This is a genomic window from Nitrospirillum karajorum (assembly GCF_036348415.1).
GTDB classification, from domain to species: domain Bacteria; phylum Pseudomonadota; class Alphaproteobacteria; order Azospirillales; family Azospirillaceae; genus Nitrospirillum; species Nitrospirillum amazonense_B.
Map to the genome: position 1 here is coordinate 226,919 of NZ_JAZBQB010000003.1, position 56,751 is coordinate 283,669.

The 56,751-nt window shown below is 67.4% G+C and carries 54 protein-coding genes (2 of these 54 only partly in view); 22 read left to right on the top strand and 32 right to left on the bottom strand.

What is annotated here, in order from left to right:
* A protein-coding gene (locus UCD39_RS14675; protein WP_330496718.1) for a TonB-dependent siderophore receptor crosses the window boundary here: on the top strand, positions 1-1,119 show its 3' portion. 1,023 nt of this gene lie to the left of the window's left edge; the window shows 1,119 of its 2,142 coding nt (coding positions 1,024-2,142); its start codon lies beyond the left edge, outside the window; it ends in the stop codon at positions 1,117-1,119.
* Between the two features lie 197 nt (positions 1,120-1,316).
* On the top strand, positions 1,317-2,450 hold the full coding sequence (locus UCD39_RS14680; protein WP_330496719.1) for a tetratricopeptide repeat protein: 1,134 nt from the start codon (positions 1,317-1,319) through the stop codon (positions 2,448-2,450).
* Positions 2,451-2,462: 12 nt separating this feature from the next.
* Here the strand turns inward: UCD39_RS14680 and cysS are convergent, their stop codons facing one another.
* From cysS to UCD39_RS14695, 3 genes are all read right to left on the bottom strand, one after another.
* Complete coding sequence (cysS, locus tag UCD39_RS14685) at positions 2,463-3,848, bottom strand: cysteine--tRNA ligase (protein ID WP_330496720.1); 1,386 nt, start codon at positions 3,846-3,848, stop codon at positions 2,463-2,465.
* A 57-nt stretch (positions 3,849-3,905) separates the two neighbouring features.
* Positions 3,906-5,252, bottom strand: coding sequence for a glutamate--tRNA ligase (gene gltX, locus UCD39_RS14690; protein WP_330496721.1), 1,347 nt, complete (start codon positions 5,250-5,252; stop codon positions 3,906-3,908).
* Positions 5,253-5,467: 215 nt separating this feature from the next.
* Entirely contained in the window at positions 5,468-5,896 is a 429-nt protein-coding gene (locus UCD39_RS14695) for a hypothetical protein (RefSeq protein WP_330496722.1), read from the bottom strand.
* 299 nt (positions 5,897-6,195) lie between these two features.
* On the opposite strand from UCD39_RS14695, the gene UCD39_RS14700 reads away from it, so the two are divergent.
* Complete coding sequence (locus UCD39_RS14700) at positions 6,196-6,855, top strand: DsbA family oxidoreductase (protein WP_330496723.1); 660 nt, start codon at positions 6,196-6,198, stop codon at positions 6,853-6,855.
* Between the two features lie 53 nt (positions 6,856-6,908).
* Positions 6,909-7,835: an alpha/beta fold hydrolase gene (locus tag UCD39_RS14705; RefSeq protein ID WP_330496724.1), complete on the top strand. Its 927-nt coding sequence runs from the start codon at positions 6,909-6,911 to the stop codon at positions 7,833-7,835.
* A 4-nt stretch (positions 7,836-7,839) separates the two neighbouring features.
* On the opposite strand, the gene UCD39_RS14710 is transcribed toward UCD39_RS14705, so the two are convergent.
* Complete coding sequence (locus UCD39_RS14710; protein ID WP_330496725.1) at positions 7,840-8,796, bottom strand: 3-keto-disaccharide hydrolase; 957 nt, start codon at positions 8,794-8,796, stop codon at positions 7,840-7,842.
* An 81-nt stretch (positions 8,797-8,877) separates the two neighbouring features.
* Positions 8,878-10,407, bottom strand: coding sequence for an alkaline phosphatase family protein (locus tag UCD39_RS14715; RefSeq protein WP_330496726.1), 1,530 nt, complete (start codon positions 10,405-10,407; stop codon positions 8,878-8,880).
* A 242-nt stretch (positions 10,408-10,649) separates the two neighbouring features.
* Here UCD39_RS14715 and UCD39_RS14720 point away from each other — a divergent pair, with 242 nt between their 5' ends.
* The 5 genes from UCD39_RS14720 (at position 10,650) to UCD39_RS14740 (ending at position 15,659) form a co-directional block, all read left to right on the top strand.
* Positions 10,650-11,711: a serine hydrolase domain-containing protein gene (locus UCD39_RS14720; protein ID WP_330496727.1), complete on the top strand. Its 1,062-nt coding sequence runs from the start codon at positions 10,650-10,652 to the stop codon at positions 11,709-11,711.
* 80 nt (positions 11,712-11,791) lie between these two features.
* Entirely contained in the window at positions 11,792-12,208 is a 417-nt protein-coding gene (locus tag UCD39_RS14725) for a thioesterase family protein (RefSeq protein ID WP_330496728.1), read from the top strand.
* Positions 12,209-12,306: 98 nt separating this feature from the next.
* Positions 12,307-12,720, top strand: a complete 414-nt coding sequence (locus UCD39_RS14730; RefSeq protein ID WP_330496729.1) for a VOC family protein — start codon at positions 12,307-12,309, stop codon at positions 12,718-12,720.
* A gap of 253 nt (positions 12,721-12,973) precedes the next feature.
* Positions 12,974-13,843 (top strand): DUF2189 domain-containing protein, encoded by an 870-nt coding sequence (locus tag UCD39_RS14735; protein WP_330496730.1) that lies wholly within the window; start codon positions 12,974-12,976, stop codon positions 13,841-13,843.
* A 295-nt stretch (positions 13,844-14,138) separates the two neighbouring features.
* On the top strand, positions 14,139-15,659 hold the full coding sequence (locus tag UCD39_RS14740) for a tyrosinase family protein (protein ID WP_330496731.1): 1,521 nt from the start codon (positions 14,139-14,141) through the stop codon (positions 15,657-15,659).
* A 58-nt stretch (positions 15,660-15,717) separates the two neighbouring features.
* Here the strand turns inward: UCD39_RS14740 and UCD39_RS14745 are convergent, their stop codons facing one another.
* The 4 genes from UCD39_RS14745 to UCD39_RS14760 form a co-directional block, all read right to left on the bottom strand.
* The gene (locus UCD39_RS14745) at positions 15,718-17,010 is read right to left on the bottom strand and encodes an O-acetylhomoserine aminocarboxypropyltransferase/cysteine synthase family protein (protein WP_330496732.1); all 1,293 of its coding nucleotides are present in this window, start codon (positions 17,008-17,010) and stop codon (positions 15,718-15,720) included.
* Positions 17,011-17,164: 154 nt separating this feature from the next.
* Positions 17,165-17,749: a tetratricopeptide repeat protein gene (locus UCD39_RS14750; RefSeq protein ID WP_330496733.1), complete on the bottom strand. Its 585-nt coding sequence runs from the start codon at positions 17,747-17,749 to the stop codon at positions 17,165-17,167.
* 114 nt (positions 17,750-17,863) lie between these two features.
* Entirely contained in the window at positions 17,864-21,544 is a 3,681-nt protein-coding gene (gene mfd / locus UCD39_RS14755) for a transcription-repair coupling factor (protein WP_330496734.1), read from the bottom strand.
* Positions 21,545-21,578: 34 nt separating this feature from the next.
* Entirely contained in the window at positions 21,579-21,869 is a 291-nt protein-coding gene (locus UCD39_RS14760; protein WP_330496735.1) for a succinate dehydrogenase assembly factor 2, read from the bottom strand.
* A gap of 253 nt (positions 21,870-22,122) precedes the next feature.
* Between UCD39_RS14760 and recG the strand changes: the two genes are divergently transcribed.
* Positions 22,123-24,204 carry an ATP-dependent DNA helicase RecG gene (recG, locus tag UCD39_RS14765; RefSeq protein ID WP_330496736.1) on the top strand — a complete coding sequence of 694 codons (2,082 nt, stop codon included), beginning with the start codon at positions 22,123-22,125 and terminating at the stop codon, positions 24,202-24,204.
* 16 nt (positions 24,205-24,220) lie between these two features.
* Here the strand turns inward: recG and UCD39_RS14770 are convergent, their stop codons facing one another.
* Positions 24,221-24,412, bottom strand: a complete 192-nt coding sequence (locus UCD39_RS14770; RefSeq protein WP_330496737.1) for a hypothetical protein — start codon at positions 24,410-24,412, stop codon at positions 24,221-24,223.
* Between the two features lie 202 nt (positions 24,413-24,614).
* Here UCD39_RS14770 and UCD39_RS14775 point away from each other — a divergent pair, with 202 nt between their 5' ends.
* The 4 genes from UCD39_RS14775 to UCD39_RS14790 all read left to right on the top strand — a co-directional run bounded on the left by UCD39_RS14775 (position 24,615) and on the right by UCD39_RS14790 (position 27,612).
* The gene (locus tag UCD39_RS14775; RefSeq protein ID WP_330496738.1) at positions 24,615-25,211 is read left to right on the top strand and encodes a tetratricopeptide repeat protein; all 597 of its coding nucleotides are present in this window, start codon (positions 24,615-24,617) and stop codon (positions 25,209-25,211) included.
* A gap of 207 nt (positions 25,212-25,418) precedes the next feature.
* Positions 25,419-26,081 (top strand): class I SAM-dependent methyltransferase, encoded by a 663-nt coding sequence (locus tag UCD39_RS14780; RefSeq protein WP_330496739.1) that lies wholly within the window; start codon positions 25,419-25,421, stop codon positions 26,079-26,081.
* Positions 26,082-26,311: 230 nt separating this feature from the next.
* Positions 26,312-27,091, top strand: coding sequence for a hypothetical protein (locus UCD39_RS14785; RefSeq protein WP_330496740.1), 780 nt, complete (start codon positions 26,312-26,314; stop codon positions 27,089-27,091).
* Positions 27,092-27,258: 167 nt separating this feature from the next.
* A complete protein-coding gene (locus UCD39_RS14790) occupies positions 27,259-27,612 on the top strand; it encodes a hypothetical protein (RefSeq protein WP_330496741.1) in 354 nt (117 codons plus the stop codon).
* On the opposite strand, the gene UCD39_RS14795 is transcribed toward UCD39_RS14790, so the two are convergent.
* On the bottom strand, positions 27,575-27,985 hold the full coding sequence (locus UCD39_RS14795; protein ID WP_330496742.1) for a hypothetical protein: 411 nt from the start codon (positions 27,983-27,985) through the stop codon (positions 27,575-27,577). The genes UCD39_RS14790 and UCD39_RS14795 overlap by 38 nt on opposite strands.
* A gap of 254 nt (positions 27,986-28,239) precedes the next feature.
* Here UCD39_RS14795 and UCD39_RS14800 point away from each other — a divergent pair, with 254 nt between their 5' ends.
* The 4 genes from UCD39_RS14800 (at position 28,240) to UCD39_RS14815 (ending at position 37,415) form a co-directional block, all read left to right on the top strand.
* The gene (locus UCD39_RS14800; RefSeq protein ID WP_330496743.1) at positions 28,240-29,343 is read left to right on the top strand and encodes a type III polyketide synthase; all 1,104 of its coding nucleotides are present in this window, start codon (positions 28,240-28,242) and stop codon (positions 29,341-29,343) included.
* Between the two features lie 2 nt (positions 29,344-29,345).
* Positions 29,346-29,873 (top strand): isoprenylcysteine carboxyl methyltransferase family protein, encoded by a 528-nt coding sequence (locus tag UCD39_RS14805; protein WP_330496744.1) that lies wholly within the window; start codon positions 29,346-29,348, stop codon positions 29,871-29,873.
* Positions 29,874-30,069: 196 nt separating this feature from the next.
* Positions 30,070-30,762, top strand: a complete 693-nt coding sequence (locus tag UCD39_RS14810; RefSeq protein ID WP_322483607.1) for a Crp/Fnr family transcriptional regulator — start codon at positions 30,070-30,072, stop codon at positions 30,760-30,762.
* A 533-nt stretch (positions 30,763-31,295) separates the two neighbouring features.
* On the top strand, positions 31,296-37,415 hold the full coding sequence (locus tag UCD39_RS14815) for a hypothetical protein (protein ID WP_330496745.1): 6,120 nt from the start codon (positions 31,296-31,298) through the stop codon (positions 37,413-37,415).
* Between the two features lie 40 nt (positions 37,416-37,455).
* Here UCD39_RS14815 and UCD39_RS14820 read toward each other — a convergent pair whose 3' ends face one another.
* The 14 genes from UCD39_RS14820 to ccoN form a co-directional block, all read right to left on the bottom strand.
* Positions 37,456-37,896 (bottom strand): PaaI family thioesterase, encoded by a 441-nt coding sequence (locus UCD39_RS14820; protein WP_330496746.1) that lies wholly within the window; start codon positions 37,894-37,896, stop codon positions 37,456-37,458.
* Between the two features lie 23 nt (positions 37,897-37,919).
* Positions 37,920-38,222 carry a flagellar motor switch protein FliN gene (fliN, locus tag UCD39_RS14825; RefSeq protein ID WP_145733722.1) on the bottom strand — a complete coding sequence of 101 codons (303 nt, stop codon included), beginning with the start codon at positions 38,220-38,222 and terminating at the stop codon, positions 37,920-37,922.
* 124 nt (positions 38,223-38,346) lie between these two features.
* On the bottom strand, positions 38,347-39,582 hold the full coding sequence (locus UCD39_RS14830) for a GGDEF domain-containing protein (RefSeq protein ID WP_330496747.1): 1,236 nt from the start codon (positions 39,580-39,582) through the stop codon (positions 38,347-38,349).
* 181 nt (positions 39,583-39,763) lie between these two features.
* Positions 39,764-40,273 carry a mismatch-specific DNA-glycosylase gene (locus UCD39_RS14835; protein ID WP_330496748.1) on the bottom strand — a complete coding sequence of 170 codons (510 nt, stop codon included), beginning with the start codon at positions 40,271-40,273 and terminating at the stop codon, positions 39,764-39,766.
* Between the two features lie 74 nt (positions 40,274-40,347).
* A complete protein-coding gene (locus UCD39_RS14840; RefSeq protein WP_145733725.1) occupies positions 40,348-40,563 on the bottom strand; it encodes a hypothetical protein in 216 nt (71 codons plus the stop codon).
* Between the two features lie 25 nt (positions 40,564-40,588).
* Entirely contained in the window at positions 40,589-40,753 is a 165-nt protein-coding gene (gene ccoS, locus UCD39_RS14845) for a cbb3-type cytochrome oxidase assembly protein CcoS (protein WP_004274417.1), read from the bottom strand.
* Complete coding sequence (locus UCD39_RS14850) at positions 40,753-42,186, bottom strand: heavy metal translocating P-type ATPase (protein ID WP_330496749.1); 1,434 nt, start codon at positions 42,184-42,186, stop codon at positions 40,753-40,755. Before UCD39_RS14850 ends, ccoS begins: the two co-directional genes overlap by 1 nt.
* On the bottom strand, positions 42,087-43,166 hold the full coding sequence (locus UCD39_RS14855; protein WP_330496750.1) for a heavy metal translocating P-type ATPase: 1,080 nt from the start codon (positions 43,164-43,166) through the stop codon (positions 42,087-42,089). The genes UCD39_RS14850 and UCD39_RS14855 overlap by 100 nt, the downstream gene beginning before the upstream one ends.
* Positions 43,167-43,184: 18 nt before the next feature.
* On the bottom strand, positions 43,185-43,706 hold the full coding sequence (locus UCD39_RS14860) for a FixH family protein (RefSeq protein ID WP_330496751.1): 522 nt from the start codon (positions 43,704-43,706) through the stop codon (positions 43,185-43,187).
* Between the two features lie 44 nt (positions 43,707-43,750).
* Positions 43,751-45,301: a cytochrome c oxidase accessory protein CcoG gene (gene ccoG, locus UCD39_RS14865; RefSeq protein ID WP_330496752.1), complete on the bottom strand. Its 1,551-nt coding sequence runs from the start codon at positions 45,299-45,301 to the stop codon at positions 43,751-43,753.
* Between the two features lie 317 nt (positions 45,302-45,618).
* Positions 45,619-46,488 (bottom strand): cytochrome-c oxidase, cbb3-type subunit III, encoded by an 870-nt coding sequence (gene ccoP, locus UCD39_RS14870; RefSeq protein ID WP_330496753.1) that lies wholly within the window; start codon positions 46,486-46,488, stop codon positions 45,619-45,621.
* Between the two features lie 9 nt (positions 46,489-46,497).
* Positions 46,498-46,689 (bottom strand): cbb3-type cytochrome oxidase subunit 3, encoded by a 192-nt coding sequence (locus UCD39_RS14875; protein ID WP_145733729.1) that lies wholly within the window; start codon positions 46,687-46,689, stop codon positions 46,498-46,500.
* Between the two features lie 7 nt (positions 46,690-46,696).
* Positions 46,697-47,422 carry a cytochrome-c oxidase, cbb3-type subunit II gene (gene ccoO / locus UCD39_RS14880; RefSeq protein ID WP_145733730.1) on the bottom strand — a complete coding sequence of 242 codons (726 nt, stop codon included), beginning with the start codon at positions 47,420-47,422 and terminating at the stop codon, positions 46,697-46,699.
* Between the two features lie 15 nt (positions 47,423-47,437).
* On the bottom strand, positions 47,438-48,919 hold the full coding sequence (gene ccoN / locus UCD39_RS14885; protein ID WP_145733731.1) for a cytochrome-c oxidase, cbb3-type subunit I: 1,482 nt from the start codon (positions 48,917-48,919) through the stop codon (positions 47,438-47,440).
* 347 nt (positions 48,920-49,266) lie between these two features.
* Here ccoN and UCD39_RS14890 point away from each other — a divergent pair, with 347 nt between their 5' ends.
* Complete coding sequence (locus UCD39_RS14890; RefSeq protein WP_330496754.1) at positions 49,267-50,091, top strand: DUF2189 domain-containing protein; 825 nt, start codon at positions 49,267-49,269, stop codon at positions 50,089-50,091.
* On the opposite strand, the gene UCD39_RS14895 is transcribed toward UCD39_RS14890, so the two are convergent.
* The 3 genes from UCD39_RS14895 to UCD39_RS14905 form a co-directional block, all read right to left on the bottom strand.
* Entirely contained in the window at positions 50,084-50,587 is a 504-nt protein-coding gene (locus UCD39_RS14895; RefSeq protein WP_330496755.1) for a hypothetical protein, read from the bottom strand. The two genes, UCD39_RS14890 and UCD39_RS14895, sit on opposite strands and share 8 nt — an antisense overlap.
* Positions 50,588-50,711: 124 nt before the next feature.
* Positions 50,712-51,221, bottom strand: a complete 510-nt coding sequence (locus UCD39_RS14900) for a hypothetical protein (RefSeq protein ID WP_145733734.1) — start codon at positions 51,219-51,221, stop codon at positions 50,712-50,714.
* The gene (locus UCD39_RS14905) at positions 51,208-51,831 is read right to left on the bottom strand and encodes a DUF5655 domain-containing protein (RefSeq protein ID WP_330496756.1); all 624 of its coding nucleotides are present in this window, start codon (positions 51,829-51,831) and stop codon (positions 51,208-51,210) included. Before UCD39_RS14905 ends, UCD39_RS14900 begins: the two co-directional genes overlap by 14 nt.
* 38 nt (positions 51,832-51,869) lie before the next feature.
* On the opposite strand from UCD39_RS14905, the gene UCD39_RS14910 reads away from it, so the two are divergent.
* Entirely contained in the window at positions 51,870-52,583 is a 714-nt protein-coding gene (locus tag UCD39_RS14910; protein ID WP_145733736.1) for a helix-turn-helix transcriptional regulator, read from the top strand.
* Here the strand turns inward: UCD39_RS14910 and UCD39_RS14915 are convergent.
* Both UCD39_RS14915 and UCD39_RS14920 read right to left on the bottom strand, forming a co-directional pair.
* Entirely contained in the window at positions 52,580-53,128 is a 549-nt protein-coding gene (locus UCD39_RS14915; protein ID WP_330496757.1) for an FAD-dependent monooxygenase, read from the bottom strand. The genes UCD39_RS14910 and UCD39_RS14915 overlap by 4 nt on opposite strands.
* A gap of 44 nt (positions 53,129-53,172) precedes the next feature.
* A complete protein-coding gene (locus UCD39_RS14920) occupies positions 53,173-53,847 on the bottom strand; it encodes an FAD-dependent monooxygenase (RefSeq protein WP_330496758.1) in 675 nt (224 codons plus the stop codon).
* Between the two features lie 368 nt (positions 53,848-54,215).
* Here UCD39_RS14920 and UCD39_RS14925 point away from each other — a divergent pair, with 368 nt between their 5' ends.
* Complete coding sequence (locus UCD39_RS14925) at positions 54,216-54,680, top strand: hypothetical protein (protein WP_330496759.1); 465 nt, start codon at positions 54,216-54,218, stop codon at positions 54,678-54,680.
* Between the two features lie 77 nt (positions 54,681-54,757).
* Positions 54,758-54,997 carry a hypothetical protein gene (locus UCD39_RS14930; RefSeq protein ID WP_330496760.1) on the top strand — a complete coding sequence of 80 codons (240 nt, stop codon included), beginning with the start codon at positions 54,758-54,760 and terminating at the stop codon, positions 54,995-54,997.
* 25 nt (positions 54,998-55,022) lie between these two features.
* On the opposite strand, the gene UCD39_RS14935 is transcribed toward UCD39_RS14930, so the two are convergent.
* Complete coding sequence (locus tag UCD39_RS14935) at positions 55,023-56,030, bottom strand: LysM peptidoglycan-binding domain-containing protein (protein WP_330496761.1); 1,008 nt, start codon at positions 56,028-56,030, stop codon at positions 55,023-55,025.
* A gap of 131 nt (positions 56,031-56,161) precedes the next feature.
* Positions 56,162-56,751, bottom strand: the 3' portion of a protein-coding gene (locus UCD39_RS14940; protein WP_330496762.1) for a cytochrome b/b6 domain-containing protein. 124 nt of this gene lie beyond the right edge of the window; the window shows 590 of its 714 coding nt (coding positions 125-714); the start codon falls outside the window, past its right edge; the stop codon is at positions 56,162-56,164.

Here is a 56,751-nt window from a genome sequence, read left to right on the forward strand (position 1 = left end):
ACGGGCGACGGGCTTTATTCCTATCCCTCCGCCTACCACAACCATGACCGGCAATGGACGGCGGAAGCCTATGTCTCCGGCCCCGTGGAAGCCCTGGGCCGCAGCCATGACCTGGTGATCGGCGGCAATTGGGGGCGCAACAACACCTTCCAGCATTCCGACTATGGCCAGGGCATCGGCACCCCCTTGCCGGGCTTGAGCGCGTTCGACGGCAACTATGCCGAGCCCAGCTTCGACGCCTATACCGGCGAAGCGCACTATTACTACACGCGGGAGACGGGGTATGCGGCGGCGCGGCTCAGCCTGCTGGCCCCGTTGAAGCTGATCGCGGGCGTCAATGTCACCCACGTGAAAATGTCAGGTGACAGCTATGGCGCGGCCAACAGCTATGACGTCAGCCGCGCCCTGCCCTATGCCGGCTTGGTCTACGAGGTCACACCGGAGATTTCCGCCTATACGAGCTACGCCCAGATTTTCAATCCCCAGACCCAGTTGGACGTCAACAACCATGTCCTGACCCCCATCGACGGCGACAACGTCGAGGTGGGCGCCAAGGGGGCTTGGTTCGATGAGAAACTCAACGCCAGCGTCGCCCTGTTCCAGGCGCGGCAGAACAACACAGCGGAAAGCGCCGGCTATAACCTAGCCACGGGCCAGACTTACTACACCGGTGTCAACGCCACCGCCCAGGGCATCGAAGCAGAGGTGTCCGGCCGCCTGTTGCCGCAGGTCCAGGTCAGCGCCGGATATACCCTGATGAAGATCGAGGACGACGCCGGACGGGCGGCGCGCACCTATGTGCCCAGGCAGACCCTCCGCCTGGCGACCAACTATCAGGCGACGGACAAACTGAAGCTGGGGGCCACCCTGTCGTGGCAGAGCCGGATCTATCGCGACCAGGGAGCGGTCAGCACCACCACGGGACGGGAAATCTACACAACCCAGGACGCCTACGCCCTGCTGGGAGTGATGGCGCGCTATGAGGTTGACCGCCACTGGTCCATTACCGCCAACCTGAACAACTTGACGGACGAGAAATACATCACCAGCCTGTATTGGGCGCAGGGCTACTATGGCCCCGGCCTGAACGGCACGGTCACCATCGGCTGGAAGATGTGACCGGGAGCGTTCCAGGGACATAAGGGGCACGCGGAGTCCTTGGGGGGTGGAGCTATCGCGCGCGCCATATCCCATCCTCCATAGGCCCGGCTCCATCCCCCTCCCCTTAAGGCCCCCCTGGCCGGGCCCGCGTTGACAGGGCGGGGGGCGAGCCGCCACCCTTGGCCGGCACCCTCTTGGCTAGGGACCCATCCCACATGCCGGCGCCCACGGCCCGCCCTTTCACCGACGACGCGTTCATGTCCCCGGTTGGCATGTCCCCGGATGGCATGTCCCCGGATGGCATGTCCCATGACCGCTTCCATCGCCAGGGACGCGGCCTGATCGACCAGGGCCGCCCGGAGGAGGCCCTGCCCATCTTCCAGCATGCCGCGGCCCTGGCCCGGCAGGGTGACGCGCGGGGCGTGGTCGATGCCGACCGCCTGGGCCGTATCCTTTATGACGTCGGATATTGCCTATACGATCTGGGCCGCATGGATGAGGCGCTGGCGGAGTTCCAGGACGCCGTGGCGGCGGCGGAACAGGGTGACACCCAGGGCCGGCTGCATGGCGACAACCTGGCCGCCTGCCAGCATCTGGTCGGTACCTGCCTGGCCCGCCTGGGCCGCGACGCGGAGGCGATGGCCTGGTTCCAGCACGCGGCTGAGGCGGCCGCGCGCGGGGATGCCCAGGGGCGAGTGGATTATGAGGCGGTGGGGCATAGCCTGCACCAGGTCGGCGCCTGCCTGGCCCGCCAAGGCCAGCCGGACCTGGCCTTGACCTGGCTGCAGCAGGCGGTGGCGGCCAAGGAACAGGGGGGCGCCAGCCTAAGCACTGATCCCAGCCGCATTGATCATGCCAGCCTGGGCGCCAGCCTGCATCTGGCGGCCGACTGCCTCTACGCCCTGGGCCTGGTGGAGGAGGCGCTGCTCTGGTTCCAGCGCAGCGTGGGGGCACTGGAGCGCGGCGGCCCCCATGCGCCGGTGAACCATGACGATGTCGGCCGCGCGCGTCTGCGCATCGGCCAGTGCCTGATGGACCTGGCGCGCCCCGCCGACGCCCTGCCCTGGGCGCTGGCCGCCGTCACGGCGGTGGAGGACGGCGACGCCGCCGGCCGTGTGAACCTGGCGGGCCTGTGCCATGCCGTGCATGCGGTGGGCGACACCCTGGCCGCCATGGGCCGCTTCGACGAGGCCATGGACTGGTACCGCCACGCCGCCGAAACCGCCGAGCACGGCGACCCCGCCGGTCTCCCCGCCACCCTCACCGCCGGCGCCGCCTGCCTGCGCAAGCTGGGCCGCACGGACGAGGCCCGGGCGTGGGAGCTACGGGCCAGGACGCCGGTGGGATAGGCCGCGCCCCGCTTATGCCCGCTTCCAGGTCGTGCCCTGCGGGCCGTCTTCCAGCACAACGCCCTGATCCAGCAGGTCCTTGCGGATGCGGTCGGCCTCGGCGAAGTTCCTGGCGGCGCGGGCGTCCTTGCGCGCCTGGATGGCGGCCTGGATGGCGGCCTCGTCCAGGCCCTCGGCACCCTTGGGCGTCCAACGGAACCACGCCTCCGGGTCCTGGGTCAGCAGGCCCATGAGGGTGGCGGCGGCCTTGAAGCCTGCGGCCACGGACTGGCGGGCGGCCTCATCCGTTTCCTTGTGGAAGCGGTTGGCCAGCTCATGCAGCAGGCTGAAGGCCAGCGGCGTGTTCAGGTCATCCTCAAGGGCGGCCAACACGTCGGCAGGAACCTCAGCGGCCGGTATGGCACCCGTCTCGCCCTGGGTGGCGCGCAGCACGCCATACCAGCGGTCCAGCGTGGCCTTGGCCTGGCGCAGGCCCTCCTTGGAGAAGTCCAGCGGCTGGCGGTAGTGGGCCTGCAGCAGGGCCAGGCGCAGGGCCTCGCCCGGCACCTCGTCCAGCAGCTCGGCCACCGTGAAGATGTTGCCCAGCGACTTCGACATCTTGTCGCCGGACATGGTCAGGAAGCCGGCATGGACCCAGTAGTTGGCCATGACCTGGGTGCCATGGGCGCAGCGGCTCTGCGCGATCTCGTTCTCGTGGTGGGGGAAGATCAGGTCCAGCCCGCCGCCATGCACATCGAACACGGGGCCCAGATGGGCGGCGGTCATGGCGCTGCACTCGATATGCCAGCCGGGGCGGCCGCGGCCCCAGGGGCTGTCCCAGCCCGGCTGGTCCTCGGCGGACGGCTTCCACAGGATGAAGTCGGCGGCACTCTTCTTGTAGGGCGCCACCTCCACCCGCGCGCCGGCGATCATCTCATCCTGGCTGCGGCGCGACAGTCGGCCATAGTCGGGCATGGACGGCACGTTGAACAGCACATGCCCCTCGGCGGCGTAAGCGTGGCCGGACGATATCAGCCGCTCGATCATGGTGATCATGGCGCCGATGTGCCCGGTGGCGCGCGGCTCCACATCCGGGCGCAGCAGGTTCAGCGCGTCCATGTCGGCATGGAACTGCGCCGTCGTCGTCTCCGTCACCGTCTCGATGCTCTGGCCCAGGCTCTTGGCCCGGTCCATGATCTTGTCATCGACGTCGGTGATGTTCCGGGCGTAGGTTACCTTGGGGTACAGGTGCTTCATCACCCGGGCCAGCAGGTCGAAGGCGGTGAAGGTGCGGCCGTTGCCAATGTGGGCGTAGCTGTAGACGGTGGGGCCGCAGCAATAGATCCGCACATGGCTGGCGTCGACGGGCACGAAGACTTCCTTCGCGCGGGTGAGCGTATTGTACAGCTGCAGTGCCATGACGGATTGACCTGGGATAAGAGGAAAAGACGATAATACGCTGACGATGCGGACAGTTTAAGCGGTTTGCCCCGACAGCCGGGCCAGCGCCCGCTCCCGCCCGATGAGGGGCAGAAGGGTCTTCAGCTCCGGCCCATGCTCCAGGCCGGTCAGGGCCAGGCGCAGGGGCATGAACAGGGCCTTGCCCTTGGCGCCGGTGGCGGCCTTCACCGCGTCCACCCACTGGCCCCAGGTGTCGGGACCCCAGGGGGCCGGCGGCAGCACCTGGGCGGCGGCGGCCAGGAAGGCGGCGTCGGTCACCACGGGCGCCAGCGGCGCGTGGGTGATGTCCCACCAGCCTTTGGCCTCGGCGACATGGGTGATGTTGGGCCGCACGGCCAGCCAGAAGGCCTCATCCGCCCCCGCCATGCCCAGGGCCGGCAGACGGTCCGCCACCGCCGCGTAGGGCATGTGATGCAGGATCTGGGCGTTCAGCCGGTTCAAATCCTCGGTGTCGAACTTGGGCGTGCCGCGCCCGACCTTGGCCAGGTCGAAATCGGCCACCAGGTCGTCCAGCGTGCCCCGGGCCTCCACCGCGTCCGAGGTGCCGATCTTGGCCAGCAGCGACAGGATGGACAGGGGCTCCAGCCCCGATTCCTCGCGCAGGCTCTTCAGGCTCAGGCTGCCCAGGCGCTTGGACAGGCCGGCGCCGCTGGCATCGGTGATCAGGGGGAAATGGCCGAAGGTGGGAACCGGGCCACCAAGCGCCTCGCACAGCTGGATCTGCACGGCGGTGTTGGCCACATGGTCCTCACCCCGGATGACATGGGTGATGCCCAGCTCGATATCGTCCACCACCGAGGCGAAGGTGTACAGCGGCTGACCATCCTCACGGATCAACACCGGGTCGCTGAGATCCTGGCCCTGGAAGCGCTGGGTGCCCCGCACCAGATCGTCCCAGACGACGGGGGTGTACTCCAGCTTCAGGCGCCAGTGCGGACGGCGGCCCTCCGCCTCCAGCCGTGCGCGGTCGGCATCGGTCAGGCGCAGGGCGGCGCGGTCGTACAGCGGCGGGCGGTGCTGGGCCAGCTGGGCCTTGCGCTTCAGGCCCAGCTCATCCGGCGTCTCATAGCAGGGGTACAGCCGGCCGGCGGCCTTCAAGCGCTCGGCGGCGGCGGTGTAGCGGTCCAGCCGGTCGGACTGGCGGGCGTAGCGATCCCATTCCAGGCCCAGCCAGCGCAAATCCTCCTCGATGCCGGCGGCGTACTCGGCCGTCGACCGCTCCCGGTCCGTATCGTCCATGCGCAGCATGAAGCTGCCGCCTTGCTTGCGGGCGAACAGCCAGTTCATCACCGCCGCGCGGGCGTTGCCGATATGCAGGCGGCCGGTGGGGCTGGGCGCGAAACGGACGGCGACAGGGCTCATGGGAAAAGCGGACCTTATGAAAAACGGGACCAGAAACGGGACGAAAGCAAGGCCGCAGCGATACCATGAAGCGGCACAAAAGCAAAAGGCGGAGCCCCGGGGCTCCGCCCATTTCATGGATGCCAGCGGCATGGGAAACACGGGATGCCCGCAGCACGGGAAACAGGGCGGCGCCGATTGGCCCGCCCGTGCTTGTGCAACGGGGACGCCGGCCGTCAGAACTTCTTGCGGTGGAAGGCGGCGGCCAGGGCCTTGACGGAGGCGGCCTGTTTCACCGTGCCATCGGTCTTGGGCGGCGGCGCGCCGTTCAGGATGGGCGGCTGGTTGGCCAGGCGGGTGCCGCCCATGCGCGCGACGATGGCATCCAATTGCGCCTGGGTCAGGCGCTGCGGCGCCGGCGCCCGGCGGGCGGTGGTGCCTGCGGCCGCGCTGGCCGGAGCCAGGGAGGGCGCAGCACCGGTGCCGCGATAGGCGCGTTCGATGGCGGCGCCGGTGATGCCCTTGAGGAAGGGCTTGCACAGGCCGCGCATCAACTGCTCATCCGCCAGCGCCCAGGCCATCAGGATGCGCTGCGCCTGGGCGCGGCTGCCCTGGGCCTGGGCCATGGCCTCGCGGATCTTCATGGAGACGTAGGTTTCGCTCATGGAACGGGCCCCCACCGGCGGGCTGGTCCACGCCGGACCGGCCTATTGCGAAATCGCCGCGACATCACCACCCGGCGCCATCGACCAAGGCCGACGGCACACCCACATAAGGCAGAGATGCGAAAAGTTTAGCGCAGGAGGCTGCCGACCGGAACGGAAAAGAAACACGCCGCCGCCGGCGGGCGTCTCGCCGCCCTCCCCGTCCTGGTGTATAAACCATCGGACGAGACTCGGGCGGGGCCGTCACCACCGCCGTATAGTCCCATGCCGCCACCACGACCCGAACCACGCCCGCGCCCATGCTGATCGAGATCGTCGCCGACTTCGTGTGCCCGTGGTGTTACATCGGCAAGCGCCGGCTGGAGCGGGCCCTGGCGCAACGGCCGGCATCACAGCCGGAGCTGCGCTGGATGCCCTTCCAGCTGGACCCGGACACGCCGCCCGGCGGCATCGACCGCACCATCGACCTGCTGGCCAAGTTCGGCAGCGCCGAGCGCATCCGCCAGGTCAACGCCCTGCTGGAACAGACGGCGGCGGCGGAAGGCTTGAGCCTGAACCTGGACCGCATCCGCCGCACGCCCAACACGCTGGACGCCCACCGCCTGATGCGCCATGCCGACGCCAGCGGCAGGGGCGGGCAGGCCCTGGACCTGGCCACCGCCCTGCAGGCCGCCTTCTTCCGCGACGGTCGTGACATCGGCGACCGCGCCGTGCTGGCGGCCATCGCCGGGGAGAGCGGGTTGGACGCCGACGCGGCCGCCGCCTTCCTGGAAAGCGACGCCGACCGCGACACCCTGCGGCAATCCCTGGCCAGCATGCGCCAACTGGGCATCCAGGCGGTGCCCTGCTTCATCTTCAACCGCCTCTATTCCCTGTCCGGCGCGCAGGAGCCCGGCGCCTTCCTGCCCCTGCTGGACCTGGCGGGGGCCGAGGGCGTGGTGGCCAGCGCGGTGGGCTGACGGAACACAGGGCGGCGCGTCGGAACCGTCCGCATTTCTACCAGGTTGACATCATGCCCATGACGGAACCCGAGATGACGGAACCCGAGATCGACCACGTCACCACACCGTTGCTGGACATGGCCTACATCGCCGGCGGACCGGCCGATGGGCCGCCGGTGCTGTTGCTGCACGGCTGGCCGGATGACGCCCATACATGGGACCGGGTGGCGCCCGCGCTGTGGGCGGCGGGCTACAAGACGGTGGCGCCCTGGTGGCGCGGCTTCGGCCCCACCCGCTTCCTGTCCAGCCAGACCGCCCGGTCGGGCCAGATGGCCGCCCTGGCCCAGGACGCGCTCGACCTGGCCAACGCCTTGGATTGGCAGCGCTTCAGTGTCATTGGCCACGACTGGGGCGCCCGTGCCGCCTATTTCCTGGCCGCCGTGGCGCCCGACCGGCTGTGTCGCATCGCCGCCCTGTCGGTGGGGTGGGAGCCGGGCAGCCTGCCCACCCCCGCCCTGCCCCAGGCCCAAAGCTATTGGTACCAATGGTTCCTGACGACGGAGCGCGGGGCGGAAACCGTATGCCACGACGGCAAGGCCTTCGCCCGCCACCAGTGGGATAATTGGGGACCCGCCGGCTGGTACGAGGAGGCGGAGTTCGAGCGCACGGCGGCGGCGTTCGACAACCCGGACTGGGCCGCCATCACCCTGCATTCTTATCGCGTGCGCTGGGACGAGGCGAAGCCCGATCCCCGCTACGCCGAGCTGGAACGGCGCCAGCGGGCCACCCGCACCCTATCCGTGCCCACGCTGATGATCCAGGGTGGCGACGATCGCTGCACCCTGCCCGCCACGACCGAGAAGGCCGCCGGCCACTTCACCGGCCCCTACCGCCGTGAGGTGCTGCCCGGCGTCGGCCACTTCCCCCAACGCGAAGCGCCGGAGGCGGTCAATCGTTTGCTGCTGGATTTCCTGGGGACGGAGACGGCCACACCGTAATGGCTCAATCCTGGATCACCCTGGGCAGGCGGGTGATGGGCTCCAGCGTGATGCGGCGGAAATAGGTTTCGGCCCCTTCGGATTGCAGCTGGACGCGGCCGTGGGTCAGGGGCACCCAGGCGCCGCCCTCCCGCATGCGCAGGTCGCGCACCACCATGACCGGCACACCGTTCACCACATGCACGGCCTGGTCGCCCAGCACGTAAAGGTCCAGCACGTTCCACTGGCCTGCCGGCTTCTCGGCATCGCTGGCGGCCTCCACGTTCCAGGCGGGCGGCGTCACCACCACGGCGCGGCCGCCCCTCATGTAGCGCCGCTGCGGATCGATCAGCGTGGGGTCGCGCCCCACGTCCGTCGTCGCCGTCACGTCGGGGCCCACCGGCACCACCATGCCGACCGACCCCTGCATGATCTCGAACTCCGCCGCCGCCATCCAGGTACCATAGACGGCGCCGGGGGCGCCGTGGCTGTGGTACAGCAGGCCGTTGTTCGGCGGCAGGGCCAGGCGGGGCGCATAGCGCGCCCGGCCCCACTTGTATTCCAGGCGCAGGTGATAATTGGCGTGGTCGCCCCGGTTGACGATCCCGCCCCAGGTCTGCCCGGTGATGAAGATCGCCGGCTCCCCCTCCTCCATCACCACATGGACGATCTGGGCGATGGCGGCGGGGTCAGTGCCTATGGGCGTCTGGCCGGGCTGCGCCAGGTAGGTGCGTGCCGGATCGGGATAGCCCAGCCAGGCGTCCCAATCCCTCAAATCATGGCCGTTGAACAGGCTGACCGCCGGTCCCGCCGGCGCCGGCACGTCCACCAGGCGCAAGCGCTGCGCCTGGAAGGGCGGATCGTCCGCCAGCACCGCCGCCAACACGGGGTTGGCGGGGACCGCTTCCGCCGCCACCGCCTGCCCCCAGCCCAGCCCCATTCCTACCGCCAGCACCAGTCCCCATGCCGCCCGTACCACCATGCCGCCACTCCCGATGTTATCGATTTCATCGTGACGGCTTCATAGCAGCATCGGACGGCGGGCGACAGGGAAAGCCTTGCGTCAGCCAGCCGCCGGAGTATCGGGTTCTGCCGGCGTGTCCTGGTCCGCCGGCAGAACCGTGGGCAGCGGCGCGCGCGGGGTGGCCATCAGCGGCCCCGCCTGGCGCCGGGCCTTGTGATGCTGCCAGGCGGCGGTGCGGGCACGGATATAGTCGGCCACGGCGGCGGCGGTCGACAGGTCCGGCGGGTCATGGTCGAAGGTGCCATAGGCGTTGGCCACCGGCAGGTCGGCCAGGCGCTGGGCATGCACCAGTTCCAGGGCGGAGGGCTTGCCCGGTCCGGGATGCACCATGCCAGAGGTGGGCACCACCACGCCCGCCAGAGGATCATCGGTGCGCGGCTCCTCCCGCGTCAGCACGTCGCCCAGGCTGGGCGCCGCGGCGTCGCGCCGGGTCAGCGGCGGGATGTTCCAGCGCTCCTCGATGGTCTTGAGCACGGAGGTATGGTCGATGGTGCCGTGGTCGGCGCGGTACACCGTTCCCGGCTCGATCAGGGGGGAGATCAGCACCGCCGGCACGCGCACGCCGAAGCGGCGGAAATCGAAATCATCGAACTCCCCCACCGTGTCGTCGGGCGGCGTGGCGCCATAGGGGGGCGGCACATGGTCGTAGCAGCCGCCATGCTCGTCATAAGTGATCAGCAGCAGCGTCTCGTTCCAGCCCGGGCTGTCGCGCAGGGTGTAATAGACGTCGTGGATCAGTTGTTCGCCCAGGGCCACGTCGTAATTGGGATGCTGGCTGTTGCCGGTGTAGGAGAAGTCCGGTTCCAGGAAGGTATAGGCCGGCAGGGTGCCGGCTCGCGCACGCGCCTGGAAATCGCTGAACAGGCCAAAGTGGCTGTCCGGCGCGTTGCGGGTGTCGGGATAATCCAGGCGGGTCATCGGCGGCTGGTTATAGCCGAAGATGGCCCAGTCCACGCCGAACCGCGACAGCTGGCCGAAGATGCTGGGACAGGTGAAGGTCTTGACCTTGTTGTCCAAATGCCCTTGCGAGGTGGCGGCGGCGGCGAAGCAGCGGTTGGGAATGGTCTGCGTCGGCACCGAGGCGAACCAGCGGTCGCACACCGCATAACCGCGCGCCAGGCCCGACAGCACCGGCAGCAGCTCCGGCGTGAACATGCCCATGATGTCGTTGGGCGCGGTGCCCGGCAGCACATGCATGTATTGCTGCCCGTTGTCGTAATTGATGGCGCTGCGGAAATTGACCACGAAGCCCCGGTTCTCCGGCCGCGCCCGGTCCGGCGGGTTCTCGGTGGAGAACAGTTGGACGTTGGTGTTGAAGAAACCTTCACCGGGGTCGCCGCCCGGCATGAAATAGGGGCTGGGCCGCGCCTCGCGCCCGATCTTGTAGACCCGCACCTCATGGCCGGCGCCGTCGGGATTGGTCTCGCGCCCGGTCAGCCCCTCGAAAGGGTGCCCGGCGGGGGAGCGGTTGCCGCTGTCCTCATAGAGGAAACCCAGCATCTGGTCGAACGACCGGTTCTCCAGCATCAACTGGACCACATGCTTGATCGACGACAAGCGGTTTCCCATGGTTCCCCCCTGCATACGCGTGTACGGCGAAGGCGCCCGCCTCCGCCGAATTTCGCCGCATAGTTCCAGATCGGAACTACCTGGGCAACGGATAGAATGTGGGAAATTCTTTCATAGATTGTAATACCAGCGGGGCGGCGTCCGGCCCAACTGCGAAGTGGTCCCAAGCCACCGCGCGCGGATGGCCGTTGTCCCTTTCCCCGAGCGACGCCACGCTATCCCCATATCAGGGGAGTGAAGGCATGAACGGATGGCGTTGCGACCGGCGGTCGGTACTCGGTGGCCTGGCGGGCGCGGCGCTGGCCACCCTGACGCCAGGGACGGCGGGGGCGACGGAAGCGGTTGTATCCCGGCTGACCGCCCTGCTCGAAACCTGGCGCGGCAATCCCCACCCCGACCTCAAGGGCGTGGTGGTGATGCGGCACGGGCGGCGCATCGCCGAGACCTATTACAACGGCGATGGCGCCACCACGCTGCACGACATCCGCTCCGCCACCAAAAGCCTGACCAGTCTGCTGATGGGCATCGCCATCGACCGGGGCCGGGTGGCCGGCGTGGACGCCCCCGTCGCCCGCTATCTGCCGGGCCCCCTGCCGGCGGGATGGGAGGCCATCACCATCCGCGACCTGTTGACCATGCGCTCCGGCCTGGCGGCGGACGACACCGATCCCACCAGCCCCGGCAATGAGGACACGCTGGATGCGGCGGGGGAGAAGACCGGCGACTGGGCCACCGCCGCCCTGGCGGTGCCGGTGCGCGAACCGCCGGGCCGCAGCTACCAATACTGCTCCCTCAACGCCTTCCTGGCGGGCCTGATCGTGGAGCGTGCCACCGGCCAGAGCCTGGACGCCCTGGCACAGGAGGCCCTGTTCGCCCCGCTGGGCATCCGCGCCCACGACTGGCGCACCCTGCCCGGCGGCCACGGCACCGGCCAGGGCAACCTGTCAATCACCGCCCGCGACGCCGCCACCCTCGGCCAGATGGTGCTGAACCAGGGGACGTATGACGGTCACCGCGTCGTCAGCGCGCGCTGGCTCAGCGACAGCCTGGCCCGCATCCACCCCATCGCCGCCAGCGACCCCTACGCCGATTTCTACGGCTATATGTGGTACGCCAAGGATGAGCCCTTGGGCGACAGCCGCACCGTGCCCGTCCACTTCGCCTCCGGCAATGGCGGCAACAAGATCTATGTGGTGCCGTCGCTGGACCTGGTGGTGGCCGTCACCTCCAGCGCCTACGGCAAGGGCTATGGCCAGCGGCGATCGCAGGATATCCTGCTGGGCATTCTGGCGACCCTGCCCTGATCCCCTGGGGCCTGACGCCCCTAGGCCAGGCGCCCAGGGACCTGAAGGACGGTGGCCGCCCAACAAAGGAGGCCGTCCCCATGAAATCCTGCCTGCAGCCCGGCCTGCGCCACAGCGAAAGCCTGACGGTGGACACCAGCATGCTGGTGCCCGCCTTGCCCGCCGCCTTCGGCGGATTCCATGACATGCCGCCGGTCTTCGCCACCGCGCAGATGGTGGCCTTCATCGAATGGACCTGCGTGCAGGCCCTGGCGCCCTATCTGGAACCGGGAGAGCGCACCGTCGGCACCCATGTCGACGTCAGCCACGTGGCCGCCACGCCGGTGGGCATGACCGTAACCGCCACCGTGGAACTGATCGCCTTCGACGGCCGCGCCCTGCGCTTCAAGGTCGCCGCCCATGATGCCACCGGCCTGATCGGCGAAGGCTTCCACAGCCGGGGCGTCATCGACTACGCCCGCTTCATGGCGCGGGTGGAGAAGAAGGCGGCGTGCTGAAGTACCGGCAGCAGCACCAAAAGAAAAATTTCGGGGCCGTGTCGGTTTCGGGCGGGATGGCGCGTCCTGTGGGCACTGCCCCCTGAAAGGAGAGGATAATGGCCAAGCAAATCTTCATCAACCTGCCGGTGCGCGACCTGCCCCGGGCGATGGCGTTCTATACCGCCATCGGCGCGGTGAACAATCCGCAGTTCACCGACGAAACCGCCGCCTGCATGGTGTTCTCCGACACCATCTTCGTGATGCTGCTGACCCACGATAAGTGGCGGGTATTCACCCAGAAGCCCATCACCGACACCCACGCCAGCGGCGCGTTGATGCTGGCGCTGTCCTGCGGCGACCGCGCCGCCGTGGACACCATGGCCGAGGCCGCAAGCCGGCACGGCGGCACGGCCGATGTGAACCCCAAGCAGGATCTCGGCTTCATGTACAGCCGCAGCTTCGAAGACCCGGACGGCCATGTCTGGGAACCGCTTTTCATGGACACCTCCCAACTGCCGCCCCAGCCCTAACCGGACGCGGGCGACCCCACCTCGACAGGGCAACCCCGTTGCGCGTCCGGTGCCTGTCGCCCGTTCCTCGCCCATTAACAATCCCTGTCTACCGGCGTACACTTGCCGCGAAAACAGGAGCGGCGCTTAACCGCCTCCGTGCGGCCGTCCCGTTGACCATCGCACAGCCGCCACCGCAGGACACCTTTGCCTTGGGCCCCAGCGATCTCTGGGCCCCTGCCTGAAACCGAACCGCGTTCAGGAGGATCAGGGCATGACACAACAAACCATCCGCAATCCCGTGGAATGGACATGGGAACGGCTGGGCGACGCGGCGGCGGGTGTCGCCAGCGTCGGCCGGGCCATCGGGCATATGGAGGATCTGCGGGCGCATGAGGCGCCGGTGGTGCGGCGCATCGGCGTGGCCGATCTGGGCGCGGCCATCGCCGCCGGCTTCCGCGATGTCGGCGCCTTTCGCACCGACGTCTTCGCGCTGTGCATCATCTATCCCATCCTGGGCTGTGTGCTGGCCCGGGCGGCAGTGAACCTGAATATGCTGCCGATGCTGTTCCCGCTGGCCTCCGGCTTCGTGCTGGTGGGGCCGGTGGCGGCCATCGGCCTGCTGGAAATGAGCCGGCAGCGGGAACGTGGCGCCCGGCCCAGTTGGCGGGAGGCGTTCGGGCCCCTGCGGTCGCCGGCCATCGCCGCCATCGCGGCCTTGGGCTTCCTGCTGACCATCCTCTATTTCGCCTGGCTGTACGCCGCCCAAGGCATCTATGACGCCACCTTGGGGCCGCAACCGCCGGCCTCGGTCGCGCGGTTCGCCGCCGATGTGGCGGGCACCCACGCCGGCTGGACCATGATCGCGGTGGGCTGCGCCGTGGGCGCCGTCTTCGCCGCCGTGGTGCTGGCCATCGCCGCTGTCAGCTTCCCCTTGCTGCTGGACCGCGACGTGCCGCTGCACACCGCCATCGGCACCTCCATGCGGGCGGTGGCACACAACCCCGGTGTCATGGCGCTGTGGGGCCTGATCGTCGCCGGCAGCCTGCTGGTGGCCACCCTGCCGGCCTTCGTCGGCCTGATCGTGGTGATGCCGGTGCTGGGTCACAGCACCTGGCATCTCTACCGCCGGCTGGTGGCCTGACGCCCCGTTCCGGGCGGCACCCCCATCTTGGTTCCTTACCCATGGAGCGGTCCGGGACGGAGCGCTCCCGGGGGACGTCGGCTTGAACCGGCGTCCCGTGGGAGCCCCTTGCCCTCGGCGCGCGCTCGCCATTTAAACGAAGTTAACCTTATAATTTAATCCCATAAGTAGTAATCACTCTATGCAGATTTCCTCTCTGGCGGCATTTGCTACTTTTGCGTTTGGAGCGATGGCGTTCCTCGCAAAACGATGGGCACCCCCTGGGGCACGCCCGATGACGCAAGGGTGGACATTCATGGTCAACATCACACGGCGCGCCACATTACTGGGGTCGGCGGCGCTGGCCGCCAGCAGCACGTTGCCGGCCTTGCCGGCCTTTGGCGCCCCTTATGTCCGGTCGGACGTGGCGACGCCCGAGGGGCAGCGCATGCTCGCCATCTACGCCCAGGGCGTGAAGCTGATGAAGCAGCGCCCGGTCACCGATCCGCTGTCCTGGAACTTCCAGTGGTTCATCCACGCCTCCCCCCAGGGAAAGGCGAAGGAGATCCGTGACGCCTTCGGCAGCACCCAAAGCCCGGCGCGCCAGCTGGCGGAAGCGGCGTGGGATACCTGCCAGGCCCACGGCGGCCGGCCCGTGGAATTCTTCCTGCCCTGGCACCGCCTGTACGTGCTGTGCCTGGAAGCCATCATCCGTACGGTGACCAAGCAACCGGGCTTCGCCCTGCCTTATTGGAACTATACCGACCCGCGCTACTACGCCATCCCGGTCCAGTTCCAGAACGCCTATCGCAATGACGCCCTGTTCGGCACGCTGTTCCAGCAGAACCGCAACGTCAATGACCCGCAAAACGGCTACGCCGATGTCAATGCCGGCGCCCCGATCAACCAGTACTTCCCCGGCAGCAGGAATTTCCTGAATCTGAACAATATGAATGTGCCGTACTACGGCAACAACAGGACGGGCTTCAACGCCGAACTGAACAGCCAGTTGCATGGTTCGGTCCACGTCTACGTGGGCAACCAGACCAATATGGGCAACGTCCCGACGGCGGCGGAGGACCCGATCTTCTGGCTGCATCACTGCAACATCGATCGCATCCTGGCCGGCTGGAACGCCGCGGGCGGCGTGACGCCCAGCTGGCCGGGCAAGACCTTCACCTTCGCCGGCCCGCAAGGCCAGTCGGTGACGCTGGCCATCGACAACTATCGCACCAACAGCCAACTGCCCTACAGCTATGACGTGCTGCCGGTGCCGCCGAACGGTCCCTTCGGCGCCCAGGCCGTGGCCAGCGCCGAGGCCTCGACCGCAACCGCGAAAGTCCAGAACGTGGCCCTGCTGCAGACCAGCCAGCCGACCCCCAACGCGACCGCCCCCGTCGCCCTGGGCGCGCAAGCCCAAAAGGTGGAGCTGCAGCCCACCACGCCGCAGAACACGCTCAGCAACACGCTGAAGACCCAGAAGAGCCTGCGGGCGGCGGCACCGCAGCGCCTGCTGCTGGTGCTGCACGGCCTGCACGCCAAGATCCACCCCGGCATCACCTATCAGGTCTATCTCAACCTGCCGGAGGGGGCGAAGCCCGAGGCGTCCGACGCCAACTATGTGGGCATCGTCACCTTCTTCGACGCCGTCGACATGCCGGGCCATGCCGACCACGGCGGGGTCGAGAAGGTGTTCGACATCACCGACCTTGCCGCCAAGCTGGAAGCGGAGGGCAAGAACCCGGAGAAGGCGACCGTGTCGCTGGTGCCCACAGGCACGCCGGCGCAGGGTTCCGATCCCGTCATCACCGGCGGCATCGAGTTGCGCAGCGAGTGACCCCCTTGCGGGGGAGGCTGGCGCGGGATGGGGGCCATCCCGCGCCAGTACCTTCACATCACGCTGCGGCCAGCGCCTGGCCGAGGTCGGCCAGGATGTCGTCGATGTGCTCGATGCCGATGGACAGGCGGACATAGCCGGGGGTGACGCCGGTGGCCGCCTGGTCCTCGGCCGAGAGCTGGGAATGGGTGGTGCTGGCCGGGTGGATGGCCAGGCTGCGGGCGTCACCGATGTTGGCGACGTGGTAGAACAGCTTGAGCGCGTCGATGAAGCGGCGGCCGGCGTCGGCGCCGCCCTTCAACTCGAAGCCCACCAGCGCGCCATGGCCGCCCTTCAGCACGGCGTCCGCCCGGCGGCGCAGCTCCCCCGTCTGCCGGCTGGGGTGGATCACGTCCGACACCTTGGGATGTTCCGCCAGGAAGGCGGCGACGGCGCTGGCGTTGCGGTTATGCTCCCGCATGCGCAGCGGCAGGGTCTCCAGCCCCTGGATGGCCTGGAAGGCGTTGAAGGGGCTGAGCGGGGCGCCCACGTCGCGCAACAGGGTGACGCGGGCGCGCAGGATATAGGCGATGGGGCCCAGCGGCTTCACCGCCTGGGTCCACACCGCCCCGTGATAGCTGGGGTCCGGCTGGTTCAGCAGGGGGAAGCGGTCGGCATGCGCCTCCCAATCGAAATTGCCGCCATCGACCAGGGCGCCGCCGATGCTGGTGCCGTGGCCACCGATATACTTGGTGGTGGAATAGACGACGACGGCCGCGCCATGGTCCAGCGGGCGGGCGATGATGGGGGTGGCCGTGTTGTCCACGATCAGCGGCACGCCCAATTCCCGCCCAATGGCCGCCACCTCGGCGATGGGGAAGACGCGCAGCTTGGGATTGGGCAACGTCTCGGCGTAATAGGCGCGGGTGCGGTCGTCGGTGGCGCGGCGGAAGTTCTCCGGATCCGACGGATCGACGAAGCGCGCCTCGATGCCCAGTTGCTTGAAGGTGTTGGCGAACAGGTTCCAGGTGCCACCGTACAGGTCGGTGGAGGTGACGAAGTTGTCCCCGGCGCTGGCCACGTTCAGGATGGCGAAGGTGCTGGCCGCCTGGCCCGACGCCACCGCCAAGGCCGCCACCCCGCCCTCCAGCGCCGCCAGCCGCTGTTCCAGCACGTCGGTGGTGGGGTTCATGATGCGGGTGTAGATGTTGCCCAGTTCCTTGAGCGCGAACAGGTTGGCGGCGTGCTCCGTGCTTTGGAACTGATAGGATGTCGTCTGGTAGATGGGCACGGCCACCGCCCCCGTGGCGGGATCGGCGCGATAGCCCGCATGCAGGGCCAGGGTTTCGGGGTGCTTGCTGTCGACGGCCATGGCGGCGTTCTCCCATCTCTTATTGGACTGGCGCCGATTGTTGCCCGAGCCGACCGGAAATTGCATCCATGGATCGGCACTTATTAAATTATTTCATTTATTTGCCTGAATAGTTGGGACAGGCGAACGAGGTCGCCGCTCGTCCCAGAAAGAATTAAGACGGCGATGGCTGAAGGCGCGCGAGACGGGCGCGGGCTTCCGTGACGCCTGGATTATCAGGCAGGCCATAATCCCGTTTGAACACCTCGTCGAGTGCCGCGTAACGTTCCAGCGTCTGATGCCATAACGCCTCAGCCTCATCCCGGTCACCGCGTCCCTCGGCGTTGCAGGCCAGCGCTCGCACGGCATTGGCCATTTCCAGGGGGGCGACCTCCGCCGCCTGGTACAAGGCCATCATCTCCACATAAATTGGCACGGCGTCCCTATGGGCGGCCATGTCGTCAAGGATTCCACCCAAATGACGCAGGGCGCGGGCCGTGGACAGGCCATCGCCCGCATCGCGGAAAGAGGCCACCGCCTCTTCCTGTGGCAGCCTCGCCTCAGCCGGACGCCGCAGATCACGCAATGCCTGCGCCAGCTGCGTCAGCGCCTGGGGCAGATCAGCGCCGCCAGTCTGGCCGGAGGCACGCGACAGGGCCACTGCCTGGCTAGCCAGGTCGAGGGCTTCCGACAGCCGGCCCGCCCGCCGAGCGGCAGTGGCCCGTTCCAGAAGCTCTTGTGGATCAAGCACCCTGGCCATAGCCACCTCCCCTCCCACACACGACCCGAACCTTAACCCGCGCCGCCAACATCAGGAAGACGGGGATTGGTTGTACCGCCAGGGTACGGGGCCATTAGCGTTTTCCGCGCGCCGCTACCGCCGGCTGCGCGGCGGGGCGGAGAAACCCGGACGGTTCAGCTTGGAGGCCGGCAGCGGCGGCTTGTGGCCCCAGGCGGAGACGGGCTTGCCCTGCGGTTTGGGTGGCGGGGGCGGCGGTGGTGGCGGGGGCGGGTCGGTCTTCACCGTCTCACCCGCCGCCATCTTGGCCAGGTCGCTCATCAGCTTGCGCACGCCATCCATGCGGGTCTCGGCGCTATCCCAGGGGCGCAGCAGCACCAGCTTGTGGTCCGGCCGGATCTTGGCGGTGCCGGCCTGTTGCTGGATGAAACCCACCAAGGCCACCGGGTTCTTGAACTTATTGTCGCGGAAGCCGATGACGGCCCCCTTGGGGCCCGCGTCCAGGGTCTGCACGCCGGCGTCGCGGCACAGGCGCTTGATCTCCACCAGGCGCAGCAGGTTCTCCACCTCCCCCGGCAGGGTGCCGAAGCGGTCCACCATCTCGGCGGCGAAGGCGTCGATCTCCGCCCGGTCCACCAAATCGGCCACGCGGCGGTAGAGCGATAGGCGGATGCCCAGGTCAGCGACATAGCTTTCGGGGATCAGCACGGGCATGCCCAACTGGATCTGCGGTGTCCACTGTTCCTCCGCCGCCTGCGCCTCCGTCAGGCCGCCGCGCGCGGCGGCCACCGCCTCCTCCAGCATCTGCTGGTAGAGTTCCACGCCCACCTCGCGGATTTGGCCGGACTGCTCCTCACCCAAGAGGTTGCCGGCGCCGCGGATGTCCATGTCGTGGCTGGCCAACTGGAAGCCCGCGCCCAGGCTGTCCAGCGTCTCGATGACGTGCAGGCGCTGCTGCGCCGTCTGCGACAGCACGGTCTTGGGCTGGTAAGTCAGATAGGCGTAGCCGCGCACCTTGGACCGGCCCACGCGCCCGCGCACCTGGTACAACTGCGCCAGGCCGAACATGTCGGCGCGGTGGACGATCAGGGTGTTGGCGCTGGGGATGTCCAGGCCGCTTTCGATGATGTTGGTGGCCAGCAGCAGATCGTACTTGCCCTCATCGAAGGCGGTCATCACCTCCTCCAACTGCGCCGCCGGCATCTGGCCGTGGGCGGTGATGATCTTCACCTCCGGCACCAGTTCGGCCAGCCGTTCCTGCAGCTTGGGCAGATCCTCGATGCGCGGGCAGACGTAGAAGCTCTGCCCGCCGCGATAATGCTCGCGCAGGATGGCCTCGCGGATCACCACCGGGTCATAGGGCAGCACGAAGGTACGCACGGCCAGGCGGTCCACAGGCGGGGTGGCGATCAGCGACAGCTCGCGCACGCCGCTCAGCGCCAATTGCAGGGTGCGGGGAATGGGGGTGGCGGTCAGGGTCAGGACGTGCACGTCGGTGCGCAGTTCCTTCAGTCGCTCCTTCTGCTTCACGCCGAAATGCTGTTCCTCGTCCACGATGACCAGGCCCAGGCGGTTGAACTGGATGCTCTTGGCCAGCAGGGCGTGGGTGCCGACGACAATGTCGATGGTGCCATCGGCCAGGCCGGCCTTGGTCTGGTTGGCTTCTTTCGCCGTCACCAGGCGCGACAGGTGCCCCAGGCGCACGGGCAGGCCGGCGAAGCGCTTCTCGAAGGTGCGGGTATGCTGGCGGGCCAGCAGGGTGGTGGGCACCACCACCGCCACCTGCAGGCCGCTCATGGCCGCGACGAAGGCGGCGCGCAAGGCCACCTCGGTCTTGCCGAAGCCGACGTCGCCGCACACCAGGCGGTCCATGGGCTGGCCGGAGTTCAAATCCTCCAGCACATCCTCGATGGCCTTCAGCTGGTCATCCGTCTCGGCATAGGGGAAGCGGGCGGCGAACTCGTCATAGACGCCGTCCGGCACCTCGATGGGCGGAGCCTTGCGCAGGGCGCGCTCGGCGGCAATGCGCAGCAGCGCGTCGGCCATGTCCTTCAGCCGCTTCTTGACGCGGGCCTTGCGCGACTGCCACCCCACGCCGCCCAACTTGTCCAACTGCGCGCCGGATTCCTCGGAGCCGAAGCGGGACAGCACCTCGATATTCTCGACCGGCACGTACAGCTTGTCGCCGCCGTCGTACAGGATGCGTAGGCAGTCATGCGGGGCGCCGGTAACGGTCAGCGTCTCCAGCCCATCGTAGCGGCCGATGCCATGGTCGACGTGCACCACCAGGTCGCCGGGCGACAGGCTAGCAGCCTCGGCGATGAAGTTGGCGGCGCGGCGCTTCTTCTGCGACGGGCGGGCCAGGCGGTCGCCCAGGATGTCCTGCTCGGTGATGACCGCCAGGTCGCCGGTGGTGAAGCCGGTGTCGATGCCCAGCACGATGACGGCGGTGGCCTTGGCCTCCTGCGCGCCCACCTCCGCCCAGCTGTCGGCGGTCAGGGCCGGATCGATGCCGTGTTCCTTCAGCATCTTGGCCAGGCGGTCGCGGGCGCCCTGGCTGTAGCCGGCGACCACCGCGCGGCGGCCATCGGCGCGCAGTTGGTCGATATGCTGGCCCAAAGCCTTGAAGACGTTCACGTCCGGGTTGGCGCGGGCGTCGGCGAAGTCCCGCCCCCGGCGGCCACCGGCGTCCACCAGGTTGGGGTTGGCGCCCCCCTCGACAGCGGCAAACGCCGATAGCTGGGCGACGCAGCGCAGGGCCAGATGCCGGTCCCAGGCGTCGCCGTCCAGGAACAGGCTGGCCGTCGGCACCGGCTTGTATACTGGCGTGCCGGACTTCTTCTCCACCTCCTGGAAGGTGCGGCGGGCGTCATAGAAATCCGCCACCTGGGACAGGCGGGCGTCGCGCGCCTCCTCCGCCTGCGCGTCCAGGCTGACCATCGCGGCGGGGACATAGTCGAACAGCGTGTCCAGCCCGGCGTGGAACAGGGGCAGCCAATGCTCCATGCCCGGCATCTTGCGGCCGGCGCTGATGCCCTCATACAGCGGGTCGCAGTCGGTGACCGCGCCGAACAGCTCCCGATAACCGGTGCGGAAACGCTGGACGGACGGGTCGTCCAGGAACACCTCCGACATCGGCTTGAGGTCCACGCCCGCCCGTTTTTCCGTGGTCATCTGGGTCATGGGGTCGAAGGCGCGCACACCTTCCAGCTCATCCCCGAACAGGTCCAGGCGCAGGGGTTCCGGCGTCGCCGGGGGAAACAGGTCGATGATGCCGCCGCGCACCGCGTACTCACCCGGCTCGCGCACCGTCTGGGCGCGGGTGTAGCCGTTGTTGGCCAGGAAGCGCTGCAACTCATCGACGTTAAGGCGGCCGCCGACCTTGGCGCCGAAGGTGGCGTTGCGAAAGGCCAGGCGCGGCGGCACCTTCTGCAAGGCGGCATTGAGGGTGGTGAGGACGATGAAGGGGCTTTTTGGCCGGCTGCCCAGCAGGGTGGTCAGCGTCTCGATGCGCCGGGCCACGATATCGCCGTTGGGCGAGACGCGGTCATAGGGCAGGCAGTCCCACGCCGGGAAGGGCAGCACCGCCACGTCGGGCGCGAAGAAGGCCAAGGCCTCCTGCACCCGGGCCATGCGCGTGTCGTCCAGCGCCACGTGCAGCAGGCCCGACGCCCCTGCCCGCCGGGCCAAATCGGCCAGCACGCGCGCGTCATGCCCCTCCGGCGCGCCGGCCACCAGCAGGCGGCGCGGCGTGTCGGGGTTCAGGCCGGAAAGCAGGGCGGACGGCAGCACAGTGTCGGGCGCGGTGTGGGGCATGGGGGAAGCCAGGCGTTAGGCGGTGACGGAAAAATCAGGCGACGCGGTGGGCCTGCAGCAGGGCCATCAGGTCCGCGTCCAGGTCATCCGGGAAGGGTGCCCGGCCCAGCAGCCAGTCGAAGACGTCTGGGTCGTTCAGATCCAGCAAATGCTCATACCGATCCAGCTGTTCCACCGAAAAGCCCGGCACATGCTTTTCCGCGAAGGTGCCCATCAGCAGGTCCATTTCCTTCATCCCGCGATGCCAGCTGCGGAAGATCAGGCGCTTGCGCCGCACGGCCAGGGCGTCTTCGGGGGCGATATCGGACAGGGGGTCGGTGGGCATGGCACGGCCTTTGGGAAACGAAAACTCGATTGGGATGCTTGGTGGCGACACTGGCCACGCCGCATCAGCCCCTGGAGTAACGGCAGACCCGGGCGCTGTCACGTCTTCAATGGCGGCGTGCCCGGCAAGGCCGTACCATACACGCGGCAGAACATATCGTAAACGCGCCTCGCGACAAGGGTAGCCGGTCGACAAGCTGGCCCGCTAACATATAGGCATATGCCTACGGTTTTGCGTCCTGGAGCCTGCCCCGTTGCGTCCGCCCGTCCTCTATCCCTTGTTCGCGCCCATCACCAACCTGCCGGGCCTGGGCCCCCGCCTGGGCAAGCTGGCGGAGCGGCTGACCGGCCCGCATGTGGCGGACATCCTGTGGCACCTGCCCACCGGCGTCCTGGACCGCGCCAACGCCCCCAGCATTGCCGAGGCGCCGGAGGGCCGCATCGTCACCCTGACGGTGCGGGTGGACGGCCACATGCCGCCGGTGCAGCGCCACCGCCCCTATCGCGTGCGCTGCACCGACCACACCGGGGAGATGGAGCTGGTGTTCTTCCATGTGAAGGGCGACTGGCTGGAGAAGAAGCTGCCCCAGGGGACCATGGTGGTGGTCAGCGGCAAGGTGGAGCGGTTCAACGGCCTGCTGCAGATGCCCCACCCCGACCATTTCGCCCCGGTGGAGGAAGGCGCCCCGCCGCAGGAGGTGGAGGCGGTCTATCCCCTGACGGGCGGCCTGAACCCCAAGCCGCTGCGCACCGCCATCCAGGCCGCCCTGGCCCGCACGCCGGATCTGGAGGAATGGCAGGACCCGGCGTGGCTGGAGCGCCAGGGCTGGCCCGCCTGGAAGGCGGCACTGACGGCGGCGCACGACCCCAAGGGCGAGGCGGACGTCAACCCGCTGAGCCCCCTGCGCCAGCGCCTGGCCTATGACGAGCTGTTGGCCAATCAGTTGGCCCTGGCCCTGGTGCGTTGGCACCAGCGGCGGCTGGCCGGCCGCGCCACGGTGGGCGATGGCCGCCTGCGGGCCCGCATCCAGGCGGCATTGCCCTATCAGCTGACCGGCGCGCAGGCCCAGGCGCTGGTGGAGATCGACGCCGACATGGGCAAGGCGGAGCGCATGCTGCGCCTGCTGCAGGGCGATGTGGGCAGCGGCAAGACCATCGTGGCGCTGATGGCCATGGCGACGGCGGTGGAGGCCGGCGCCCAGGCGGCGCTGATGGCGCCCACGGAAATCCTGGCGCGGCAGCACGCCGAAAGCCTGGCCGACCTGGCCGACGCCGCCGGCATCCGCCTGGCCCTGCTGACCGGCCGCGACAAGGGCAAGGCGCGCCAACAGGTCCTGGACCGCCTGGCCTCGGGAGAGATCGACATCCTGATCGGCACCCACGCCCTGTTCCAGGAGGACGTGGCGTTCAAGGATCTGGCGCTGGCCATCATCGATGAACAGCACAAGTTCGGCGTGCACCAGCGCCTGGCCCTGGCGGCCAAGGGGCGCGGTGTCGACACCCTGGTCATGACCGCCACCCCCATCCCCCGCACCCTGACCCTGACCGCCTATGGCGACATGGACGTCAGCCGCCTGACGGAAAAGCCACCGGGGCGCAAGCCGGTGGTGACCCGCGCCGCTGCGGCCGACCGCATCGAGGAGGTGGTGGAACGCGTCGCCGCCGCCATCAAGACCGGGCAGCGCGTTTATTGGGTCTGCCCCCTGGTGGACGAGTCGGAAACGGTGGATCTCGCCAACGCCACGCTACGCCATGCCACCCTGATGGAACGGCTGGGCGGGTGCGTCGGCCTGGTGCACGGCAAGATGAAGGGCACGGAGAAGGACGCCGTCATGGCCCGCTTCGCCGCCGGCGAGCTGTCCGTGCTGGTGGCCACCACCGTCATCGAGGTGGGCGTGAACGTGCCGGAGGCCACCATCATGGTGGTGGAGCATGCCGAGCGCTTCGGCCTGGCTCAGCTGCACCAGCTGCGCGGCCGGGTGGGACGCGGCGAGCGCGCTTCCGCCTGCCTGCTGCTCTACACCGCCCCCCTGGGCGAGACCGCCCGCGCCCGCTTGGACGTCATGACCTCCACCGAGGATGGCTTCCTCATCGCGGAGAAGGACCTGGAGCTGCGCGGCGCCGGTGAGGTGCTGGGCACACGCCAATCCGGCCTGCCGGAGTTCCGCATGGCCGACATCACCGTGCATGCCGACCTGCTGGCCACCGCCCGCGACGACGCCAGCCTGATGGTGGCCCGCGACCCCGACCTGGAAACTGCGCGCGGCCAGGCCCTGCGCGTGCTGCTTTATCTGTTCCAGCGGGATGAGGCGGTCAAGACGCTGCGCTCGGGGTGAGATCGACGCCCGGTTTTCACTTCAGCACAAACCGTCGGTAGGCGAGCGTCGCGGCAAGCAAGAGCGGGAAGAAAACGGCGAAGGACACGATCACCGCCATGACCCGGCCCATATAGGCGCCCATGGCTCCGGAATAAACCAGCGCGCAGGTCAGGCAGAATTTCAGCGCGGCACCCCGGTCCCGAAGAAAATCATCGAACTTACGCATCTTCCCGCGCCCCCCCCGAAACGGCCCATGCCAGGGTGACCGAAAGCCGGGGATACGGAAAGGCTGGCAACGGGACGCACACCCTGCGGCCCTTTGTTTTTCATGCAGGGCTGTGCCTTAATGGCTGGTGAGACAAGGGCCAGCGGTGACTGCCGCCGACCGTGCCCAATGAATGATTCCGGCCCGACGAACCGGGAACCCCATGGGGAAGGCAATCACGACCAACCGCCGCCGCGTCGCCGCCACGCCAACCGCGCCACCGCTACACCGCGCCCCGCCCTTCTGCGGACTGACGGCCCTGCTGCTGGCCACCGGCCTATCAGCCTGCGGCGGGGTGCAAAGTGATCCGCTGCTGGCGCTGTCCTGCCCGGCGCCCACCGGCCCGGTGACGCCGTCCCAGGCCTATGACCGGCTGGACGTGACAGCGCTGGAGGAGCTGTTCAAGGACAACGGCGTCGGTCCAGGCGATGGCCTCGGCGGCCGCGTCGTGGCCCGCGTGCTGGGCGAACGCTACCGCGCCGGCCGGGGCGTGCCCGCCGACCCGGTCAAGGCCCTGGCCTGGACACGGGCCGCCGCGGTGGTGGAGACGACGACCACCCAGTTCATCGTGGCGCCGACGGTGGGCAAGCAGCCCAGCTACACCGTGCCGCTGAACCGCACCGCGCTGTCCGGCGGCGACCCGGTGGCCCTGCTGGAACTTGGCACCCTCTATGCCCAGGGGCGGGGCGTGCCCAGGGATGAGGCCGTGGCCAAAGTGCTGTTAGAATGCGGGCGCAAAGGAACCCAACCATGGATGTGATGATACCGACCGACACCGCCGCACCCGAGGGCGCCACCCCCAGTGCGCCCGCCGCCAGTATGCTGGACGACCTGCGCCAGACGGCGCTGAAGGGGAAGACCTTCAAGTTGATTTTAATTTATAATTTTATTTGGGGCCATCATGTATCATCGCAATCATGCCGGCATCGATTTCCGAGTTTTCATACAAAAAATGGTCAAGTCAAAAATGGCCAGAACCTACATGGAGATCGGCGTCCGCGATGGCTCCACCTTGGCGATGGTCGATTGCTCCGCAATTGGCGTCGATCCTTGTTTCCAGTTCAGCTCAAGCCCCATCGGCACGAAGCCGTCCCTTTTCTTATACCAAAAGACCAGCGACCAATTTTTCAGGGATCATGATGCGAGAGCAATATCCGGCGATACGCTTGATGTTGTATTCCTTGATGGCCTCCATCAATTTGAATATTTACTGAGAGACTTTATAAATAGCGAAAGAAACTGCAATAGACACAGCCTCATCATGCTGGATGACTGCCTACCCGTGAACGCGGAAATGACCGAAAGGCAGCACAATCCATTACAGCGTAAGAACCAGGATTATGCCGGATGGTGGACCGGCGACGTCTGGAAAATGATCCCGATATTGAAGAAATATAGAAAAGACCTGCACATCACCCTCGTGGATACGACACCAACAGGCATCGTCTGCATCACCAATCTCAATCCATCCTCAACTATTCTGGAGGATAATTATTATGAAATACTAAAAGAATTCGGCAATATGGCCATGACAGATGAAAATATTGAGAAATTTTACCAGGAAGCCGAGATTGCTTCTTCGCAGGCGATAATGGCCGGCTTTGACGCATCGCTCACGGTGGGTCCATAAGACACCAGTCGGAGCGCCTTGATCGGCAAGATAATGGGCAGCCTGCCCGGCGGCCTGGCGCCCGGTAAGATGAAGGATACGGAGGAGGATGCTGTCATGGCCCGTTTGCCAGCCTGCGCTCAAGGGAAAGAGATTGAGGCTGCGGTAGAGCGTCTCTAAGACGGGGTGGCAGAAGGCAGCAATAGCAAAAGTTCAATCTGAATGATTAAGGTTTTTGATGGAGCCATTTCATGAAAAAATTTCTCTTTTCGGCTTGCACAATCCTACTTTTGTCATTCTCTTTTCAGTCATCTTCTCAAGATGGCGACCAAGCACCGAAGGTGCTTAGGGTCATTTATGGCAAAGAAGATAATCTATGTAACTCGTTAAAGGCGACGTATCAGAAATTTGTTAATAGTCATCGGGGAGAAGACCGTACAGCATATGTTTTTGAGAATTTGAGTGATCTCTATAATGGAACAGAAATAACAGTTCCGGTCAATGAAATATCTAATGCATCCATATTTATCCATTCCGTCGATATGGAAGGGTATTGGCATGACAATATTTATTATATTGACGTTACCGGCGATGGAACAAAGAGGGTAGTCTATCTCAGGCAGGACCCATTCGGGCGCTCAAACGACCGCCATTCCCGAATCTGGGTATTTAAAAATGGCGTAAAGTTCAGTCCAGATGTTTATGAATTCAAAAAAGGAAGCTTCTTCCTTAATGTGTCTTTTAACAATAGCCAAGTCGATTATTTCTCACCACCTGGCCGGAATAGCCGATTGCGCGGCGATAAAATCGCCGATTCTGAAAACTATATCCTAGTTGAGCACAAATATGGAAAGATTTCTGATCGATTGATGAATAATATATATGAAGATATTATGGGAGAGGAGCACATTATATCTGTATCTGGTAAAATTTATGCTGTTTCTGGATTTGTTGGATATGGCGATGCGGTTATCTATAGCATTCAGCCTCCCAATTCAATTATTGTTAATTGCGTCATCTCTTCTAAATAATAAATGAATCAAGCAAAATTACAAATAAATACGATTAAAATTTTATCCATCTAGACTGCAAGCGGATACAACTCTTCCCCTCCGCTGCCGGGCTATTTCCTCCGCACAGTTGCAGCGCGGGATCAGCGCCGTATGTCCCATGGGGTTCCCCCTTCAGGAGATACGCCATGGTCGCCACGCCCACTTCCGCAGCCGGCACCCCAACGGGCCCGGCAGCCGATAAGGTCAGCCTGCGGACCCTGACGGTCGTCAGGCACGTCTTGTTGGGCTTAGGCTTCGGCTTGATACCGATGGTGATTTTCGTCATGCGACACGACCTGCCAACCAGCCGCGGCGCCCTTGTCGGCTCCGTTCTGGGGGGCGCATTGGGCGGAATGGCGAGCATGGGATTGATCGGGGCTTATCGCGCCCGCTCCATCCCGACCGACCAGCCCAGCCCCATCGGCCGGCTGCGTCTCACCCTCGGTCTGGCGCCTCTGGCCCTCATCTTCGTGGGCCTGGCGGCTCTGATGGTGATTTGAAGATCATCGCCAGCAAGTCCAGCCAATAGCTCAGCCCCAGCGTGAACGCCTTGGCCCACCCCCGCAGGGGCGTGGCCGGAACGATGCCGTAGGGGCTGAGCCTTTGGACCGAACGCCCCTGCCCCCGCAGATGCTCCATGGCCTGGCGGACCAGGGGATGGAACAAGTCCGCCGCGCCCACAGGGTCGCGGGTGCCGTCCGCGTTCTCCCACGCCTGCAACGTCGCAGCCGGCTCGTCGTCATAGCCCCGCGCGACCAGGACGCGCGGCCCGCCATCGGAAAAGCGCCAGAGGGTATAGGCGTAATAATAGTCGTAAGAGCCGTCCGGCCCGATGTCGGAACAGTCGACATGGTGTGAGGCTTCCACGTCCACAGGATGGCGTCCTCCGCAGGGTGTCCCCCAGTGACATGGGGGTGGGCCGCCATTCCGACAGGTCTGGATCTGACGAAACCTCACCCGGGTTTATTCCAATCGTTGCCGGAGCCCCCACCCCGCCAAAGTGGCGGATGTTGAGGTTGGCCCCTTGCCCTTAGCATGACCGGGTTCCGGGCGACCCCCCGGCGGCGGCGCATGAACCATTGCCGGTCGGCGGCCGTAGTACAGGCGGACAAGAGGGAAGGACGAGCATGACCATGGCCAGCGCCGCACCTGGATCGAACACTCCGCCGGCCACCCCGCCAGCGCCCGCCCGGCTGCTGTCCATCGCCACCGCCCTGCCCCCCTATCGCCTGACGCAGGAACAGGCGCTGGCCGGCGCCCGCCAGGTCTTCGCCCATCGGCTGCGCGACTTCGACCGCCTGGCCCCCGTCTTCACCCATGCCGGCATCGAGGGCCGCGCCTCCTGCGTGCCGCTGGACTGGTATCTGGAGCCGCACGGCTGGGCGGAGCGCAACAGGCTGTACCTGGAGCATGCCGTCGACGTGCTGGCCCGCGCCACCACCCAGGCGCTGGAGCGGGCGGGCCTCAAGCCCACCGACGTGGACGCCATCGTCGCGGTCTCCTCCACCGGCATCGCCACGCCCAGCCTGGACGCGCTGATCATGCAGCGCCTGGGCATGCGGCCCGACGTGGAGCGCATGCCCCTGTTCGGCCTGGGCTGCGCCGGCGGCGTGCTGGGCCTGGCGCGCGCCGCCACCTGGGCCACCGCCCGGCCCGGCGCCAACGTCCTGCTGCTGGTGGTGGAGCTGTGCGCCCTCAGCTTCCGCCGGGGCGATTTGTCCAAGGCCAACGTCATCGCCACCGCCCTGTTCGGCGATGGCGGGGCCGCGGCCATCCTGCGCGCCGATCCCAAAGACCATGAGGCGGGCCCCGCCTTCCTGGCGTCAGCGGAACATCGCTGGCCCGACAGCCTGGGCATCATGGGCTGGCAGGTGGAGGACGACGGCATGGGCGTCATCTTCGCCCAGAGCATCCCCACCCTGGTGCGGGAGAAGCTGCCCGAGGTGGTGGCCGGCTTCCTGGATCGCCAGCGCACGACGCTGTCCGACCTGGCCGGAACCATCTGCCATCCCGGCGGCACCAAGGTGCTGGACGCGCTGGAGGAGGTCCTGGCCCCGGCCACCGATGGGCTGGCGGACGCCCGCGACGTGCTGCGCCAGCATGGCAACATGTCGGCCGCGACCGTGCTGTTCGTGCTGGAACGCCGCGTGCGCCAGGGCGCGCGGGGCCTGCACCTGCTGTCCAGCCTGGGGCCCGGCTTCATCGCCGCCCTGGGCCTGATGCGGTTCTAAGCATGGACGGACTCGCTTTCGGCCCCCCGCAAATCGTCGTCCTGCTGCTGGCCGCGCAGCGCCTGGCGGAGCTGCGGGTGGCCAACCGCAACACCCGCCGCCTGCTGGCCCAGGGTGGCCAGGAGGTGGGGCGGGCGCACTACCCGCTGTTCATCGTGCTGCACAGCGTCTGGCTGGCCGCCCTGTTCCTGTTCGTCCCGGCCGACGCGCCCATCGTCTGGCCCCTGGTGGCCCTGCTGATCCCCCTGCAACTGGCGCGCTATTGGGTCATCCGCACCCTGGGACCCTACTGGACGACCCGCATCATCACCCTGCCCCAGGCCCCGCTGGTACGGGGCGGCCCCTTCCGCTGGGTGCGGCATCCCAATTACTGCGTGGTGGTGGCGGAGATCGCGGCCGTGCCGCTGGCGTTCGGCGCCTGGCGCCTGGCCCTGATCTTCTCCATCGCCAACGCCCTGCTGCTGACCCACCGCATCCGGGTGGAGGAATCGGCGCTGGCCCCACGCCGGGGCGCGGCGGCGCAGCCCTGAGCGCCGGTCCGGCCTCGGGCCCTCCCTCTCTTTGGTTAACAGCCACCACCAAAGGGCGTGGGAGCGTTTACGGCGGGCGCGCGGATCGTTATTGTCCGGCCAGCCCATGTGTAAGGCCCCCGGATCTGTGCGGGGGCCGGGCGCGGATGCCGGACCGGCAGCCACGCCGCAAACGCCCCTATCCGGAGCCCATCCCGTGATCGAAGCCGCGTCCCTCGACAGCATCGAACTGCTGGCCCCCCTGACGGCCGACCAACGCGCCAGCCTGGCCAAGCAATGCAGCTGGCGCCATTTCCACCCGCAGGAACAGGTGATCGACCGCGCGTCGGACAGCCGCGACGTCTGCTTCATCGTCGAAGGCCGGGTGCGGGTGGTGAACTACTCCCTCTCCGGCCGCGAGGTCACCTTCGACGATGTGGAGGCCGGCGGCTATCTGGGCGAATTGTCGGCCATCGACGGCGAGGCGCGGTCGGCCAGCATCGTCGCCCTGAGCGAGGTCATGGTCGCCTTCATGTCGCCGCGGCTGTTCCAGCAGGTGGTGACCCAGAACCCCACCATCGCCTGGGGCGTCATGACCCGGCTGGCCAGCATCGTTCGTTCCGCCACCGGACGGATCATGGATTTGTCGACGCTGGGCGCCAACAACCGGGTCCATGCCGAACTGCTGCGCCTGGCCAAGCCCACGCTGAAGTCCGACAACACCGCCGCCATCTCCCCCATCCCGATCCACAGCGACATCGCGGCGCGGGTCAGCACCACCCGCGAAACGGTCGCCCGCGTGCTGGGCGACCTGTCGCGCGACAAGCTGGTCGTTCGCCAGGACAACTCCCTCCTCGTCCGCGACTTCGCCCGATTGGAGGAGATGGTGGAGGAGGTCCGGGGCGATTGAGCCTTTGGGGGTAACCACGAGGTCTTTTTTTGAAGTGTGACACGCTTGCCACGGTTTTTTAACTTTTCATCAATCCGTGTCGGAGCTATATAAGAGGGGCTTGACCGTGACGGATTTGACACTCTCAAGCCTTCAACCTCCTTATGAGGCTCCCTTCATCTTCGCCGGCTGTCTTCGAGACAGCCGGCGTTTTTTTTGGCCGCGGCCCGCAGCGGCGGACCATGACAGTCGCCGCAAGGCGGCCGTCCGTCGGGCACAAAGCCGCACCGTGCATTCGTGGATGCGAAACACCACGAAAACGGATACATTCATTATCTGAATGCAATCTTGCGATTGGCATCGCGCCGCCCAATTCATGGCGATCCAAAGGGACGTCCGGGCGTCGTGTGTCTCAATACCTTGATCCGACGCCTCCATGAGGGAGCGTGGGGGAAGGCGGACGTCATGCCACGCTGCCGTGGCGACACCCAAAAGGGGTGCGGGTTAATACGCCGAACACGCGGCATCTCAAAGAGATGCGGTCGGGGGTGGGTATGGTTTCGCAGATCAGTTATCTGACGCCGGCGCAGTTCGCCGCCGTCACGACAGCCAACATCCAGCGGTTGACGACCCAGGATGTCCAAGCGCTGACCACCGCGCAGATCAAGGCGATGACCACCGCGCAGGCCATCGCCTTCCAGGTCAGCCAGATGGTCTTCACCGCGTCCCAGCTGCAGGCGTTCAGCGAGGCCGACCTGGCCGCGCTGGAGACGGACGACCTCAAGGCCCTGAAGGCCACCCAAATCTCCGCCCTCACCTCCAATCAGATCCAGGCGCTGACCACCGATCAGCTGGCGGCGCTGACCACCGCCGACATCCAGGAATTCACCAAGGCCCAGGCCGGTTCCTTCACCACCGACCAGTTGGCGGCCCTATCCACCGCCGACGTCCGCGCCCTGACCGTCACCCAGTTGAGCGGCCTGACCAGCGCCCAGGTGGCGGGGCTGGGAACCGACAACCTGTCGGCCCTGAGCAGCGCGCAGACGGCCAGCCTGTCCTCCACCCAGGTCAAGGCGCTGACCACCGACCAGTTGGCTGCACTATCCAGCGCCGACATTCGGGAATTCACCGCCGCCCAGATCGCCTTCCTGACCACCAGCCAGACGGCGGGCCTGACCACGGGCGCCGTCACCGCGCTCAGCACCGCCCAGGTGGCGGGCCTGACCACGGCGCAGGTCCGGGTGCTGACCTCGGACCAGCTGGCGGCCTTGTCGACGGTGGATGCCAAGGCGCTGACGGCGACGCAACTGTCGGCGCTGGGCACAGGCCAGGTGCCCTTCCTGACCAGCGGCGTGCTGTCGACGCTGAACTCCGTCCAGGTCGCGGCCTTCACCACCGCCCAGGTTCAGGCGCTGGGGTCCGACCAGTTGAACGCGCTGACCACGGCGGATATCCGCGAGTTCACCAGTCTGCAAGTCGCGGCGCTCACCACCGACCAGGTGGCGGCCCTGAATACCGGCAGCCTGGCCGCCCTCACCTCCCTCCAGACCGCCGCCCTGACCACCGCCCAGGTGGCGGCGCTCGGCACCGACCAAGTGGGCGGCCTGACCACGGCGCAGGTCGCCGGCCTGTCCGTCAACCAACTCAAGGCGCTGTCGACCGACCAGCTGGGCGCCCTGGGCACCGCCACGGTGCAGAAGCTGACCAGCATCCAGGTGGCGGCGCTGACCACGGCGCAGGTCGCCGGACTGGGCACCGCCAACCTGTCGGCGTTGACCAGCGCCCAGGTCCAACGGCTGGGCAGCGCCCAGATTCGCGCCCTGACCACGGACCAGTTGAACGGCCTGACCACGGCCGACATGCGGGAATTCGCCGCCAGCCAGTTGACGGCGCTGAGCACGGGCCAGGTCGCCGCCCTGGACACCGACAACCTGACGGCGCTGACCACCGCGCAACTGACGGGCGTGACCTCGACGCAATTGTCGGCGTTGACCACCGACCAGGTGGCGGCCTTGACCACGGCCCAGCTGGCCAGCCTGACCGCCGTGCAGCTCAAGGGCCTGGACGCGGAACAATTGGGCGCACTGGGTACGGCGACGGTCCAGAACCTGACGGCGGCGCAGGTCGCGGCGCTGACCACCGCGCAAATCGCGGCCATGTCCACCGCCAACCTGTCGGCGCTGAACAGCGCCCAGGTGGCGGTGCTGGGCAGCCTGCAAATCCAGGCGCTGACCAGCGACCAGCTGAACGCCCTCAATTCCGCCGACATACGGGAGTTCACGGTCACCCAGATCGCGGCCCTGACCACCGCCCAGGTCTCGGCCCTGGGCAGCGGCGCCCTGTCCGCCCTCAGCACGTCCCAAGTGGCCAGCCTGACGGTGGCGCAGCTGCGCACGCTGGGATCGGATCAGGTGGCCTCGCTTTCCACGGCGGATATACGCGCCCTCAGCGCGCTTCAGGTTCAGGGCCTGACGACGGCGCAGGTCGCGACGCTGGGCACCGACGCCCTGTCCGCCCTGGGCAGCACCCAGGTGCAGAGCCTGACCAACACGCAGGTGCAGTCGCTGACGGCCGACCAGTTGAACGCGCTGGCCAGTTCCGACCTGCGGGAATTCACGCCCGGCCAGATCGCCGCCCTGACCACGGCCCAGGTGGCCGGCCTGCAGACCGCCACCCTGGCGGGGCTCAGCACCACCCAAGTGGCCGCCCTGAGCACCGGGCAAATCCGGGCCCTGACCTCCGACCAGCTGGCCGGCCTCACCACCACCGACGCCCGCGCCCTGACGGCGACGCAACTGGCGGCCATATCGACCGACCAAGTGTCCGAAATTGGCACCGACGCCCTGTCTTCCTTGAGCGCCAGTCAGGTCACCGGCCTGAACAGCGCCCAGATCCAGGCGCTGGCCACGGACCAGCTGAACAGCCTGACCACGGCCGACATCCGCGAATTTTCAGCCGCCCAGGTGTCGTTCCTGACGACGGACCAGCTTTCGTCGCTCAGCACCGCCAACCTGTCCGCCCTCAGCAGCACCCAGGTGCCCAGCCTTGGCAGCGCGCAGATCCGCGCGCTGACCACCGATCAGTTGAACGCGCTGTCGACCGCCGACGCGCGTGAATTCACCGCCACCCAGGTGGGGGCGCTCAGCACCGACCAGCTGTCGGTCCTGGGCACCACCCAGCTGACGGCGCTGACCTCCCTGCAGTTGGCCGGGCTGTCCACATCCCAGGTCAAGGCGCTGACCAGCGACCAGGTCGCGGCCCTCACCACCGCGCAACTGACCACCCTGTCCGCCGGCCAGGTGGCGGCGCTGTCGACCGACCAGCTGGCGGCCCTGCCCACCGCGAACCTGCAGAAGCTGACGGGCACGCAGGTGGCGGCGCTGACCACGGCCCAGGTGGCGGGGCTGGGCACCGACGCCCTGGCCGCGCTGACCACGTCCCAGGTCACCAGCCTGACCTCGCTGCAGGTCCGGGCATTGGCCTCGGACCAGTTGAACGCCTTGACCACGGCCGAGACGCGGGCCCTGACGGCGGCGCAACTGACCAGCCTAGGCACCGACCAGGTGGCCAGCCTGGGCAGCGACTTCCTGGCGGCCTTGAGCTCCACCCAGGTCGGCAGCCTGTCGGCCACGCAGATCAAGGCGTTGACATCGGACCAGTTGGGAACGCTGCCCACCGCCGACGCCCGCGCGCTGACCGCCGCCCAGGTCACGGCGTTGACCACCGACCAGGTGGCCAGCCTGGGCAGCGACGCGCTGTCCGCCCTGGGCGCGAGCCAGGTGACCAGCCTGACCTCCGCCCAGGTCCGGTCCCTGACCACCGATCAGCTGAACAGCCTGACCACCGCCGACGTGCGAGAGCTTTCCGGCACCCAGGTGGGCTATCTGACCACGGACCAACTATCGGCCCTGGGCACGACCAACCTCTCCGCCTTGAGCAGCGCGCAGGTGCCCAGCCTGTCCAGCGCCCAGGTCCAATCCCTGACCACGGACCAGCTGAACGGCCTGACCAGCGCCGACATCCGGGAGTTCACGGCGACCCAGGTGGGCGCGCTGACCACCGGCCAATTGTCCGCCCTGGGCACCGACCAGCTGACCGCCCTCACCACCACCCAGGTCGCCGGCCTGACCACGGCGCAGATCACCACCTTGGGCACCGGACAGGTGGCGTCCCTGACCACCGCGCAGGTAGCCAGCCTGTCGGCCACGCAGGTCAAGGCCCTGACCACCGGCCAGTTGGACGCCTTGGCCAGCGACACCGTTCAGAAGCTGACCGCAACCCAGCTCGCCGCCCTGACCACCGACCAGATCGGCGGCTTGGCCACCAACGTCGTCGCGGCCTTGACCACCAGCCAGGTGACCAGCCTGACCGCCGGCCAGGTGCCGGCACTGACCTCGGACCAGTTGAACGCCTTTTCCACCGACGACGCCCGGGCCCTGACCGCGTCCCAAATCCAGGCCCTGACGACCGCCCAGATCTCCCAGCTCGCCACCGCTTTCCTGGTGACGCTGAGCACCAGCCAGATCGGCAGCCTGTCGACAGCGCAGGTCGCGGCACTGTCCACCGTTCAGCTGGGGGTCCTGCCCACCGCCGACGCCCGCGCGCTGACCGCGGCACAGGTGTCGGCGCTGACCACAGACCAGGTCGCCAGCCTGGGCTCCGACGCCTTGTCCGCGCTCAGCTCCACCCAGGTGGGCACCCTGACCAGCGGCCAGGTGGAGGCGCTGACCAGCGCCCAGTTGAACAGCCTGACCAGCGCCGACATCCGGGAGTTCACGGCGGCCCAGGTGGGTACCTTGACCACGGACCAGCTGTCCGCCTTGGTCACCACCCAGCTGACGGCCCTGTCCACCGCCCAACTGGGCGGCTTGACCACCGCCCAGGTCGCCAGCCTGCGCACCGACCAGGTCGCGGCGCTCACCACCACCCAGGTGACCAGCTTGTCGACCGCTCAGGTGGCCGCTCTGTCCACAGCCCAGGTCAGCGCGTTCAGCACCGACACGGTGCAGACGCTGACGGGCGGCCAGATCGCGGCCCTGACGACGGACCAGGTCAGCGAGCTGGGCACGCCCTTCCTCTCGACCCTCACCACCGCCCAGGTGGCCAGCCTGACCACCCAACAACTGAACGCGCTGGGGACCGACCAACTGAACGCCTTGTCCACAGCGGACATCGCCGCCCTGACGACCCGGCAGGTGGCCAGTCTCGGTACCGCCCAGGTCGGCGGCCTGGTCAGCACCGTCCTTCAGGCCCTGACCACGGCCCAGGTGGCCAGCCTGACCACCGCTCAGGCCGTGGCGCTATCGACCAGCCAGTTGAACGCTCTGAGCACCGACGACGCCAGCGCCCTGACGACCGCGCAGGTGGCGGCGCTGTCCACCGACCAGGTTTCAGGCCTCAGCACGAGCAACCTGTCCGCCCTGAGCCCCACGCAGGTGGCAAGCCTGACCAGCGCCCAGGTGCAATCGCTGGGCACCGGGCAGCTGAACGCCCTGACCACGGCGGACATCACGGAATTCACGGCGACGCAGGCGGCCCAGTTGACCACGGACCAGTTGACGGCCCTGGACACCGCCCACATTTCGGCCCTGACCAGCCAGCAGGCCGCGGCCTTGACCACCGCCCAGATCCAGGCGCTGACCACCAGCCAGGTGGCCGCCCTGCTCCCCACGCAGGTGGCCAGCCTGACGGCCGCCCAGGTCAAGGTTCTCGACACCGACCAATTGGCGGCCTTGGCCACCGCCGACGTCCGCGCCCTGACGGCAGCGCAGTTGCAGGCCTTCAGCACGACCCAGGTCGCCGGCTTCGGCACCGCGTTGCTGTCGGCGCTGAGCAACGCACAATTGAGCAGCCTGTCGGTCACGCAGTTCCAGACACTCAGCACAGACCAGTTGAACACACTGAGCACGGCACAGATCCGGGGCCTGTCGGCCACCCTGGTCTCATCGCTCACCACGGCCCAGATATCCGGCCTGCGCACCGACAACCTGTCGGCGTTGAGCGCGCCGCAAGCCTCGGTGCTGACCACGGCCCAGATCCAGGCGCTGACCACCAGCCAGTTGAGCGCGCTGACCACCTCCGATATCCGGGAGTTCTCCGCCTCCCAGATTGGGGCGCTGACCACCAACCAGATCGAGGCCCTGACCACGGCCGAAGTGTCCACCCTGACGGCTGGGCAGTTGGCCGCGTTCAGCACCAGCCAAGTCGGCGCGCTGACCACCGACCAAGCCGCCGCCCTGACCGTGTCCCAGGTGGCGGGCCTGTCGCTGACCCAGGTGAAGTCGCTCAATACCGACCAGTTGGACGCCCTGGCCACAGATCGTATCCAAAACCTGACGCCGGCGCAGGTTGCCGCCCTGACCACGGCGCAGATCGCGGGCCTCAGCACCGTCAACCTGTCCGCCCTCACCGGCACGCAGATTTCGCTGCTGGGCAGCGCGCAGATCGACGCGCTGACGACACAGCAGCTGATCTCGCTGAGCACGGACGATATCCGTGAGTTCACAGTCAGCCAGGTACCGATGTTCACCACGGACCAGATACCGGGCCTGAGTCCGAACCAGATTCAGTCGATGCACTCGGCCCAAGCCAACGCCTTCACCGGTGACCAGCTGGGGGTGTTTACCTCGGACCAGACCAACGCCTGGCAAACGGCCCGTTCGTCGTCATCGTAAAGCGGCTGGGGCATCGAAAGGATGCCCCTCGCGGGGCCCGTCACGCGCCGGCCAGGCTCCACAGCCCGCTGCCGGCCACCAGGGGACGATCGCCGTCGTGCACGCGGAACTCGGTCACCAGTTGTGACCAGTTGCGCCGGATTGGCCGCGCCTCACCCTGGACCAGGGTGCCCCTCGGCCCGCTGCCCAGATGGTTCAGCGACAGGTTCAGCAGCACCGCCTCGCCTTCCGGCACGCCTTCATCGCTGATGGCGCGCAGGCAGACCAATTCGGCGAACGCGGCAAGGACGGAGGTGTGGATTTGGCCGCCGGCGGCCAGGTGGCGTTCGTCGGCCACGAAGGCGCGGACCCAACCGCCATAGCCGCCGCCCCGGGCCGGCCGGCCCTCCCAAAAAGGGCCGATGTGGGCGACGAAGCCGGGCGTCACTGGGCACAGCGCCCAACCTTCGGCATTCGTGTCAGCGGCGCCATCCGCCATCATGCCCGTGCCCCCTGGGTACGATGTCAGCCGTTAACCCGCGTGAACTCGCGGAAAGTGACGGCGATCTTGTCCTCGACGATGGTGACCTCGCCCCGGCCCACGGTGCGGCCGGAAACGATGATATCGGACAGATCGTCGATCTTGCGGTCAAGTTCCACGATGGCGCCACGGCCCAGCTTCAGAAGATCCCGCACCCGGATGGTGGAGGTTCCCAGCACCACCGACACCTCGACCATCGTGTCATAGATGGCCGAAAGCTCCGTCGACGTGCCCATCGCGGGGCCACCGCCGCCGAACATGGCATCGATATCGTCCTGGTTGCTCATGTCGTCGGACCCGTAATCGCCAATCCCGTCCGTGGGATGCGGAATGACATTACCATGACCGGGCAGCCGGGGGGAAAGCGATTTGGCGCTAGGGTCGGCTGCCCCCGCTGACAGTCACCGCCCGTCATATCATGCAGGCGGCGGCCAGGCCGGGGGCTTCGGGCGGAGTGGGCGCTTCCCGCCCCGTGCCCTCCCAGGTGTAGGCTTCCACCCGGTTGCGGCCGCCGGCCTTGGCGCGATAGAGCGCCTGATCGGCGGCATCGACCAGTGTATCCCAGCCGACATCCGGAACGATGTTGGCCCGGCCGATACTGACGGTGCATCGGATCGCCGTTCCGGGGTCGATCACCAGTTGCTCCACCGCCCGGCGAATCCGGTCCGCCACCGTGGCCACGGTAACCGCGTCGGCCTCCGGCAGGACGATGGCGAATTCTTCCCCGCCGATACGGCCCAGCACATCGGTGGCGCGGATGACGTCGGCGATGGTTTGCGCCACGCGCGTGATCACCACGTCGCCCGTGCCGTGTCCCCAGCGGTCGTTGATGGCCTTGAAATGGTCGATATCGACCATCAGCACGCCCAGCGCTTCCCTGTTCTGGTGGGCCCGGGCGACCATGCGGGCGCCCTTCTCCCATAGCACGCGCCGGTTGGCGATGCCGGTCAGCGGATCCTGGTCCGCCAGGGTGACCAGGCGTGCCTGCAGGCGCTGCGCCACCATCCAGAGATAGCCTAAGGTCAGCGTGAAGGTGACCCCGACCCGCAACAACAGGGCCATCATGGATGTCGGTTCACGCAGGTCGCCGATCACCATGTCGCCATGGGGCAGAACCTGGAACGCTTCCCAAACCATCCGGGTCAGCAACACAGCGGCCCAGGCCAAATTGAAACCGGCCATGGTCCAGGCCGCCATCCGCATGTCCCGGTCCGCATGACGCAGCAACAACCAGGCGGTGCCCACCGCCAGTAGGAACCGGCACCCGCATCCCAGGATGACATTGACGGGAAGGTACAGGCCCGCCGTGGCGTAAACGCCGATCTTGGCGCAAGACAGGACACCCGCCGGCACCAGCAGCCAAAGCGTACGCCGTGGCCGGTTCAGGAAGGACTGAATCCCGACGTAAGCAAGCATCGTCCCCCAGTCGAGCTGCAAATTGCCGACCAGGCTGAAAATGGGTTGGGGCCGGCCCGGAGCCGGATAGGGCGCCATCACCATCAACAGGCCGGCGGCCTGCAACAGGTTCGACAGGATCCAGAACCAGACCGCGGCCCCCGCCTTCAGCGTGCGCCCCACTGGAAACAGACACAGTACGGCGACGACATGAAGCAGAATATTGACGATGAGAAGTGTCAGGATGTGCATGTCGCCCGCCACCCACGCGCACGAAAATGAAGACTGTGCCCGGACGAACGATCAGGATAGCGATGCCCCTTGGCACGCCTAATCCATCAATCAGCGACCAAACCATAGGCGGTTTGTATCATACAACTGTTAACAGAGCGTTCCATACGAGCGCGCCACCGGTAAATGCAGGTCTGCAAAATTATGCGCTTTGGACCGCCACCCAGCGGCGCGCGTCGACGAAGGCCGCCGCCTCCCGCCACGGTTCCAGCGTGAAGAAGCGCCGCGCCTGCCCCGACGGCGACGTCAGGACGAACAGGGCGGTGCCTTCAAAATCCTGGGCTTGGCGTCCGTAGGGGGGACTGCCGGTCAGGCCGAAATGGCCGGCCAGGAACACCGAGGCGGCCGTCTTGCTGGTGAAGGCAACGGCGGCGGGGCGGTGGCGACGCACCTTGTCGACGAAGGCCGCCACGTCATAGGCGGCCGGGTCCAGATCGACGTCATTGCCGAACTGGGTCTTGTTCAGGTCCGTCAATCCCAGGCCCAACGTCGGCAGGGTGGGATAATCCTGCGGACTGAGCCGCGTGGGCGTGAAACCGGCGGCGTGCAGGCTGGGCCAGAAGGCGTTGCCGGGCTTGGCGTAATAGGCCTTGGCCGCCATGGAGGCACGGCTGGGCGCCGTACCGCAAAACACCAAATCAAGACCAGGCACGAGAACGTCGGGGATCAGCATGGCGCAAAGATAGGGACGCCCCCCATCCCGCGCCAGTGCCTACCCCACTTGGGTCATTCTGCCGGCTGCTGCGCCAGCTCGTCAGCATGCCCGCCGATGGTGCGGGCGATGGTGAAGAAGTTGACCAGCACGCCGAAGGCAACGAACAGCAGGCCGTCGATGTAGCCCGCCAGGTCGGTGGACCCGGCGGCGAAGAACAGGCCAAGCACGGCCACGATGATGCCCATGCCGTGAACGAAGATCGCCGGCAGGGTATTGGACGCTTTCATGACTCACTCCATCAGACTAAACGGATCAGGTGTGCCGCTTGGGCAGCGGCGTTTCATCCTCGTACAGGATGCGGGTGGCGGAGCCGTCGAGATCCTCGAACTGGCCGTCGCGCACCGCCCAGAGGAAGGCGCAAAGTCCCAACCCGCCCAGCAGCAGGGCGGCGGGGATGAGGAAAAGCAGGCTGTTCATCAGTGACCTCCATCACGGGGTTTCTTGCCCCCCAGGCGCAGGGCGTTGGCCATGACCGCCAGGGACGAGCCCGACATGGCGGCGGCGGCCACGAAGGGTGTCGCCAGGCCGGCCATGGCCACCGGCACCGCGCACAGGTTGTACAGAAGGGTGAAAGCCAGGTTCTGGCGCACCAGGGTGCGCGCGCGCCGCGCCACGGCCAGCGTCTCCGCCACGGCGGCCAGGCCATCGCCTTGGAACACCACGTCGGCCGCCGTCTGGGTCACATCCACGGCGCTGGCGGGGCTCAGCGACACGTCGGCGGCGGCCAGGGCCGCGGCGTCGTTGAGGCCGTCGCCCACCATCAGCACCCGGCGCCCCTGCGCCCGCAGCGCCGCCAGGTGGGCGCACTTGTCCGCCGGCCGGGCGTCGGCCCGCACGATGTCGATGCCGACATCGGTCGCCAGGGCCTGGGCGGTGACCGCCCGGTCGCCCGACAGCAGTTCCACCCGGTAGCCCTGAGCCTTGAGGTCGGCGATAACGGCGGCGGCATCGCGGCGCGGACGATCGGCGAAGCGGAGGCGGTGGGGCGGGTGGCCACAGCGGGCCAGCCATAACTCCGGCCCCGGCCGCTCCGAGCCCGCCGGTCCCTCCCCGGCATCGCTCACGCCGCAGAAGCCGCGCGACCCCAGCCGGATGAAGCCATTGGGCCCTTGCCAGCGCAGGCCGCCGCCCGGCACCTCGACCACGCCGTCGGCCACGGGGCCGGGCCCGGCGGCGCGTGCCAGCGCCCGCGACAGGGGATGGCGGGAGGCGCGGGCCAGGGTGGCCGCCAACTCCAGCTCCGCCGCCGCCAGGGTGGGGTCGGGCAGCAGATCCGGCCGGCCCAAAGTCAGGGTCCCGGTCTTGTCGAACACCACGGTATCGACCGGCGCCAGGCGTTCCAGGGCGGAGGCGGATTTCAGCAGGATGCCCTGGCGCATCAGCCGGCCGCTGGCCGTCACCTGCACCGCCGGCACGGCCAGCGCCAGGGCGCAGGGACAGGTGATGATCAGGACGGACACGGCGATCAGCAGCGCCTGGTACCAGGCGGCCCCGCCCAGGAACACCCAGGCCAGGAAGGTCGCCAGCGCCGTCAGATGCACCACCGGGGTGTAGGCCCGGGCGATCCGGTCGGCCAGCAGGACATGGCGCGCCCGCCCCTGCTCCGCCGCCTCCAGCAGGCGCACCATCTCCGCCAGCAGCGTGCCTTCGCCGCTGGCCGTGGCGGTCAGGCGCAAGGGGGCGGTGCGGTTGATCATGCCGGCGAAGACCTGGGCGCCGGGCGCCACCGCCAGGGGCAGCGTCTCGCCCGTCACCAGGCTGGCGTCCAGGTCGGACACGCCCTCGGCCACCGTGCCGTCCACGCCAATGCGCTCCCCCGCCGCCACCAGCACCGTGGCGCCCAGCGGCACGCGGGCGGGGGCAGGATCTGGGGCAGGCCATCAGCGCCCAGCACCGTCACCGGCGCCTGGTTCAGGGCCAGCAGATGGGCGGCGGCCGACCGCGCGCGACCGCGCGACCGGCTGTCCAGGTAGCGGCCGACCAGCAGGAAGAACAGCAGCATGACGGCGCCGTCGAAATAGGCGTGCTCCCCATGGTGGGCCGTCATCACCACGCTCATGCCCGTGGTCAGCAGCACGCCCACCGAAATGGGCACATCCATGTTGGTGCGTCCGGCCCGCAGCGCCGCCAGCGCCGACTGGAAAAACGGCTGCCCGGCGATGGCCACCGTGGGCAGGGCGATCAGGGCCGACACCCAGTGCAGCAGGGTGCGGGTGGCATCGCCCATGGCGTCGGCACCCGACCAGACGGAGACGGACAGCAGCATGACATTGGCGGCGGCGAAGCCGGCCAGGGCCATGCGGCGCAGCAGCGCGCGTTCCTGCGCCGCCGCCGGGTCGGCCCCCGCCGCCGTGCCACCGGCGCCAAAGGGGGCGACGCGATAGCCCAGGCCGGTGACCAGCCGGGCATATTCCACCGCCTTGGCCGGCGCGCCGGTCCAGCGCAGGGTCAGGCAGCGGGTGGTCAGGTTGGCGCGGGCGGACTGCACCTCAGGATGGTGCTTGGTCACCGCCGCCTCGATCAGCCACAGGCAGGCGCCGCAATGCAGGCCATCGACGCTGAGACGCAGCAAGCAGGTGCCGTCCGGCGCCGTGGCCACCGCCTCGGGCAGGCCCAGCAGGGGGTCGGCGCCCTCGCCCTCCTCCACCGTGGCCGCCGGCGCGGCCGCGTCCAGGGGACGGCGATCATAATAGGCGTCCAGGCCGAGGTCGTGGATCAGGGTATAGGCGCCGGCGCACCCCTGGCAGCAGAAGGCGCCCCGCTCCGTCGCCGCCCCCAGCAGGGGCTGGCCGCAATGCCGGCAGTGCGTCGTCAGGCTGTCCAAGGGCATGGCCGTCTTTCCCGTTTCCTACTTCACGAACAGCCGGCGGGTCAGGTGGTACCAGTTGGCCCCCTTCTCCGCCTTCAGCTTCAGGTCCCACTGCCCATGCTTGGGCAGGGCGACGCTGGCGGTGTAGCGGCCGTTGCCGGCGGCGGTGAAGGTCAGCGGCACGTCGGGCATGATGTCGATGGGGCGCACCAGGCGGCCGGTCAGGGCCATGCCCTCCAGGGCGGCGCCATCTGGGCCGGTGATGCGCACGGTCAGCACGCTGTTCCCCTGGGAATCCTTGGCCACCGGCTCGATATCCGCGTCGAACACCCAGCCCAGGGCATCCTGCTGGGCCTGGGCCTCCAGCACCTTGTTGTACTCGATGCCGCGCTCATAGGGCTTGGCGGTCACGATGCCGGTCCAGCTGTGCAGGGCATAGTAGATCAGGATGCTGTTCACCACGATCACCACACCCATGCCGCCCACGAAGATCCAGGGAATCAGGGAGCGCTTGGCCTGGGTGGGGGATGGCGATCGGCGGGGCAGTTCAATGACGGTCATGGCTGTCCTTTCCTGCAAGTCGGGTCCTGCAAATCGGGTTGGGATCAGGGCTTGGCGCCGGGCCCCATGAACACACCCTCGTAGAAGGTGGTGTGGGTGGGGGTCACCCCTTGCTCCGTCAGGCTGAACACCAGGGGGATGGAGCCCTGGGCGCCGCCGTCGCGCGCCATGGACTGGCGCGGCAGGCTGACGAAGACGCGGAAGGTGGCGACCGCATCGCCATGCACGGGCAGGGTCACCCCATCGCTGCCGTGGGCCTCGCCCACATCCTGTACGATCAGGGTCGCGCCCGGCTGGCCCACCACGCCCAATTGGAAGGCGCTCTCGCCCCGCCGCTTGTTGATGACCTTGACGGTGTAGCCGTTGCGCAGGGAGCCATCCGACAGGGTGACATAGAGGGGGGCACGGTCGCGCAGCACGCTGATGCCCATGGTGGCGCGCGTTTCCAGGGCGGTCAGCATGACCCCCGCCACGATCGCCAGCACCAGGGTGTAGATCACCACGCGCGGCCGCAGCAGGCGATAGCGGTTGGCCTGCCCGCCCGCCTTCGTCTCCTGGTTGGCCAGGGTGTCGAAGCGGATCAGGTTGGGCGGACGGCCCACCTTGGTCATGATCTCGTTGCAGCTGTCGATACACAGGCCACAGCCGATGCATTCCAGCTGCTGGCCGTCGCGGATGTCGATGCCGGTGGGGCAGACGGCGATGCACTGGCCGCAGTCGATGCAGTCGCCCCGGCCTTCCCAGCTGGTGCCGGCCTTATGCGGGCCGCGCCGCTCACCCCGCCAAGCCTCATAGGTCACCACCAGCGAATGCACGTCCAGCATCGAGCTTTGGAAGCGGGGCCACGGGCACATATAGGTGCAGACCTGTTCCCGCGCCCAACCGGCCAGGACATAGGTGGTGGTGGTGAAGAGGCCGACGAAGAAATATTCACGCATGGTGGCGTGGCCGGTCAGCAGCGCCTTCAGCGCCGTGGGGGCATCGTCGAAGTACAACACCCAGGCCCCACCGGTGGCCAGGGAGATGGCCAGCCAGGCGGCGTGCTTGGCCGTCTTGCGCAGCAGCTTTTCCCGGTTCAACGGCTGGTTATCCAGGCGGATACGGGCGCCGCGGTCGCCCTCGATCCAACGTTCCACCGCCATGAACAGGTCGGTCCAAACCGTCTGCGGGCAGGTGTAACCGCACCAGACGCGCCCGGCCAGCGAGGTCACCAGGAATAGGCCCACGGCCCCCAACACCAGCAGGCCGGTGATGTAGTAGACCTCCTGCGGCCAAATCTCGATGCCGAAGAAGTAAGCGCGCGGGGCGGCGAGGTCGATGAGGATGGCTTGGTTGGGCGCCCCGGGCCCACGGTCCCACCGCACCCAGGGAACAGTGTAATAAACCGCCAGGCACAAGACCAAAATGGTCCATTTCAGTGTACGGAAGGGCCCGGAAACCGCCTTGGGGTAAACTTTGACCCGCTCGGCATACAGGCCGCCTTCCTGGCTGTCGCGGCTGGCCTTGATCGACTGCGGACGGCCGTCACGCACCGGCGCCTTGCGTTGTTCGACCGGGCGTTCCAGTAGGCCGCCGTCCTGGGGATTGGTTTCCATGGGATCCATCCTAGTAACCATACGCGGGCCAGCCCCAACGGTTGGGCCACCAACGCGGATATGGTGGGAAACTAGGCCCAGGCCCGTTCTCTCGCCTTGCGATAGATCAACCCGGCGTGGCCCGCCCCCAGCCCGCGACGGCAGGTCACAGGCGTGAAAACAACCACTTGCAAAGCGCGCAACCTGTGATCCGGGCAAAGAAAAACCCCCGCCGGATGGGGACGCGGCGGGGGTTCACGTGCAATACCTGGGGTAGTGGTCTACGAAAGTAGGATATCGGGGGATGGGGGAAGGCGGGGAAACCATCCCCCGATCATTTACTTCCCGCCACCCAAGCTATGCACGTAAGCGGCCAGCAACTTGACGGTGGCCGGGTCCAGGCGCTCGCTCCACGCCGGCATGCTGCCACGCCGGGCGTAGGTGATGGTCTGGACGACCGTGGCCTTGTCGCCGCCATAGAGCCAAATGGCGTCGTTCAGACGGGGGGCGCCCACGTCGGGGTTGCCTTCACCCTTTTCACCGTGGCAGACGGCGCAGTTGTCCGCGAACACCTGGGCGCCGCGGCCGGCGGCCGCCTTGTCCGTTCCGGTGTTCGACAGGCTCAGCACATACTCCGCCACGTCGTTGATCTGCTCCTTGGTCAGCAGGCCATCGGCGCCGAAGCGCGGCATGTCCGACTGGCGGGAGTCCGGGTTGGAGTTACGGACGCCATAGGTGACGGTCTGCAGGATTTGCTCTGGCGAGCCGCCCCACAGCCAATCGTCGTCGGCCAGGTTGGGGAAGCCCTTGCCGCCGGCGCCGCCGGCGCCGTGGCAAGCGGCGCAGTTCTCGGCGAAGGCGATGTGGCCGGCGGCCTGCACGTAGTTGCGCAGGTCCGGGTCCTTCTCGACGTCGCCGATGGGCGTGGCCAGCAACTTGGCCTTGATGGGCGCCAGCGCCTGCTGGCGGGTGTCCAGCTCGGACTTCACCGTGTCGCGCCGGGTCCAGCCCAGCACGCCCTTGGTGTGGGAGTGCAGGCTGGGCCAGGCGGGATACAGCACGGTGTAGACCAGGGCGAAGGCGATACAGGCATAAAAGGTGTACAGCCACCACTTGGGCAGGGGCGTGTTCAGTTCCTTGATGCCGTCCCATTCATGGCCGGTGGTCTCCCGGCCCGTATGGGCGTCTTTTTCGATGTGGGTCGACATGGGAGGACCTCAGCCTTTCATTGTCGGCGCCGGCCGCCGCGCGGGCAGCGGGTGATCGGCGTCATCCAGCAGCGGGATACGGGCGCAGGCGTCCAGGCGGCGGCGGTGGGAGGGCCAGTAGACCCAGATGCCGATGCCGCTGAACAAGGCCACGAACCACAGCAACCAAACCTGCGAGATCAGGGCGTGGAATTCTTCCATGATCGCCTCACTGGTGCAGGTCTTCGGGCTGCAGCTTGCTGAACTCGACCAGAGTGCCCAGCATCTGCAGGTAGGCCACCAGGGCGTCCATTTCCGTCAGCTCGGGGCTTTCGGTGTTGAACTTGCCCACCACCGCCTTCGGGTACCGCTTCAGCAAGCCGCTGGTGTCGGCGTCCGGGTCGGCCTGGGCCTTCAGGTCGGCGGCGGCGTTGGCGATCATGTCGTCCGTGTACGGAACGCCCACGGTGCGCAGGGTCTTCAGGTGATCCTGGATGTTGGGCACCGACAGGGGCCGGCTGGCCAGGAAGGCGTAGGTCGGCATGATCGATTCCGGCACCACGGCGCGCGGATTCTTCAGGTGGGCGACGTGCCAGTCGTTGGAATACTTGCCGCCGACGCGGGCCAGATCCGGACCGATACGCTTGGACCCCCACTGGAAGGGATGGTCGTACATGCTTTCCGCCGCCAGGCTGTAGGGGCCATAGCGCTCCACCTCATCGCGGAAGGTGCGGATCTGCTGGCTGTGGCAGACGTAGCAGCCTTCACGGATGTAGATGTTGCGGCCCATCTGCTCCAGCGGGGTGTAGGGGCGCACGCCACCCACCCGCTCGATCGTGGTTTCGATGGAGAACAGGGGCACGATCTGCACCAGGCCACCGATGGACACGGTGATCAGGGTCAGCAGCGCCAGGATGACGACGTTCTTTTCGACGATGGCGTGAGAGAATTTCATTTTTCGTCCCTCCGCTCACTCGGCCGCGACCAGGCCCGCGGGCCGGTCTTCCGCCAGCGGCTGGCCGTTCTTCACGGTGCGGATCAGGTTGAAGGCCATGATGATGGCGCCGGTCAGGAACAGGACGCCGCCCATGCCGCGGATGATGTAGTAGGGATGCATGGCGGCCACCGTCTCGACGAACGAGTACTGCAGGAAGCCCATGTCATCGTAGGCGCGCCACATCAGGCCCTGCATGATGCCCGACACCCACATGGAGGTGATGTAGAGCACGATGCCCAGGGTGGCGGTCCAGAAGTGCCATTCGACCAGCGTCTGGCTCCACAGCCCCTTACGCCGCCACAGCACCGGCACCAGGTAGTACAGGGCGCCGAAGGTGACGAAGGCGACCCAGCCCAGGGCACCGGAGTGCACGTGGCCGATGGTCCAGTCGGTGTAGTGGCTGAGCGCGTTCACCGGCTTGATCGACATGACCGGGCCTTCGAAGGTGCTCATGCCGTAGAAGGCGACGGCGGTGACGGTGAAACGCAGGGACGGGTTGGTGCGCAGTTTGTCCCAGGCGCCCGACAGGGTCATGATGCCGTTGATCATGCCGCCCCAGCTGGGCATCCACAGCATGATGGAGAACACCATGCCCAGGGTCTGCGTCCAGTCCGGCAGGGCCGTGTAGTGCAGGTGGTGCGGGCCGGCCCAGATGTACAGGAAGATCAGGGCCCAGAAGTGGATGATGGACAGGCGGTAGGAATAAACCGGCCGCTCCGCCGCCTTGGGAATGAAGTAGTACATCATGCCCAGGAAGCCGGCGGTCAGGAAGAAGCCCACCGCGTTGTGGCCGTACCACCACTGGATCATCGCGTCCTGCACGCCGGCGAAGGCGCCGTAGCTCTTCGTGCCGGTGAAGCTGACAGGCACCGCCAGGTTGTTGACGATGTGCAGCATGGCGATGGTGATGATGAACGCCAGGTAGAACCAGTTGGCCACGTAGATGTGCGGCTCACGCCGCTTGATCAGCGTGCCGGCGAACACGATCAGGTAGGCCACCCAGACGATGGTCAGCCACAGGTCGGTGTACCACTCGGGCTCGGCATATTCCTTGCCCTGGGTGATACCCATCAGGTAGCCCGTGCCGGCCAGCACGATGAACAGCTGATAGCCCCAGAAGATGAACCAGGCCGGCAGGGCGCCACCGAACAGGGGCGCGCGGCAGGTGCGCTGGACCACGAAGAAGGAGGTGCCCAGCAGCGCGTTGCCACCAAAGGCGAAAATGGCCGCGGACGTGTGCAGCGGCCGCACGCGGCCGAAGCTGGTCCATTCCAATCCGAAATTCAGCGCGGGAAACGCCAACTGAAAGGCAATGAGGACACCGACCGTGAAGGCGGCGATACCCCAGAACATGGTCGCGATGGTGAACGCGCGGACCACATCCTCCACATAGGCTTCCCGGCTGGCGGGTTGGGCCGCCGTTATGGGCACCCCCCCGGAAACCGCTACACTCATGACACCCCCCGAATATGGGCTCAAGCGGCAGGGACCCGGGTTGACCCCCGGACCTCGTCTCTTAAGACAACGATTGCGGGCACCGGCCGGCCTGGTTTCCCAGATGTCCGTCGGGCGACGGGACCGATGCTCCTCAGCGTCGGCACTGTGATGGTGGGCACACTCAGACGCATTGACCTGCGTCAAGCCGCCACCCTTCCACCTGGCGTACTGTTGGGTGAGTGACGGATAGGCGGATACGCGGCAAGATGGCCGCCAAAGATCAAAAAGTCTTATCCGGGCGGTTGGCGTTGCAACTTCTGGGCGTTACCATGGGAACGCCATAAGGAAGAAAGGGGCGCGCGGCGATGACGGCGACGACGAACGGGACGCTGATTCCGGTATTCACCCACCCCTCCCCCGCCGTGCGACGGGTACCCATGGACAGGCCCTGGCTATGGCTGCGGCTCGGTGCCGCCGATATGGCGGCCACGCCGACCATCAGCCTGGGTTACGGCCTGATCCTGGCGTCGGTGGGCTTCTTCGCGACGGCGCTGATCCTCCTGGGCGGCTGGCTGGCCCTGCTGCTGCCGCTGACCGGCGGCTTCATGCTGCTGGCCCCCCTGCTGTCGGTCACCTTTTACGAGGCGTCGCGGCGGCAGGAACAGGGTCTGCCGCCCGACGCGGGCGCCTGTCTCAACGCCTGGCGCGGCAACCTGCCGGCCATCGGCGCCTTCGGCGTCGTGCTGCTGCTGCTGCATCTGTTCTGGGTGCGCCTGGCCACCCTGCTCTACGCCCTGATGCTGGGCGACGTGCATGTGGCGCCGGAAAGCGTGGCGGCCACGCTGCTGACGCCGGAGGCCCTGCCCTTCCTGATCGTGGGCACGGTCTTGGGCGCCGCCCTGGCCCTGGCCACCTTCACCATCAGCGTCGTGACCCTGCCCCTGCTGATGGACCGGGATGTCGGCGTCTTCATGGCCGTCGCCACCAGCATCATGGCCGTGCGCGCCAGCCCCCGGGCCATGTTGCTGTGGGCCGCCCTGATCGCGGGATCGGTGGCGCTGGGCATGGCGACGCTGTTCATCGGCCTGGTGCCGCTGCTGCCCCTGATCGGGCACGCCAGCTGGCATGCCTACCGCGACGTGGTGCGCCTGCCGGCGGAGGCGGCGCCGGCCCGTTCAGCCGTCAGCTGAACTGCAGCATGGAGGGCGCCTTGTCGATGATCTCTTCCAGGATCATTTCCGCCGTTTCCAGCTCGTTGCGGATGGATTCGTTCAGGCGGCTGGCGTACTCCGGCTTGCGCAGCTTTTCGCTGGCCTCATAAAGGCTGCGCAGCTCGGTCACAAAGATTTCGCGGGCGCCCAGCGGCAGCACGGTCTTGGCCGACAGCACGAAAAAGAATTGCATGCTAGCGCGCACCAGCAGGCTCAGCATCAGGGTGTCCAGCTGGGCATAGCGCTCGCGCACGTCATCCGCCGGGCCGTCCATGCTGCGCAGGCGCCCCTCCACCAGGATGCACAGGGCGCGGAACTCCCCCACCTTGTTGCGGAAGGCGTTGTAGGCCTCGAAGCTGTCGCGGGCGGCCGCGGCCTCCGCCTGCTTGGCCAATTGCGTGGATTCCCGCGCCTGACGCTCCAACGCGTCGAGAAGACCCACCACCTCCTTGCGGGCGTAAACGCGTCTGACCACGGGGTTCATCCTGTCTGGGCTGCCACCACCCCTTGTATACCCAGGCCACCCGACGGATCAAAGCGGCGCCAATGGCGGGCGGGCATGCGCGGAAGGGGGGATGGAGTCGCCTGCACAGCACTTATCACGGCGACGGCGACAAGGTCCCATCGGTGAACAGCGTGAAGGACGGCTGCGGCCCCGGCGGCGCGATCTCGAACCGGACGGCCAGTCGGCCGCCCGCCAGCCCTTCGTATGTCAGGCGGAAGGTGGGGGCCGCCGGCGCCGGGTCACTGGTGAACTGGACGCGCCGGCCCGGCGCCAATTCCGTCACGTGATAGTGGATGACGTGCCCGGCCGTGTCGAAGAAATCGGCGCGCAAGTACCCGCCTTCCGCATACATGGTCATGATCATGTCCAGGTCGCCGCCCTCAGCCATATGGGTGTGGTCGCGGCGCACCAGCAGGCTGCCGTTCAGGTCGGGCCTGATCTCCGACTTGCCCCCCTGATTGGGCCGCCCACCGGAAACGGGGTCGGCAACGCGTTCGCCCACCAGGAAAGAGAGGGCCGCCAGCGACTCCGCCGCCTTCGCATGGGGCATCAACGCCGCCACCGCCAGCGCGGCCGCAGCCAATCCGCGCTCAAACCGCCTCATCGTACGCCTCCTTCAGCCAGCCCAGCACTTCGGCATCCACATCGGTCACGGCCGCCAGCTTCACCCGGTGGGTGAACATGGCGTTGAAACTGCCCGACGCCTCCAGCCGGCCTTCCGGCGAACGGGACTTCAACACCAGGCCCAGATCGAGGCGGGTGCGCGTCGATGGCTGAATCAAGGCGAACTGTTTGCGCCGGCGGATGCTGACATTGGCCTTCTTGGGTGCCACCTCGACATCGGGCCCAAGAGCCCTCACCGCCGCGACCAGCGCGTCATGGAGGGGACGCAGCCCCGCCTTGCCCTCGAATAGGTGCGCCACGGGATCGTCGACCGAGCGCGGCGCCGCGTCAGCCAAAGCGCGCTTGGCGACATGGTTGGCATAGCCGTGGCCGAAGCCGTGCTCCGCTTTCAGCCAAGTCACCATCTCCCCGTGCTTGGTCAGGCCCTGCGCCCGAATGCGTCCTACCCACACGGCCACCGGCTGCCCCGAAGCCGCCTCGATGTTCCGTTCCATTGTCGCGATCGCATCTTCCACCGACGCCATGGCTGCCCCCATTCCTGTTCCCGGCTTCGGCACCCGCACCGTCTTCCCGGAAGCCAGCGCCGTCATGCATTCTATGGTCGGCCTGTTGACAGCATGGTGGCAAGATGGCGCGTCGCGCGGAAAGGTTGTTGATCCTGCTGGACCTGCTGCGAGGCCGCCCGGTGGTAACGGCGGCCACCCTGGCGGAGGCTTTGGAGGTTTCCGCCCGCACGGTTTACCGCGACATCGAAGCGCTGCTAGCCGCCGGCGTTCCCATCCGGGGAGAGGCCGGCGTAGGCTTCAGCCTGGGCCAGGGCTATTTCCTGCCGCCCCTGACCCTGACGGAGGACGAAGCGGAGATCCTGGCCTTCGGCGCCCGGGTGCTGAGCATCTGGAGCGACGGCGCCATGGCCGCACAGGTGGAGATGGCGCTGACCAAGATCCGGGCCGTGCTGCCCCAGGCTGCCCGCGACAGCGCGGCGCGGGAGATCTTGTGGGCGCCCCCTTGGGTAACCCGCCACCCGCCCGCGGTGGACCTGCTGCAGTTGAAGCGCGCTGCCCAGCGGCGGCAGTACCTCCGCATCACCTATGAAACCCTGAACGGCACCCTGAGCGAGCGATCGGTGCGCCCCCTGTCGCTCAGCTTCTTCGGGCCTGTGTGGCTGCTGATCGCCTGGTGCGAATTGAAAGCGGACTTCCGCTGCTTCCGCTTGGACCGCCTGCGGGCTTCGGAGGTGCTGGAGCAGACCTTCCGGGATGAGCCGGGCAAGCGCCTGGCCGACTTCCGCCGCGCCAAGGGCGAGGCGGTGGTGCGGGAGATGGCCGGCAGCGGGGTTTAGTCCAGCGCCCGCAGCCGCACCGGCCGCTCCTGGCGCGACACCGGCAGTTGCGACAGGGTCAACGCGATGCGCCGGCGCAGGAATGGACTGCCGATGACCAAGGGCAGGATGTGGCGGCGCAGCAGCCGGCCCCACCAGCCCCCCGCCAGCAACCCGACCCGCGAGATGAGGTCGGTGCCGCGCAGCACGCCCCGCGCCACGGGCAGCCGGTCGCGGGCGTACCGGTCCAGCACGGCGTCCGCCTTGTCGGGGCCGGCCCGGCGCAGCGCCTCCGTCAGGCGGGCACCCAGGTTGAGGGCATCCTGGATGCCGGTGTTCATGCCTTGGCCGCCGGCCGGGCTGTGGATATGGGCGGCATCACCCGCCAGGAATACGCGGCCATGGCGCAGGCGCTTCACCATGCGGTGATGGATGGTGAAGCGGGTCAGCCACGTCGCCTCCCCCAGCGCCAGGGGCAGGCCGGACACGGCCCGGGCCAGGGTGGCGAAGGTGGCGAGGTCGATCTCCGCCCCCGTGCCCGGCGTTTCCTCCTTGGGGATCACCACCAGACGGCAGAGGGTGGGTCCGAGGGCGGCATTTGCCGGATCCTTCAGGGGAAGAAGGCCATGGCACCCGCCTCCGTGCTGAAGAAGCGGACGGAGTCGTGGCCCCAATGCGCCTGTTCCGGCCCCCAGTCCACGGTGACGTCGGCCAACAGGAAGGTGCCGGGGTAGGCGCCGCCGGCAAACTGGGCGCCCACCTGTCGGCGTACCACGCTATGGGCGCCGTCGCAGCCCACGACATAGGCGGCGCGCACCAACTCGACGGCGCCGTCGGGGCGCCGCACCTCGCACTGCACGCCGTCGCGGTCCTGCCGCAGGGCGGCCAGTTCGTGACTCCAGTCGATGGGCACGTCGAAAGCCGCCGCCTGCTCCGCCAGCAGGCGCTCCGTCTCCCCCTGCGGCAGCACCAGCACGAAGTTATAGGGGCTGGGCAGGCCGCCCAGGTCCACCGCAATGGGGGACCGCCGCTCGAGGTGGAAATGGACGGTGCGCACCGGCTGGCCCGTGGACACCATGCGGGCCGGCAGGCCCAGGCCGAACACGTCCGACAGGGCTTCCAGCGTGCCGGCGTGCACGCCCAGCGCCTTGGACTTCCGCGACCGTTCCGCCGCCTTGTCGATCATCCGCACGGCGATGCCGGTACGGCCCAGCATGGCGGCCAGCGCCAGGCCCGTGGGGCCGGCCCCGACCACCAGGACCTCCACATCCTTATCTTCGCTCAAGATTGCGTCCTCCCCCCATTCACAGGTCCTGGATCGCTTACTTCTTGTTAGTTCTTTGCCGATATGCTGCCTGCGTGCGCTTCCGCAGACGTCCCTTGGCAATAAGGTGCCGTTATATCAGGGAACCTTTATGTCAGGGGAAATTGTCCCGGGATTAAGGTGGACGGCCAACGGCACCTAAGGGTAAGCATGCATCTGGTTTGTTCTGCTGCCGAACCGGCAGTGCGGGGGAACCGGCGTTAGAGCGGAACGCGATCAGGTGGAGTCACCTGATCGTGTAAATCCGCTCTATCATGAACAGGTTTAGAGCAAGATGCGATCACAACTGATCGCATCTTGCTCTAAGGGATTGAAAGGGCGTTCAGTCGATGGAACAGGCGATCGTCACCGTCCAGAACCTCGCGGGCCTGGCGCAAAGCGCCCAGGCGGGCCTGCCGTTGGGCAAGGACGCCCTGCTGTTCGGTGAGGACGGCACCGTCCGGGTGAACAGCGACCGCTCCCCCTCCCGCCATCATTTCTACCTGGACGGCCTGCTGTTCCACGTCTCCATCACCCCGCGGCCCGAAAGCACCCTGTTCCAGATCTGGGCCGAAGTGGGCTTCATGCCCTACACCATCGAGGCGCCGGAGAAGCGCGCCAAGCTGCAGACCATCCTGCGCGCCACCGCCAGCCTGCGCACCGCCCGCTTCATCGTCGACGAACAGCAGAAGGTGCTGGTGCTGAGCCAGCAGGAGGTGCCGGGCCATGTCAGCCTGACCGACCTGATGTATGAGACGGTGCAGTTCATCCAGGAGGCTCGGCCCTACCTGCGGATATTCGGCAGTTATTTGTAAACAGACACGATATGCTGGCTATATTCGCCAACATTTTTTTAGTCGCCACATACGCAGCCATGGCCGTGGAATATGCCATGATCGCCGTTGCGATATTTTTAGCCAAAACAACAAGCGGCAAGATTGCCGCATACCTGCTGTCCTCCACTTGCGCCGGCTTTTCCATGCTGGTGGTGGCCGCCCTGAACCATCTTTCTGACAGCGAAATGGGACTTTGGTTTTATATTCCGGGCGCGGGCTTGGCCGTACCGCTCCTGCACGCCCTCGTCCACCTGGCTAATAAACTGGACGCGGCCCGGGCGGCACGCCTCAAATAGGACCGCCCAGGCTTAATCCCATCCCTCAGTGATGCCCACCGCCTGCCTGGCCCCCGCCCAACTGGCCCGTCGTGGTCGGCAGGATGAAGATCTGCCCCGGATAGATCAGGTTGGGATCGCGGATCTGGTCCTGGTTGGCGTCGAAGATGGTGGTGTACTGGATGCCCTCGCCATAGAGGTGGCGGGCCAGGGTCCACAGGTTGTTGCCGGCCACCACCACCACCGCGCGGCTGTCGCTGTCGGCGATGGGCTGCCGCTCGAAGGTCACCTCGGCGCGGGCCGCCACCTTGCCGTCCGCGCCCACCTGGTCGATGCGCAGGGTATAGCGACCGGGGTCGACCAGGCGTTCCGGGGTGATGGACCAGCGGCCGGCCAGGTCGGCGGTGGCGCGGCCCACCAGGGTATTGTCCAGGTACAGCTGCACCTCCGCCTTGGCCGGGGCGTCGCCGCCGACGGTGACGGCGCCGGCGCGGTTATAATCGATGGTGTCGATGGCCACAGCCAGCGACTTGTCGGTCTTACCCGGGGCCTGCAGCACCCGGCTGCCGCCCTGGCGCGGGGTGACGACGGCCAGGGCGCCGCCCGTCTCGTTCTGCTTGCGCCCGGCCACGTCGCGCTTGGCGTCCGGCACCACCAGGGTCACCGTCTCATCCGCCGCGACCTCGGTGCCTTCCGCCGTCTTCATCTTCAGGGACAGGGTGCGCGACCCTGGGGCCAGCGGCTGCGTAGGCGTCAACGCCCATTCACCGCGCTTGTCGGCGGTGACGGTGCCCAGTTCCTTCTCGCCATCGGAAATGGTGACGGTGGCGCCCGGCATGGCGCGGCCGGCGATGACCGCCGTGCCGTCGGGGCTGACGCGCACCACGTCGAAGGTGGGAACCGCGCTGGGGCCGGACGGGGCCTCGGCCGTGGCCGGGGCGGTGGCCTGCGTCGTGCCCGCGGTGCGGTCGGCCTGCATGTGGGACAAGCCCCAAACCAGCAGCGCCAGCGCGCCCACGCCGACAACGGCGGCAATGACCTTGTTTTGCGTCACAGTCGGTTCCTTTGCCATTATCCCGGCGGCCAGCCCCCGCCGCCGGTTTTATGAGCCCCCCAGATCGCATGGGGTTCACCCCCGGAATAGCCCGGTGGCGCCCACACGATCAAGCGCCGATGAGCGCCAGGTCAGGCGAAAGCGACCAATCCCGCCACCAAGCCAGCGGCCAGGGCGGCCAGCAGCGCCGCCCGCCCCAGGGGCGCCCAGCCCGAGCGCTCAACACCACCAGACGCGGCCCCGTCCGCTGGCAGGAAGGTAAGGCGCTTCCAGCCCGTGACCATGGGCCGCACCAGGTTCTCCCGCTTCACCACCAGATAGAACAGCACCGCCACGACATGGACGGCCACCACGACCTGGATCAGGGTGAAATTGGCATGGTGCAGGCGGCGGGCCAGCTTCGCGGCCGCCCCGCTGACCCGGTGGGCCAGCGGCCCCTCCTCCATGCCATCGTCATCCACGGCGAACAGGCCGGTGCCCACCTGGGCCAACAGCACCAGCAGCAGGACGACGACCGCCCAGCCGCCCAGGGCGTTATGCCCCCGCTCCAAGGGCAGCGGGCCGGGCGCCACCATGTGGCGCACATGGCGCGCCACCGCCGCCGGCCCCTTCAGGAAGCGGGCGAAGCGGGCCTGGTCGCTGCCCGCCACGCCCCAGAACAGGCGGAACAGCAACAGTGCTAGGGCGGCGTAGCCCAGCTTGAAATGCAGGGCCAGGTCAT

Excerpts from the sequence above, each read along its gene's own strand:
- UCD39_RS14680 (WP_330496719.1), top strand. The coding sequence starts at position 1,317 with ATGCCGGCGCCCACGGCCCGCCCTTTCACCGACGACGCGTTCATGTCC.
- cysS (WP_330496720.1), bottom strand. The coding sequence starts at position 3,848 with ATGGCACTGCAGCTGTACAATACGCTCACCCGCGCGAAGGAAGTCTTC.
- gltX (WP_330496721.1), bottom strand. The coding sequence starts at position 5,252 with ATGAGCCCTGTCGCCGTCCGTTTCGCGCCCAGCCCCACCGGCCGCCTG.
- UCD39_RS14695 (WP_330496722.1), bottom strand. The coding sequence starts at position 5,896 with ATGAGCGAAACCTACGTCTCCATGAAGATCCGCGAGGCCATGGCCCAG.
- UCD39_RS14700 (WP_330496723.1), top strand. The coding sequence starts at position 6,196 with ATGCTGATCGAGATCGTCGCCGACTTCGTGTGCCCGTGGTGTTACATC.
- UCD39_RS14705 (WP_330496724.1), top strand. The coding sequence starts at position 6,909 with ATGCCCATGACGGAACCCGAGATGACGGAACCCGAGATCGACCACGTC.
- UCD39_RS14710 (WP_330496725.1), bottom strand. The coding sequence starts at position 8,796 with ATGGTGGTACGGGCGGCATGGGGACTGGTGCTGGCGGTAGGAATGGGG.
- UCD39_RS14715 (WP_330496726.1), bottom strand. The coding sequence starts at position 10,407 with ATGGGAAACCGCTTGTCGTCGATCAAGCATGTGGTCCAGTTGATGCTG.
- UCD39_RS14720 (WP_330496727.1), top strand. The coding sequence starts at position 10,650 with ATGAACGGATGGCGTTGCGACCGGCGGTCGGTACTCGGTGGCCTGGCG.
- UCD39_RS14725 (WP_330496728.1), top strand. The coding sequence starts at position 11,792 with ATGAAATCCTGCCTGCAGCCCGGCCTGCGCCACAGCGAAAGCCTGACG.
- UCD39_RS14730 (WP_330496729.1), top strand. The coding sequence starts at position 12,307 with ATGGCCAAGCAAATCTTCATCAACCTGCCGGTGCGCGACCTGCCCCGG.
- UCD39_RS14735 (WP_330496730.1), top strand. The coding sequence starts at position 12,974 with ATGACACAACAAACCATCCGCAATCCCGTGGAATGGACATGGGAACGG.
- UCD39_RS14740 (WP_330496731.1), top strand. The coding sequence starts at position 14,139 with ATGGTCAACATCACACGGCGCGCCACATTACTGGGGTCGGCGGCGCTG.
- UCD39_RS14745 (WP_330496732.1), bottom strand. The coding sequence starts at position 17,010 with ATGGCCGTCGACAGCAAGCACCCCGAAACCCTGGCCCTGCATGCGGGC.
- UCD39_RS14750 (WP_330496733.1), bottom strand. The coding sequence starts at position 17,749 with ATGGCCAGGGTGCTTGATCCACAAGAGCTTCTGGAACGGGCCACTGCC.
- mfd (WP_330496734.1), bottom strand. The coding sequence starts at position 21,544 with ATGCCCCACACCGCGCCCGACACTGTGCTGCCGTCCGCCCTGCTTTCC.
- UCD39_RS14760 (WP_330496735.1), bottom strand. The coding sequence starts at position 21,869 with ATGCCCACCGACCCCCTGTCCGATATCGCCCCCGAAGACGCCCTGGCC.
- UCD39_RS14770 (WP_330496737.1), bottom strand. The coding sequence starts at position 24,412 with ATGCGTAAGTTCGATGATTTTCTTCGGGACCGGGGTGCCGCGCTGAAA.
- UCD39_RS14775 (WP_330496738.1), top strand. The coding sequence starts at position 24,615 with ATGGGGAAGGCAATCACGACCAACCGCCGCCGCGTCGCCGCCACGCCA.
- UCD39_RS14780 (WP_330496739.1), top strand. The coding sequence starts at position 25,419 with ATGGCCAGAACCTACATGGAGATCGGCGTCCGCGATGGCTCCACCTTG.
- UCD39_RS14785 (WP_330496740.1), top strand. The coding sequence starts at position 26,312 with ATGAAAAAATTTCTCTTTTCGGCTTGCACAATCCTACTTTTGTCATTC.
- UCD39_RS14790 (WP_330496741.1), top strand. The coding sequence starts at position 27,259 with ATGGTCGCCACGCCCACTTCCGCAGCCGGCACCCCAACGGGCCCGGCA.
- UCD39_RS14800 (WP_330496743.1), top strand. The coding sequence starts at position 28,240 with ATGACCATGGCCAGCGCCGCACCTGGATCGAACACTCCGCCGGCCACC.
- UCD39_RS14805 (WP_330496744.1), top strand. The coding sequence starts at position 29,346 with ATGGACGGACTCGCTTTCGGCCCCCCGCAAATCGTCGTCCTGCTGCTG.
- UCD39_RS14815 (WP_330496745.1), top strand. The coding sequence starts at position 31,296 with ATGGTTTCGCAGATCAGTTATCTGACGCCGGCGCAGTTCGCCGCCGTC.
- UCD39_RS14820 (WP_330496746.1), bottom strand. The coding sequence starts at position 37,896 with ATGATGGCGGATGGCGCCGCTGACACGAATGCCGAAGGTTGGGCGCTG.
- fliN (WP_145733722.1), bottom strand. The coding sequence starts at position 38,222 with ATGAGCAACCAGGACGATATCGATGCCATGTTCGGCGGCGGTGGCCCC.
- UCD39_RS14830 (WP_330496747.1), bottom strand. The coding sequence starts at position 39,582 with ATGCACATCCTGACACTTCTCATCGTCAATATTCTGCTTCATGTCGTC.
- UCD39_RS14840 (WP_145733725.1), bottom strand. The coding sequence starts at position 40,563 with ATGAAAGCGTCCAATACCCTGCCGGCGATCTTCGTTCACGGCATGGGC.
- ccoS (WP_004274417.1), bottom strand. The coding sequence starts at position 40,753 with ATGAACAGCCTGCTTTTCCTCATCCCCGCCGCCCTGCTGCTGGGCGGG.
- UCD39_RS14855 (WP_330496750.1), bottom strand. The coding sequence starts at position 43,166 with ATGCCCTTGGACAGCCTGACGACGCACTGCCGGCATTGCGGCCAGCCC.
- UCD39_RS14860 (WP_330496751.1), bottom strand. The coding sequence starts at position 43,706 with ATGACCGTCATTGAACTGCCCCGCCGATCGCCATCCCCCACCCAGGCC.
- ccoG (WP_330496752.1), bottom strand. The coding sequence starts at position 45,301 with ATGGAAACCAATCCCCAGGACGGCGGCCTACTGGAACGCCCGGTCGAA.
- ccoP (WP_330496753.1), bottom strand. The coding sequence starts at position 46,488 with ATGTCGACCCACATCGAAAAAGACGCCCATACGGGCCGGGAGACCACC.
- UCD39_RS14875 (WP_145733729.1), bottom strand. The coding sequence starts at position 46,689 with ATGGAAGAATTCCACGCCCTGATCTCGCAGGTTTGGTTGCTGTGGTTC.
- ccoO (WP_145733730.1), bottom strand. The coding sequence starts at position 47,422 with ATGAAATTCTCTCACGCCATCGTCGAAAAGAACGTCGTCATCCTGGCG.
- ccoN (WP_145733731.1), bottom strand. The coding sequence starts at position 48,919 with ATGAGTGTAGCGGTTTCCGGGGGGGTGCCCATAACGGCGGCCCAACCC.
- UCD39_RS14890 (WP_330496754.1), top strand. The coding sequence starts at position 49,267 with ATGACGGCGACGACGAACGGGACGCTGATTCCGGTATTCACCCACCCC.
- UCD39_RS14900 (WP_145733734.1), bottom strand. The coding sequence starts at position 51,221 with ATGAGGCGGTTTGAGCGCGGATTGGCTGCGGCCGCGCTGGCGGTGGCG.
- UCD39_RS14905 (WP_330496756.1), bottom strand. The coding sequence starts at position 51,831 with ATGACGGCGCTGGCTTCCGGGAAGACGGTGCGGGTGCCGAAGCCGGGA.
- UCD39_RS14910 (WP_145733736.1), top strand. The coding sequence starts at position 51,870 with ATGGCGCGTCGCGCGGAAAGGTTGTTGATCCTGCTGGACCTGCTGCGA.
- UCD39_RS14925 (WP_330496759.1), top strand. The coding sequence starts at position 54,216 with ATGGAACAGGCGATCGTCACCGTCCAGAACCTCGCGGGCCTGGCGCAA.
- UCD39_RS14930 (WP_330496760.1), top strand. The coding sequence starts at position 54,758 with ATGATCGCCGTTGCGATATTTTTAGCCAAAACAACAAGCGGCAAGATT.